Annotated in this window: 57 protein-coding genes, 1 tRNA gene and 1 pseudogene (2 of these 59 only partly in view); 25 read left to right on the top strand and 34 right to left on the bottom strand. The window is 60.5% G+C overall.

Going from position 1 to position 55655, the window contains the following annotated elements:
* The 7 genes from Q5H93_RS13160 to Q5H93_RS13190 form a co-directional block, all read left to right on the top strand.
* A protein-coding gene (locus Q5H93_RS13160) for a hypothetical protein (protein ID WP_305007008.1) crosses the window boundary here: on the top strand, positions 1 to 348 show its 3' portion. It extends 135 nt beyond the left edge of the window; 348 of the gene's 483 nt are visible here — the last part of the coding sequence; its start codon lies beyond the left edge, outside the window; the stop codon is at positions 346 to 348.
* A 4-nt stretch (positions 349 to 352) separates the two neighbouring features.
* Positions 353 to 1213: a DUF4198 domain-containing protein gene (locus tag Q5H93_RS13165; RefSeq protein ID WP_305007009.1), complete on the top strand. Its 861-nt coding sequence runs from the start codon at positions 353 to 355 to the stop codon at positions 1211 to 1213.
* A gap of 79 nt (positions 1214 to 1292) precedes the next feature.
* A complete protein-coding gene (locus Q5H93_RS13170; RefSeq protein WP_369811018.1) occupies positions 1293 to 1667 on the top strand; it encodes an STAS domain-containing protein in 375 nt (124 codons plus the stop codon).
* A gap of 130 nt (positions 1668 to 1797) precedes the next feature.
* Complete coding sequence (locus Q5H93_RS13175; RefSeq protein ID WP_305007011.1) at positions 1798 to 2709, top strand: ribonuclease Z; 912 nt, start codon at positions 1798 to 1800, stop codon at positions 2707 to 2709.
* A gap of 5 nt (positions 2710 to 2714) precedes the next feature.
* Positions 2715 to 3461 (top strand): queuosine precursor transporter, encoded by a 747-nt coding sequence (locus tag Q5H93_RS13180; protein ID WP_305007012.1) that lies wholly within the window; start codon positions 2715 to 2717, stop codon positions 3459 to 3461.
* A 140-nt stretch (positions 3462 to 3601) separates the two neighbouring features.
* Positions 3602 to 4579 carry a tryptophan--tRNA ligase gene (gene trpS, locus Q5H93_RS13185; RefSeq protein WP_305007013.1) on the top strand — a complete coding sequence of 326 codons (978 nt, stop codon included), beginning with the start codon at positions 3602 to 3604 and terminating at the stop codon, positions 4577 to 4579.
* Between the two features lie 112 nt (positions 4580 to 4691).
* Positions 4692 to 6125: a Gfo/Idh/MocA family protein gene (locus Q5H93_RS13190; RefSeq protein WP_305007014.1), complete on the top strand. Its 1434-nt coding sequence runs from the start codon at positions 4692 to 4694 to the stop codon at positions 6123 to 6125.
* Positions 6126 to 6185: 60 nt separating this feature from the next.
* Here the strand turns inward: Q5H93_RS13190 and Q5H93_RS13195 are convergent, their stop codons facing one another.
* The 3 genes from Q5H93_RS13195 to Q5H93_RS13205 form a co-directional block, all read right to left on the bottom strand.
* Positions 6186 to 7109, bottom strand: coding sequence for a hypothetical protein (locus tag Q5H93_RS13195; protein ID WP_305007015.1), 924 nt, complete (start codon positions 7107 to 7109; stop codon positions 6186 to 6188).
* Positions 7110 to 7162: 53 nt separating this feature from the next.
* Positions 7163 to 8293, bottom strand: coding sequence for a CaiB/BaiF CoA transferase family protein (locus Q5H93_RS13200; RefSeq protein WP_305007016.1), 1131 nt, complete (start codon positions 8291 to 8293; stop codon positions 7163 to 7165).
* Positions 8294 to 8498: 205 nt separating this feature from the next.
* The gene (locus Q5H93_RS13205) at positions 8499 to 9242 is read right to left on the bottom strand and encodes a class I SAM-dependent methyltransferase (protein WP_305007017.1); all 744 of its coding nucleotides are present in this window, start codon (positions 9240 to 9242) and stop codon (positions 8499 to 8501) included.
* A gap of 372 nt (positions 9243 to 9614) precedes the next feature.
* Here Q5H93_RS13205 and Q5H93_RS13210 point away from each other — a divergent pair, with 372 nt between their 5' ends.
* Positions 9615 to 11348, top strand: a complete 1734-nt coding sequence (locus Q5H93_RS13210; RefSeq protein WP_369811019.1) for a DEAD/DEAH box helicase — start codon at positions 9615 to 9617, stop codon at positions 11346 to 11348.
* Between the two features lie 42 nt (positions 11349 to 11390).
* Here Q5H93_RS13210 and Q5H93_RS13215 read toward each other — a convergent pair whose 3' ends face one another.
* The 8 genes from Q5H93_RS13215 to Q5H93_RS13250 all read right to left on the bottom strand — a co-directional run bounded on the left by Q5H93_RS13215 (position 11391) and on the right by Q5H93_RS13250 (position 20340).
* On the bottom strand, positions 11391 to 12914 hold the full coding sequence (locus Q5H93_RS13215) for a hypothetical protein (protein ID WP_305007018.1): 1524 nt from the start codon (positions 12912 to 12914) through the stop codon (positions 11391 to 11393).
* Between the two features lie 98 nt (positions 12915 to 13012).
* Entirely contained in the window at positions 13013 to 14812 is a 1800-nt protein-coding gene (locus tag Q5H93_RS13220; protein ID WP_305007019.1) for a DUF2075 domain-containing protein, read from the bottom strand.
* 54 nt (positions 14813 to 14866) lie between these two features.
* Complete coding sequence (locus Q5H93_RS13225) at positions 14867 to 14989, bottom strand: hypothetical protein (RefSeq protein ID WP_305007020.1); 123 nt, start codon at positions 14987 to 14989, stop codon at positions 14867 to 14869.
* 51 nt (positions 14990 to 15040) lie between these two features.
* Positions 15041 to 15934: a 1,4-dihydroxy-2-naphthoate polyprenyltransferase gene (locus Q5H93_RS13230; RefSeq protein WP_305007021.1), complete on the bottom strand. Its 894-nt coding sequence runs from the start codon at positions 15932 to 15934 to the stop codon at positions 15041 to 15043.
* 133 nt (positions 15935 to 16067) lie between these two features.
* A complete protein-coding gene (locus Q5H93_RS13235) occupies positions 16068 to 16571 on the bottom strand; it encodes a glutathione peroxidase (RefSeq protein ID WP_305007022.1) in 504 nt (167 codons plus the stop codon).
* A 150-nt stretch (positions 16572 to 16721) separates the two neighbouring features.
* Positions 16722 to 17303 carry an LOG family protein gene (locus tag Q5H93_RS13240; RefSeq protein ID WP_305007023.1) on the bottom strand — a complete coding sequence of 194 codons (582 nt, stop codon included), beginning with the start codon at positions 17301 to 17303 and terminating at the stop codon, positions 16722 to 16724.
* Positions 17304 to 17431: 128 nt separating this feature from the next.
* Positions 17432 to 19228, bottom strand: coding sequence for an arginine--tRNA ligase (argS, locus tag Q5H93_RS13245; RefSeq protein WP_305007024.1), 1797 nt, complete (start codon positions 19226 to 19228; stop codon positions 17432 to 17434).
* Between the two features lie 119 nt (positions 19229 to 19347).
* Complete coding sequence (locus Q5H93_RS13250; RefSeq protein ID WP_305007025.1) at positions 19348 to 20340, bottom strand: arginase; 993 nt, start codon at positions 20338 to 20340, stop codon at positions 19348 to 19350.
* 215 nt (positions 20341 to 20555) lie between these two features.
* On the opposite strand from Q5H93_RS13250, the gene Q5H93_RS13255 reads away from it, so the two are divergent.
* Both Q5H93_RS13255 and Q5H93_RS13260 read left to right on the top strand, forming a co-directional pair.
* Complete coding sequence (locus Q5H93_RS13255) at positions 20556 to 21959, top strand: type III PLP-dependent enzyme domain-containing protein (RefSeq protein ID WP_305007026.1); 1404 nt, start codon at positions 20556 to 20558, stop codon at positions 21957 to 21959.
* A gap of 57 nt (positions 21960 to 22016) precedes the next feature.
* Entirely contained in the window at positions 22017 to 22172 is a 156-nt protein-coding gene (locus Q5H93_RS13260) for a hypothetical protein (RefSeq protein WP_305007027.1), read from the top strand.
* A gap of 88 nt (positions 22173 to 22260) precedes the next feature.
* Here Q5H93_RS13260 and Q5H93_RS13265 read toward each other — a convergent pair whose 3' ends face one another.
* A complete protein-coding gene (locus Q5H93_RS13265) occupies positions 22261 to 22779 on the bottom strand; it encodes a D-glycero-alpha-D-manno-heptose-1,7-bisphosphate 7-phosphatase (RefSeq protein WP_305007028.1) in 519 nt (172 codons plus the stop codon).
* Positions 22780 to 22832: 53 nt separating this feature from the next.
* Here Q5H93_RS13265 and hemG point away from each other — a divergent pair, with 53 nt between their 5' ends.
* Together hemG and Q5H93_RS13275 are read left to right on the top strand one after the other, a co-directional pair.
* Positions 22833 to 24200: a protoporphyrinogen oxidase gene (hemG, locus tag Q5H93_RS13270; protein WP_305007029.1), complete on the top strand. Its 1368-nt coding sequence runs from the start codon at positions 22833 to 22835 to the stop codon at positions 24198 to 24200.
* Positions 24197 to 24937, top strand: a complete 741-nt coding sequence (locus tag Q5H93_RS13275) for a polyprenol monophosphomannose synthase (RefSeq protein ID WP_305007030.1) — start codon at positions 24197 to 24199, stop codon at positions 24935 to 24937. Before hemG ends, Q5H93_RS13275 begins: the two co-directional genes overlap by 4 nt.
* 220 nt (positions 24938 to 25157) lie before the next feature.
* Here the strand turns inward: Q5H93_RS13275 and Q5H93_RS13280 are convergent, their stop codons facing one another.
* Positions 25158 to 27272, bottom strand: coding sequence for a transglycosylase domain-containing protein (locus tag Q5H93_RS13280; protein WP_305007031.1), 2115 nt, complete (start codon positions 27270 to 27272; stop codon positions 25158 to 25160).
* A 259-nt stretch (positions 27273 to 27531) separates the two neighbouring features.
* Here Q5H93_RS13280 and purB point away from each other — a divergent pair, with 259 nt between their 5' ends.
* The 7 genes from purB (at position 27532) to Q5H93_RS13315 (ending at position 32953) form a co-directional block, all read left to right on the top strand.
* On the top strand, positions 27532 to 28872 hold the full coding sequence (purB, locus tag Q5H93_RS13285; RefSeq protein WP_305007032.1) for an adenylosuccinate lyase: 1341 nt from the start codon (positions 27532 to 27534) through the stop codon (positions 28870 to 28872).
* Between the two features lie 116 nt (positions 28873 to 28988).
* A complete protein-coding gene (locus Q5H93_RS13290) occupies positions 28989 to 29228 on the top strand; it encodes a hypothetical protein (RefSeq protein ID WP_305007033.1) in 240 nt (79 codons plus the stop codon).
* 290 nt (positions 29229 to 29518) lie between these two features.
* A complete protein-coding gene (locus tag Q5H93_RS13295; RefSeq protein WP_305007034.1) occupies positions 29519 to 29887 on the top strand; it encodes a DoxX family protein in 369 nt (122 codons plus the stop codon).
* A 186-nt stretch (positions 29888 to 30073) separates the two neighbouring features.
* Positions 30074 to 31849: an ABC transporter ATP-binding protein gene (locus Q5H93_RS13300; RefSeq protein WP_305007035.1), complete on the top strand. Its 1776-nt coding sequence runs from the start codon at positions 30074 to 30076 to the stop codon at positions 31847 to 31849.
* 44 nt (positions 31850 to 31893) lie between these two features.
* Positions 31894 to 32346, top strand: coding sequence for a DUF6934 family protein (locus Q5H93_RS13305; protein ID WP_305007036.1), 453 nt, complete (start codon positions 31894 to 31896; stop codon positions 32344 to 32346).
* Between the two features lie 2 nt (positions 32347 to 32348).
* Entirely contained in the window at positions 32349 to 32507 is a 159-nt protein-coding gene (locus Q5H93_RS13310) for a hypothetical protein (RefSeq protein ID WP_305007038.1), read from the top strand.
* Between the two features lie 38 nt (positions 32508 to 32545).
* Positions 32546 to 32953, top strand: coding sequence for a hypothetical protein (locus Q5H93_RS13315; RefSeq protein WP_305007039.1), 408 nt, complete (start codon positions 32546 to 32548; stop codon positions 32951 to 32953).
* Position 32954: 1 nt separating this feature from the next.
* Here Q5H93_RS13315 and Q5H93_RS13320 read toward each other — a convergent pair whose 3' ends face one another.
* Positions 32955 to 33767 carry a polyphosphate kinase 2 family protein gene (locus Q5H93_RS13320; RefSeq protein ID WP_305007040.1) on the bottom strand — a complete coding sequence of 271 codons (813 nt, stop codon included), beginning with the start codon at positions 33765 to 33767 and terminating at the stop codon, positions 32955 to 32957.
* Between the two features lie 215 nt (positions 33768 to 33982).
* Between Q5H93_RS13320 and Q5H93_RS13325 the strand changes: the two genes are divergently transcribed.
* Positions 33983 to 34687 carry a Dps family protein gene (locus Q5H93_RS13325; RefSeq protein ID WP_305007041.1) on the top strand — a complete coding sequence of 235 codons (705 nt, stop codon included), beginning with the start codon at positions 33983 to 33985 and terminating at the stop codon, positions 34685 to 34687.
* A 157-nt stretch (positions 34688 to 34844) separates the two neighbouring features.
* Here the strand turns inward: Q5H93_RS13325 and Q5H93_RS13330 are convergent, their stop codons facing one another.
* Positions 34845 to 35294 carry a low affinity iron permease family protein gene (locus Q5H93_RS13330; RefSeq protein ID WP_305007042.1) on the bottom strand — a complete coding sequence of 150 codons (450 nt, stop codon included), beginning with the start codon at positions 35292 to 35294 and terminating at the stop codon, positions 34845 to 34847.
* A gap of 383 nt (positions 35295 to 35677) precedes the next feature.
* Between Q5H93_RS13330 and Q5H93_RS13335 the strand changes: the two genes are divergently transcribed.
* A tRNA-Leu gene (locus Q5H93_RS13335) sits at positions 35678 to 35759 on the top strand.
* A gap of 82 nt (positions 35760 to 35841) precedes the next feature.
* On the opposite strand, the gene Q5H93_RS13340 is transcribed toward Q5H93_RS13335, so the two are convergent.
* From Q5H93_RS13340 to Q5H93_RS13360, 5 genes are all read right to left on the bottom strand, one after another.
* Complete coding sequence (locus Q5H93_RS13340) at positions 35842 to 37410, bottom strand: NFACT RNA binding domain-containing protein (RefSeq protein ID WP_305007043.1); 1569 nt, start codon at positions 37408 to 37410, stop codon at positions 35842 to 35844.
* Positions 37411 to 37417: 7 nt separating this feature from the next.
* A complete protein-coding gene (locus Q5H93_RS13345; RefSeq protein ID WP_305007044.1) occupies positions 37418 to 37897 on the bottom strand; it encodes a hypothetical protein in 480 nt (159 codons plus the stop codon).
* Positions 37897 to 38667 (bottom strand): MBL fold metallo-hydrolase, encoded by a 771-nt coding sequence (locus Q5H93_RS13350; protein WP_305007045.1) that lies wholly within the window; start codon positions 38665 to 38667, stop codon positions 37897 to 37899. The genes Q5H93_RS13345 and Q5H93_RS13350 overlap by 1 nt, the downstream gene beginning before the upstream one ends.
* Before the next feature lie 126 nt (positions 38668 to 38793).
* Positions 38794 to 39180 (bottom strand): response regulator, encoded by a 387-nt coding sequence (locus Q5H93_RS13355; RefSeq protein WP_305007046.1) that lies wholly within the window; start codon positions 39178 to 39180, stop codon positions 38794 to 38796.
* A 35-nt stretch (positions 39181 to 39215) separates the two neighbouring features.
* Positions 39216 to 42920 carry a PAS domain S-box protein gene (locus Q5H93_RS13360; protein ID WP_305007047.1) on the bottom strand — a complete coding sequence of 1235 codons (3705 nt, stop codon included), beginning with the start codon at positions 42918 to 42920 and terminating at the stop codon, positions 39216 to 39218.
* 95 nt (positions 42921 to 43015) lie between these two features.
* On the opposite strand from Q5H93_RS13360, the gene Q5H93_RS13365 reads away from it, so the two are divergent.
* Positions 43016 to 44155 (top strand): glycosyltransferase, encoded by a 1140-nt coding sequence (locus tag Q5H93_RS13365; RefSeq protein ID WP_305007048.1) that lies wholly within the window; start codon positions 43016 to 43018, stop codon positions 44153 to 44155.
* 54 nt (positions 44156 to 44209) lie between these two features.
* Entirely contained in the window at positions 44210 to 45142 is a 933-nt protein-coding gene (gene miaA / locus Q5H93_RS13370; protein ID WP_305007049.1) for a tRNA (adenosine(37)-N6)-dimethylallyltransferase MiaA, read from the top strand.
* A 130-nt stretch (positions 45143 to 45272) separates the two neighbouring features.
* Here the strand turns inward: miaA and pfkA are convergent, their stop codons facing one another.
* Positions 45273 to 46244: a 6-phosphofructokinase gene (gene pfkA / locus Q5H93_RS13375; protein WP_305007050.1), complete on the bottom strand. Its 972-nt coding sequence runs from the start codon at positions 46242 to 46244 to the stop codon at positions 45273 to 45275.
* Positions 46245 to 46481: 237 nt separating this feature from the next.
* Between pfkA and Q5H93_RS13380 the strand changes: the two genes are divergently transcribed.
* Positions 46482 to 46928 (top strand): TerB family tellurite resistance protein, encoded by a 447-nt coding sequence (locus tag Q5H93_RS13380; RefSeq protein WP_305007051.1) that lies wholly within the window; start codon positions 46482 to 46484, stop codon positions 46926 to 46928.
* Between the two features lie 70 nt (positions 46929 to 46998).
* Here Q5H93_RS13380 and Q5H93_RS13385 read toward each other — a convergent pair whose 3' ends face one another.
* The 4 genes from Q5H93_RS13385 to Q5H93_RS13400 all read right to left on the bottom strand — a co-directional run bounded on the left by Q5H93_RS13385 (position 46999) and on the right by Q5H93_RS13400 (position 49920).
* Positions 46999 to 48195: an aspartate aminotransferase family protein gene (locus Q5H93_RS13385; RefSeq protein ID WP_305007052.1), complete on the bottom strand. Its 1197-nt coding sequence runs from the start codon at positions 48193 to 48195 to the stop codon at positions 46999 to 47001.
* Between the two features lie 156 nt (positions 48196 to 48351).
* The gene (locus tag Q5H93_RS13390; RefSeq protein ID WP_305007053.1) at positions 48352 to 48837 is read right to left on the bottom strand and encodes a hypothetical protein; all 486 of its coding nucleotides are present in this window, start codon (positions 48835 to 48837) and stop codon (positions 48352 to 48354) included.
* 22 nt (positions 48838 to 48859) lie between these two features.
* Positions 48860 to 49312: a hypothetical protein gene (locus tag Q5H93_RS13395; RefSeq protein ID WP_305007054.1), complete on the bottom strand. Its 453-nt coding sequence runs from the start codon at positions 49310 to 49312 to the stop codon at positions 48860 to 48862.
* A gap of 59 nt (positions 49313 to 49371) precedes the next feature.
* Positions 49372 to 49920, bottom strand: coding sequence for an RNA polymerase sigma factor (locus tag Q5H93_RS13400; protein ID WP_305007055.1), 549 nt, complete (start codon positions 49918 to 49920; stop codon positions 49372 to 49374).
* 168 nt (positions 49921 to 50088) lie between these two features.
* Between Q5H93_RS13400 and Q5H93_RS13405 the strand changes: the two genes are divergently transcribed.
* Positions 50089 to 50460: a hypothetical protein gene (locus Q5H93_RS13405; RefSeq protein WP_305007056.1), complete on the top strand. Its 372-nt coding sequence runs from the start codon at positions 50089 to 50091 to the stop codon at positions 50458 to 50460.
* A 75-nt stretch (positions 50461 to 50535) separates the two neighbouring features.
* Here the strand turns inward: Q5H93_RS13405 and Q5H93_RS13410 are convergent.
* From Q5H93_RS13410 to bcp, 9 genes and pseudogenes are all read right to left on the bottom strand, one after another.
* A pseudogene (locus Q5H93_RS13410) lies at positions 50536 to 50652 on the bottom strand (transketolase family protein); the annotation flags it as partial.
* On the bottom strand, positions 50643 to 50969 hold the full coding sequence (locus tag Q5H93_RS13415) for a type II toxin-antitoxin system RelE/ParE family toxin (protein WP_305007057.1): 327 nt from the start codon (positions 50967 to 50969) through the stop codon (positions 50643 to 50645). The gene Q5H93_RS13415 and the pseudogene Q5H93_RS13410, both read right to left, overlap by 10 nt.
* Position 50970: 1 nt before the next feature.
* Entirely contained in the window at positions 50971 to 51177 is a 207-nt protein-coding gene (locus Q5H93_RS13420) for a hypothetical protein (RefSeq protein ID WP_305007058.1), read from the bottom strand.
* Between the two features lie 59 nt (positions 51178 to 51236).
* Positions 51237 to 52193, bottom strand: coding sequence for a transketolase family protein (locus Q5H93_RS13425; protein ID WP_305007059.1), 957 nt, complete (start codon positions 52191 to 52193; stop codon positions 51237 to 51239).
* Positions 52194 to 52299: 106 nt separating this feature from the next.
* Positions 52300 to 52473: a DUF559 domain-containing protein gene (locus Q5H93_RS13430; RefSeq protein ID WP_305007060.1), complete on the bottom strand. Its 174-nt coding sequence runs from the start codon at positions 52471 to 52473 to the stop codon at positions 52300 to 52302.
* Between the two features lie 2 nt (positions 52474 to 52475).
* The gene (locus Q5H93_RS13435; protein WP_305007061.1) at positions 52476 to 52694 is read right to left on the bottom strand and encodes an endonuclease domain-containing protein; all 219 of its coding nucleotides are present in this window, start codon (positions 52692 to 52694) and stop codon (positions 52476 to 52478) included.
* A 120-nt stretch (positions 52695 to 52814) separates the two neighbouring features.
* Complete coding sequence (locus tag Q5H93_RS13440) at positions 52815 to 54164, bottom strand: vWA domain-containing protein (RefSeq protein ID WP_305007062.1); 1350 nt, start codon at positions 54162 to 54164, stop codon at positions 52815 to 52817.
* 219 nt (positions 54165 to 54383) lie between these two features.
* Positions 54384 to 55247, bottom strand: coding sequence for a transketolase (locus Q5H93_RS13445; RefSeq protein WP_305007063.1), 864 nt, complete (start codon positions 55245 to 55247; stop codon positions 54384 to 54386).
* A gap of 360 nt (positions 55248 to 55607) precedes the next feature.
* Positions 55608 to 55655 carry the 3' end of a thioredoxin-dependent thiol peroxidase gene (gene bcp, locus Q5H93_RS13450; protein ID WP_305007064.1) on the bottom strand. The gene runs 399 nt beyond the window's last position, so only the last 48 of its 447 coding nucleotides appear in the window; the start codon falls outside the window, past its right edge; it ends in the stop codon at positions 55608 to 55610.

The raw sequence follows: 55655 nt of genomic DNA on the forward strand, positions 1-55655 counted from the left end.
CTGGGTGCAGCTGCCATCCTCATTTTCGGGCTGCTCATAATCTATCATAGCATTGACAAGCACAAAACCCTGTGGGCCTTAGCGGACGATGCCAGTCTCGTTACCGGCATCTATGAGAAGTCTCGCACCACCGCAAATGAAATTGATGCCACAACTTTTTACCGTTTGGTATATAACTACCAATTTGAAGGTCGAGCCTATTTCCATTGCATTGAGACAAACAACCTTGCTAAGTATGGTGACGAAGAATTGATTTTCATTCAACGCTCCCGACCAGCCAACGCTGTATTCGCAACCGACCTCCCCGGAGTAGTACGGGAAAAGCTGTTGTTATCGGCTTCTAACTAATTTGATGCGCAGCAAGGCATACGCTCTGGCAATAGCGGCCTCTCTCTTTCTTACCACCGCCCTCGCCCACGAGTTCTGGCTCGAATTCCCGCGCCTGCGCCTCCAGCCCGGCGAGGCCATGAATTTCCGCCTGCTCGTCGGCAGCGATTTCGCCGGCAAGCCCTGGCGCAACCAGCCCGGCAAAGTGCTGCGCCTGCTCCGCTATGGCCCTGCCGACTCTACCAGCCTCACCCCCGCCCCTACCGATACGCTGAACGCCGCCGTGCGCTTCGCCCAGCCCGGCACGCACCTGCTAGCCCTGAGCACCGCCGATTCTTTTATTGAATTGCCCGGCCCACAATTTACCGCTTACCTGCGCGAAGAGGGCCTCGACTACATCCTGAAAAAACGCCAGGAGCTGGGCCACGCCGACCAGCCCGGCCGCGAAACCTACCGCCGCCGCGCCAAAGCCCTCGTGCAAGTGGGCGGCCCCAACGACCTTCCGGTCGCTCAGGACACCGCCTACCGCCGCGTATTGAATCTGCCGCTCGAATTAGTGCCCGAGCAAAACCCCTACCGCCTGGTCGCCGACAAATCACTGACAGTTCGTGTTTTGCGACAGGGAAAGCCCGTTTCCGGTGCCCAGGTGAACATCTGGCAGCGGCAGCCGGGTGGGCTGCCGACCACTCATTTCAGCACCCGGTCTAACCAAAACGGCCGCATCCTGTTACGCTTAACCGGGCCGGGGCCCTACCTGCTGGCCGCCGTGGACATGCAGCCGGCCCCCGCCGCCCTGCGCGCCCGCGCCGAGTGGCAATCGACCTGGGCATCGCTTACCTTTGGCGGTCCGACGTCAGTTTTTCGGCCTGCTGGCGGCAAGCGCTAAGCCCAACTGTTCCGACTTTTCCGTTTTTTCTTTACCTTCGCCGCTCTATTACCCCGAATTCCCTGCCCCCCCGCGCTGTATGAAGTACACGATTGATAAAAAAGAAAGCTACACCATCATTACGATTGACGAGAAAAAGCTTGACACCACTGTCGCGCCCGACCTCAAATCGGAATTCGTGAAGCTCAACGCCGAAGGCATCAACAATCTGATTCTGGACCTGTCGAACGTAAAGTACACCGACTCGTCGGGGCTCAGCTCCATTCTTATTGCCAACCGCTTGTGCAATTCCACCGGCGGCCTGCTGGTGCTGTCCGGCCTGCAAGACCACGTGATGAAGCTCATCACCATCTCGAAGCTGGAGTCGGTGCTGCACATCCTGCCCACGGTAGAAGAAGCCATCGACCGCGTGTTTCTGCACGCCATCGAGCGCGACCTGACCGACAAGGAGTAGGCTTTTTAGCTGCTAGCTGTTGGCTGTTAGCTATTAGCCCCTGGGCTAGTAGCTGGCAGCCAACAGCTTTTTATTTACCCTCCAAACCAGCTAACGGCTATCCGCTAGTGGCTAACAGCTAATTACTCCCTTGGATTTCGAGCTGAAGATTCTGGGTTCGGCCTCGGCCATACCGGTGCTGGGGCGTCACCCCACGGCGCAGGTGCTCACGGCCGGCGCGGCGCACTACCTCATCGATTGCGGCGAGGGCACGCAGTGGCAGATGCTGGCCCTGGGCGTGCGCCCGCATCATGTGCGCGTCATCTTCATCTCGCACCTGCACGGCGACCATTATTTTGGGCTGTTTGGGCTGCTGGGCACCATGCACCTGCAGGGGCGCACGCAGCCCCTCACCATCGTGGGCCCGCCCGGCCTCGATGAGGTGCTCGTGACGCAAACCCGCGTGTCGCACATGCACCTGTCGTTTGCCATGACCTTCGTGCCCATCGATACTGAGGTGCATGCGGTGGTATATGAGGATGAGTGCATGACGGTGGCCACGCTGCCCATGCGCCACCGTATTCCCTGCGCCGGCTACCTCTTCACCGAGCAGCCGCGCCGCGCCAACCTGCTCAAGGAGAAGCTGCCCGAAGGCCTCACCCCCGCCCAGCTCGGCCGCCTGGCCCAGGGCGAAGATTTGCCCGAAACCGCCACCCACCCCGCCGTGCGCCACGCCGACGTGGCGGGCCCCGCTCCCGCGCCGCGCCGCTACGCCTTCTGCTCCGATACGCTCTACATCCCCGAGCTAGCCGAGCTGGTGCGCGGCGTCGACGTGCTCTACCACGAAGCCACTTTCCTGGAGGAGCTGCGCGAGCGCGCTGCCCAGACCTTCCACAGCACCGCCCGGCAGGCAGCTTCGCTGGGCCGCGATGCGGCCGTGGGGCGCCTGCTCATCGGCCATTTCTCGAGCCGCTACAAGAGCATGGTGCCGCTGCTGGAAGAGGCACAGGCCGTTTTTCCGACGGCCGAGCTGGCCCTGGAGGGCATGGTGGTACAGCTGTAATTCCGATGGATTCTTTTACCCACAAAAAACAGCAGCTTTACCTCGTTCTGAGCGGTATTTTCATCGTCAATGCGCTGTTGGCGGAAATTATCGGTGTCAAGATATTTTCGCTGCTGCCGCTCATCGGCCGCGACGACAATCTGACGGCAGGCGTACTTATCTGGCCCGTGGTGTTTGTGACGACGGACATCATCAACGAATATTTCGGCAAGGCCGGGGTGCTGCGGGTGAGCTACCTCACAGTGGCGCTTATCTTGTTTGCGTTCGGCGTCATCTACCTCACCACCAAGCTGCCGCCCGCGCAATTCTGGCTGGAGGTGAATGCCAAAGATAACCAGGGCCGGCCTTTCAACATCGATTTTGCCTACCAGAGTATTTTCCGGCAAGGCGGGGGCATTGTGGTCGGTTCCATCGTAGCCTTCATCATTGGGCAGGTGCTTGATGCTACGGTGTTTCAGGGCCTTCGCAAGCTCACGGGCGGGCGCTACGTGTGGCTGCGCGCCACGGGCTCGACGCTGATTTCGCAGCTCGTCGATTCGTACGTGGTGCTGTACGTGGCGTTTTTCGTGTTCGGCAACTGGTCGGCGAAGCAGGTGGTGAACGTGGCCAATACGAATTATTGGTACAAATTTGCGGCGGCGATTCTGCTCACGCCAGTGCTGTACGTAGCGCATTTTCTGATTGACCGTTACCTGGGACCGGATGATACGCAGGGGTTGCAAAGCGAGGCCGCAGCTAATCAGAGCGTGTAAACAGCACTATCATGCTGACGAACCGAAAGTCGGCATCAGCCAAGGAAGCATCCTATCACGGCTACCTTCGTTTGATTTACTTCTTTTTAGCGGCGCAGACGTGATAAGATTCTTCGCTGCGCTCAGAATGACCTGATACCATGTCCCGTATTCTCACCGGCATTCAAAGCACGGGCCGCCCGCATTTGGGCAACCTGCTGGGTGCCATCCTGCCTGCCATCGAGCTGTCGAAAAGCCCGGCCAACGAGTCGCTGCTTTTCATTGCCGATTTGCACTCCCTCACCACCGTGCGCGACGCTGAGACGTTGCGCGCCAACACCTACGCCGTGGCCGCCGCCTGGCTGGCCTGCGGCTTCGACACCGAGAAAAACCTGTTTTACCGGCAGTCGGACGTGCCGCAGGTGACGGAGCTGGCCTGGTACCTGAGTTGCTTCACGCCCTTCCCGATGCTGGCCAACGCGCACAGCTTCAAGGATAAGTCGGACCGGTTGTCGGACGTCAATGCCGGCCTTTTCACCTACCCGGTGCTGATGGCGGCCGACATCCTGCTCTACGATGCCAACTTCGTGCCCGTGGGCAAGGACCAGGTGCAGCACCTCGAAATCACCCGCGACATTGCCAGCACCTTCAACAACCGCTACGGCGAAACCTTCGTGCTGCCCCAGGCCCGCACCGACGAGCAGCTGATGACCGTGCCCGGCATCGACGGTCAGAAGATGAGCAAAAGCTACGGCAATATCATCGACATCTTTCAGCCGGAGAAGGACTTGCTGAAAGTAATCCGCAGCATTATTTCGGACAGCACCCCGCTGGAAGAGCCCAAAAAGCCGGATACCGACGTCACCTTCAAGCTCTACTCGCTACTGGCCTCGCCCGCCGAAACGGCCACCATGCGCCAGAACTATCTGGCCGGCGGCTACGGCTACGGCCACGCCAAAAAGGAGCTGCACGAGCTGATTCTGCGCCGCTTCGCCACGGAGCGGGAAAAGTTTGCCTTCTACATGAACAACCTGCCGGAGATTGATGCGCAGCTGGCCATCGGGGCCAAGCGGGCGCAGGAATACGGCGCGGGTGTGCTGGCGAAAGTGCGCGAGAAAGTGGGCTACGGGCGGCGCTAAACCAGCGCGAGCCCAGAAAGCCGGCGCGGGCTTAGCCATTGCACTTGAATGCTCCGTAAAGTTGAGGGCCGCCGTTCATCCGAACGGCGGCCCTCAACTTTATTGTCGTTCTATGTCCATTACCAACGAACTACTGAACACCGTTCTGCGCCATGCCGGCCAGGAGGTTTCGCGCAAGGAATTTCTGAGCATGGCCGGGCGCGGGCTGGCCGTGGGCGTAGCCGCCGGGGCCCTGGCCAGCTGCCAAGACAAACCTGGTCCCGCCGCGGCCGCCGCTACTACGCCGCTCACGGGCACCCCGGCGGCGGAGGTGGATGCTGCCACCACCTACACCGCGCCGGAGGGCCAGTCGGTGCCTTCTTCCGAAGCCGTGTCGCCGCCGGCGCGGGTGCCGACGGGGCTGAGCGAGCCCATCGAGCTGGAGGCCTGGAAGTCGGACGTGGACCCGAAATCGGCGCCCACCCCCACGCCGCTGCCGCCCGATAAGCGGGTGGGCTACGCACTGGTGGGCCTGGGCCACCTTACGCTGGAAGAGCTGCTGCCGGCCTTTGGGCAGTGCAAAAAATCGAAGCCCACGGCGCTGGTGAGCGGCTCGCCCGAGAAGCTGAAGAAGGTGGCGCAGCAGTACGGTATCAAGCCCGAGAGCTGCTACTCGTATGCCGATTATGAGAAGCTGAAGGACAACCCGGAGGTGCAGGCCATTTACATCGTGCTGCCCAATTCGATGCACGCCGAGTACGTTATTCGCGGGGCTAAGACGGGCAAGCACATTCTCTGCGAGAAGCCGATGGCCAATTCGGTGCGCGAGTGCGAGCTGATGATTGACGCTTGTAAGCAGGCGAAAGTGAAGCTGATGGTGGCCTACCGCATTCAGTACGAGCCCTACAACCGGGCCGTGCGCGACATGATACGCCAAAACAAGTTCGGCAAGCCCAAGTACATCCAGGCCCAAAACAGCCAGAGCTCGGCCAACCCCGACCACTGGCGGCACAAGAAGGCGCTGGCCGGCGGCGGCGCGTTGCCCGACATCGGTTTGTATTGCCTCAATACGGCCCGCTTCGTGCTCGGCACTGAGCCTACGGAGGTGTTTGGCTACATGCACAGCACGCCGGGCAACCCGCTGTTCAAGGAAGTGGAGGAGATGATGTCGTTTCAGCTGCGCTTCGCCGATGGGCTGGTCGTGGACAGCATCACGCACTACAATACCCACGATTCGCGCTTCTACCGCGTGAATACCGAGCGTGGCTGGATTCACCTCAACAATGCTTACGCCTACAAGGGGCAGGCGCTGCAGACCTCGCACGCCGAAGGTTCGGCGAAGATGGAAAACCACATTACGCTGGGCGCTATCAACCAGTTTGCGGCCGAGATGGACCACTTTTCAGAGTGCATTCTGGAGGATAAGCAGCCGCACACGCCGGGTGAGGAAGGCATGCAGGACCAGCGCATTATGGAGGCTATTTACCAGTCGGCCCGCGAGGGGCGGCCGGTGAAGCTGCCGGCAGTGAAGGGCAAGGATGCGTTTCGGGGGCCGGAGCCGAAGTAGCAAAAAAGCACGTCATCCTTTCGCTGCGCTCAGGATGACGTGCTTTTTTTGGTCGTTCTGCTACCCCCAGAAATCATACTGCGGCTTCTGCTCCTTGTAGAAGCTGAAACCCACTTTACTACCGCGGCTCACCTGCTGGTTTTCGAGCTTTTGCTTGACGGAAATCTTCTGGATTTCGGGCAGGCCGGGGGCGATGAGGTCGTTGTTGACGGCGGCAATCATGGCGCTTTCGACGAAGAGCTTCATGGCATCTTCAGTGACGGGGTTGTCGCTCATGTCGTTATCGGGCAACTCCAGTTGCTGCACGCCTTCGAGGAAGTAGTGGTTTTCGATGTTGACCAGCAGGCGGCCGACGAGGTAGCCGGGGTCGTTGAGGCGGTTGTACTTGATGCTGTCGGCCATGAAGTTGTAGGCCATGATGTGGCCGAAGAAACGGCGACGGAAATCGGCTTCGACGTAGGCGGTGGGCATGGGGCCGTAGTCGTCGGGGAAGGTGACGATGTTGGAATGCATGATGAAGACCAGCAGGTCGCCGGAGAAGCGGATGTGGAACTCCATTTCATTCACCGGGCGGTATTCGATAGCCACGCTCGAATCGAGCGGGGTGATTTTGCGCACCAATTCCACCACCAGCTCCTGGCTGACTTTGCGCAGGCAATCGAAGGTATTCTGGGTGTTGCGGTAGATGGCCTGCTTGGCGGTGGATTTCTGCTTGAGGCCGTCGAAAATCTGGTCGAGGCGGTCGGCGGGAGCCTCGATGGGGGAGCCGGCGGGGGCGGTGGGCGCGTTGTTGGTGGCGGTGGCGCCGGAGTGCGTGGTGGCGGCGGGCGGCGCGGGCGGGGCCTCGACAGCGGGCGGGGTGGCGGGGGCCTTGCGTGGCTTTTTAGTGGCCACGGGCTTGGTGGCGGGCACTTTGGCTTCGGGGTCGGCGGCGTCGGCGGTGGGTTTGGGGCGGGCGGCTTTGGCCATGAGCGTTGTTTTCAAAAGCGAGGAAGAAAGCAGCACGGCGGGCGCGAGCGGCCGGCGCGTAGGCTTAGTTACGCAACATCGGTGGCTGGGAGTTGCCCCAGCGCGGGTGGTGGGGTCAATTCAGATACTCTTTCCCAGGCGGCGGCGTGGAAAGCCACCGTGCGCAGCCCAGCAGGCGGGAAACCGGGGGCAGACGGCAGCAGTTGGGCCTGGGCGTTGGGCTGGCGCAGGGCCTCCCCCACCGTGCGCACGGCGCCGGCGGGCACGGCGCGGCGCACCAGCTCGGCCAGCAGCTTAGCGCCGGATACTTGCGCGATGCGCTCCGTGAGCATGGCCTCCAGCTCAGCGCGGTGGGCCACGCGGGCTGGGTTGGTGCGAAAACGGTCTTCGAGGGCCCAGGCGGAGCGGGCCAGGGCGAAGCAGAGCTCGCGGAACTGGCCGTCGGAGCCGACGGCCAGCACCAGGCGCTGGCCATCGGCGGCGGTGTACACGGTGCCGTAGGGCACGATGCTGGGGTGGCCCGAGCCCAGCGGCTGCGGGTCGTGGCCCGTGACGAGGTAGCTGCTGGCCTGGTTGGCCAGTGAGGCCAGGGCGCTTTCGAGCAGGCTGACTTGCACGAGGGTACCGTGGCCGGTTTTTTCGCGGTGGTAGAGGGCAGTCAGGATACCTTCCTTGAGCTGGTGGGCGGCGAGTAAGTCCATCAGCGCCACGGGCATTTTCTGGGGTGGCTGGCCGGGGGCGGCGGCGTTGAGGTGCATGAAGCCGGCTTCGGCCTGCAGCACGGCGTCGTAGCCGGCGCGGGCGGTTTCGGGGCCGTAGCCGGTGATTTGGCCGTAGATGAGGCGCGGGTTTTCTTTACTTAGCGTGGCGTAATCGGCTTCGAGCTTTTCGGCATCGCCGGGTTTGTAGCTGGCCAATACGATGTCGGCCGAGGCGGCGAGGCGGTGGAGCCGGGCGCGGCCGGCGGGCGTGGTGAGGTCCAGCACCACGGATTTTTTACCCCAGTTGGAAGCGGCAAAGTAGGCCGACACATCGGTGTCGGCGGCTTCGGCGGGCGTTTTCCAGGTGCGGGTGACGTCGCCGGCGGGGGGCTCGATTTTCAGGACTTCGGCGCCGAGCTCGGCGAAGAATTGGCCGACCTGCGGGCCGGCGAGCACGGCGGCGAGCTCGAGAATGCGAAGGTGGGCGAAGGGGAGCATATGATGTAGCGCGAACTAGCCGCAAAGCGGCGACAAGTTGTTAGTTTATTGAGTATTAAGAGTGGCCAGAGCCGCAAAGCGGCGGCACTCGGCGCAGAGATAAGTGCCGCCGCTTCGCGGCTCTGTCTACCAGAAACTGGTTTAGGCTACCAACGTGTCGCCGCTTCGCGGCTCGTCGGTAATCCAGGTTACGAAGTTCGCGCTACTATCGTGCTACACCGGCCCGCGCAAATACCGGGAAACTCACTAGCCGCGCACCCGGCCCCCAGAGCCGCGTCAATTCCTCGGCCACCAACGCTACCATATCGGCCCCGGCGTGCTGGCGGGCGTAGTTGGCGGTGGCCGACCAGGTGCCGAGGTAGTTCAGCATGTCTTCTGCCGTCCAGTGCTTTTCGACGGCGAAGCGGGCGTGCTGCACCCCGGCGAAGGGGAAGGCAATGTGGGCGTACTCGTCGGCGATGTGGCGGCGGTTGGCGTCCCAGTACGGGGCCGAGGTCACGTCGTGAAACTCGTCGAGCACGCGGTTCAGCTCAGGCGTTTCGAGGCGACAGAGCTGGTAGCCCCACTCGGCCAGCACGCCGCCGGGGCGCAGCACCCGGCGGGCCTCGCGGTGCCAGGCCGGCTCATCGAACCAATGCACGGCCTGGCCCACGGTTATCAAATCGAAAGAGGCATCGGCGAAGGGCGAGTGCTCGGCCGGGGAGGTCTGGTAGTGGACGTTGGGTAACGCGGAGGCTTGTTTGAGCTGGTTGGCGCTGAGGTCGGTGGCTTCGATGTGGGCGAAATGCAGGGCCAGGGCGGCGGCTACCTGGCCGTTGCCGGTGGCGCAGTCCCAGGCCCGCTCGCGGCCGGGCACCTGGGGCAACAGCCAGTCGTAGAGGGCGGCGGGGTAGGTGATGCGGTACTGCGCGTAGGCGGCAGATTGGGTGGAGAAGCGGTCGAGGGGCATGATGTAGAATAGGTAGTTTGAGAGTAGTCCGAAGAAGTATGCGACCCGTCCAAAGAAGCATGCGACTTGTCTGAGGACGTTTGCAAGTTGCCTAAAGAAGCATGCGACCCGTCCAAAGAAGTATGCGAGGTGCGCAAAGAAGCATGCGAGGTGCGCAAAGAAGCATGCGAGCTGTCCAAAGACGCTTGCGACCTATCTGAGGACGTTTGCGAGTTGTGCAAAGACGCTTGCGCATTTCTCAGACAAGCTCAAGAGGTGGTTTTGCCGCTTTTACGGCACTGCGGCGCTCGTGAGTATCTTTACCGCAAATCAAGCGGTTTGCTGACCAAAAGCACGAGGTCAGCCCTTTTATCTTCTTAACTACGCTGAACCTTGACGTTTCACGAATTTGCGCTCCATGACGACCTGCTGGCCGGCATCGACGCCATGAATTACCAGCAGGCCACTCCGGTCCAGGAGCAGGCCATCCCCAAAATCCTCGAAGGCAAAGACCTCATTGCCTGCGCCCAGACCGGCACCGGCAAAACCGCCGCCTATCTGCTGCCGCTGCTCGACAAGATTTCGCACGATAAGCACGGCCACACCACCACCCTCATCCTGGTGCCCACCCGCGAGCTGGCCACCCAGATTGACGAGCAGGTGATGGGCTTCGGCTACTACGTCGAAGCCAGCTCGATAGCCATTTATGGCGGCGGCAAAAGCGAGAACTGGGAGCAGCAGAAGCGCGCCCTCACCAGCGGGGCCGACATCATCATTGCCACGCCCGGCCGCCTCATTGCCCACCTCCAAATGGGCTACGTGAAGTTCGACCAAATCAAGTACCTGGTGCTCGACGAGGCGGATAAGATGATGGACATGGGCTTCTCGGACGATATTTTCAACATCGTGCGCCAGCTGCCCAAGCAGCGGCAGACGCTGCTGTTCTCGGCCACCATGCCGCAGAAAATCCGCGATTTCTCGCAGCAGATTCTGCAGAATCCGGACGAAATCCGGCTGGCCGTATCGAAGCCCGCCGCCGGCATCGACCAGCAGTTTTACATGGCCTACGACCGCCAGAAAATCTACATCCTCGAACACCTCATCAAGACCCAGGACGTGCAGAGCATGGTGCTTTTCACCAGCCAGAAGGCGGCCGTGGGCGGCATCGTGAAGGCGGTGAACAAGCTGGGCATCGAGGCCCGGGGCATCAGCTCCGACCGCACCCAGGAGGAGCGCGAGGAAATCATGCGGGCCTTCAAAAACAAGCAGTTCCCCATTCTGGTGGCTACCGACGTGCTCAGCCGGGGCATTGATATTGACTCGCTGAGCCACGTGGTGAATTACGATATTCCCCGCGCCGCCGAGGACTACGTTCACCGCATCGGCCGCACCGCGCGCGCCGCCACCAAGGGCACCGCCATCACCTTCATCTCGGACCAGGACCAGGACCGGGTGCAGAAAATCGAGCGCCTCATCGAGCGCGAAATCGAGAAGCAGAAAATCACCGAGGCCCTCGGCCTGGGCGAAGCGCCCGAGTACGACCCCAAACGCTTCGCCGGCCTGGGTGGTAAAATCGGCGGCCGCCCCGCCCGGGGTGGTCACGGCGGCGGCGGCGGTGGTGGCCGCGACCGGGGCCCCCGCTCCGAAGGCAGCGACCGCGGCCCGCGCCGCGAAGGTGGCCGGGATGGTGGCCGCGATGGCGGCAAGCCCCGCCGCGACGCCCCCGACCCCAAAGACCCCAAGTACCTCGAGCGCTTGGCCAACGCCAAAAACGCCCTCGCCGCTCTCGACGCGGGCCAGGCCCCGGCCACGCCCTTCCAACGCCCGCCCCGCGAGCCCCGCCCCGAAGGCGAAGAGCGCCGCGAGCGTCGCCCCCGCCCGGAAGGCGACAGCCGCTCGCCGCGCGAGCCCCGTGCTCCGCGGCCTGAGGGCGAAGCTCGCCCGCCCCGCGAGCCCCGGCCGGAAGGTGAAGCCCGGCCGCCGCGTGAGCCACGCCCCGAGGGGGAAGCTCGTGAGCCCCGTGCTGAGGGCGAGCGCCGCCGCAGCCGCGGCGGGCGCAACCGCAAGCGCGGGCCCAAGCCGGAAGGCGGTGGGGAGGCGCCGGCCGCCGCACCTGCTGCTGAGTAAGTAATTAAAAAAGCCCCGCTACTGGCGGGGCTTTTTTAGTGGCTACTCTTCGTCTTTCACTACTGCATGAGCTACCAGGCAGGGCGGCAGCTTTTGCACGGCCGTGTTGAGGCGGGCCACATTGAGCTTTTGCTGTGCCTCATTGGTCAGGTTGCGATTATAGCCCAGGAACAGGTAGTAGGCCATGAGGCGGTTGTAAGTGTCGAGCCGGGGGTCGGTTATCAGGCCGAGCAGGCGCTGCTCGAACTGGCGGGGCTGCCGGGTTTCGGCCAGCGCCCGGCTCAGCCGGCCGATGCTGCCGTAGTAGTGGTTGCGGCCGGCGTGGTCGATGCGCAGGCTGATGCCCAGCATCAGGTCGGGCACGTTGATGTCGAGCTCTTCGAGCTCGCGGAGGTAGGTTTGGCGCTCGGCCTGGGCGTAGCTGCCGTCGGACTGCCGCTCAAACCGGTCGTTCATAATGTCGAGGTGAGCGCGCAGGAAGGTTTCCCAGTTCACCGTTTCGGCCGAGAGCGTGGCAATGCTCAGGGCGTGGCGGCGCGGGCCGCTGTCCTGGCTGCAGAAGCCTACCACCCGGCGGCTGCGCTTGAGCTCCAGCGCCTTTCTGCGGGAGTAGTAGCGGGCCACGTATTCTTCAAACTCTTCATTGGTAGCCCCGATGCTGGCCGTATCGGTGGCCGCCTGCACGAGTAGCATCCGGAATCGGGGGGTGGTGCGGGCCAGGCGGTCCGTCCGGCCCAGGCGCAGCGAATCCCACTCGCGCAGGGCGCGCCACTGGGCTTCGCGCTCGGCATTGGTTTGCTCTTCGTGGTAGTCGTCGTTCGGCCGCTGCGTTTGCTCGTGCGCGTAAGTCAGGAAGGTGTGGAGGGCCGGCGGAGTTTTTTCGTCATAGGGCCGGCGGCGCTGGGCGGCTGCCAGGTAAATCTGGGAGGTGGTGTCAATCAGGCAGTCGGCGTACTGCACCAGCCGGGCATAAGGCGTGGCCAGGGTGGTTTGGGTGAGTGGTGCGGGCAGGTAGAAGGCCTGCAGCTGTGCCCCGGAATAGTCGGTTTTGGGCTGGTAGTTGATAATCCAGCGCCCGGCGGCTGGCGACTGCCGGGGCCAGGGTCCCGGCACACGAAACTCGTATTCGACCTGATTATGTAGCGGAATGGTGCCGTACACGGTGTAGGCTTCGGGCTCGTCGCCGTCCCAGCCCTGGCTTTGGTAGCTGGTAAGGTGCAGGTCGTTGACAACGGTGGCGCGGGGGAAGCGCGCCCCAAAGGCCTCGGGCGTGATGCCTTGCTCCAAGGCTTGCCGAGCCTGCTTCAGGTCGCTACTATCCAAGTACACGTAGCTGGCCTGCCCCTGGCGCAAGCTGCGGTAGCTGGGGTGCAGCTCGCACACCTTGTGCCGCAGGTTGAGCGAATCGACGATGTGGCGCAGCTGCCCCATCGTCTGCGGCGAGTAGATGAGGCCATTGGTGCTGGGGCCAAACTCCATGGGCAGCGCAGCTTCGGGCTTCGTGGGCGTGGTGCAGGCCGCCAGCCAGAGCAGGGCCGGAGCGTAAAATAAGCGGCGATATGCCATAGCGCGGGCGCCACGATGCCGGGGACGCAACCGGGGAAAAGGTGAGCAGACTTCGCTTCTCAACGGCTCCGGCTTTGGGATTATTGCCTGGCTCTTTCCTACAGCTCCGGCACGCCTGTTTGTTGAAAAAACCGGTAGGTTTCGTCGTACCACTCCGGCAGGCGCGTGGGGTCGTTGGTATCGCCAGGCGGGATGAACAGCACCATGCCCTGCCGGGCCCGCGTGAGCAGCACGCGGTAGGCATTGAGGAGGTAGCGACGGCTATCGGCCGAGTTGCACTGCTGCCAGCGCGTACCCTTGAATTTGCGGAGCTGCCAGGTGCCGTTGCGCAGGGCAAAATCGGCATCCCAGGCCACGCCTACCCAGTCCAGCTCCAGGCCTTGAATATCGAACTCAGTGGCCACATCCTCTAGATAATAAGACGAGCGCACATCATCGGCCGGGTTGAGAAACCACACCGGCGCGTCGATTTTATCCTTGATATTCAAACCCAGCGGCTTGAGCCGGTGCGCGCCCGACGAGGCCACCAGCCCGTAGCGCTCGGAACCGCGGGCCTGCTGCCGCAGCCAGGCGCGGGCCGCGTCCAGCTGGCGCGTGATGCGTAATGGATAAGCACTTTGCAGATGCTCCTGAAATAAGCGCCGCGCTTCCGGAAGGTCGGCATCCAGCACGGCCTGCACGAAGGCCGCCAACCGCTCGGCCCGGAAAGAGCGCACCGATACAGCAAGGTGCAGCTCGGCCAATGGAGCGGCCTGCAGAGCGTCCAGCCGGGCCACGGCGGCGGCATCGGCCAGGTAGTTGCGGTCGTCGCGGATACGGCTGGAGTAGAATAAATCCCAATCGGGAAAGCGCGTTTCGAAGGCGCGCAGCCATTCTTCGAGGCCAGCCTCGCCGGTATTGATTTCCTGACCGCCACCCACTAGGCACACGATGGTGCACCAGTCGGGATGCCGGTCCATCACCTCCACCAGAAACTCGGGCTCCGACATATTAAAGTCCGTTTGCCCACGCTTCTGCTGCATAAACTTGCTGGCCTGCTCGGCCGACCACGCCCGCTGGGCTTCGTCGAAAACGGTGACTTTTTCTACCGGCGCGGCGGACAAGCGTAAGGCCTCGTCGCGGAAATGGTGGATGTTCTGGATAAACGACTGCACCTGCGACACCGCTTTTTTCTTCTCGATGCGCTGACCTTGCTGTTTGGCTTCCTGCACTTTGTCGCGGGCCAGGGCCTCGCGCAACACCGCCACCAAGGGCCCATTCCCCGAGAGAAACACGGCGTGCTCCTGCGCATCTACCCTGGTGCGTTCGGTGGCAATATTGAGGCCCGCCAGCGTTTTACCCGCGCCGGGCACTCCCGTCACAAAGCAAATGCTTTTGCGCCCCTGCGCTTTGGAATGGTCGATGATTTTGGCAATACAGGCCCCCGTAACCGAGAGATTTTCGGCCCCGGCATCGGAGCGGGAGATTTCGGTTACCTGATGGCCTTTGTACAGCGCCTGCGCGGCCTCGATAATAGTAGGTGTGGGTTGGTAGCCGGCCTGTAGCCAGGCAGCCACCGCCAGTGGCGGACCTACTGCGGCCGCTATGCCCAACTGCAGAATCCCGGCCAGCTGCGCAGCATTGCCTAGCAGGGTTTCGTGGAGGCCGTCCGGGTAAGAATTCAGCTTATTGGCATATGCCGCAGCCTGGGTAGCAATAAGCACCGGCAAGATGCGGGCATGGTGACTACCGGCGTGTAAGTTCTTCAAGTCCAAGGCGTAATCCAGCACTTGGTCTTGCCCGGCCTGGTCGTAGCTGGTGCTTCCCACCTTGAATTCAAGCACGAAAACAGCATCTGCCAGTAGTACCACAGCATCGGCCCGCTTGCCCATGCGCGGGATGGCCACTTCCAGCAGCAAGTGCCCCTGCGGAAACTCGGATAACTCATGTTTTAGCAGCCGGATTTGCTGGAGCTAGGCATTGCGTTGCAGGTCTTCCAGCGCATGGTCGTGGCTTAAAACCAACTGGCCGATGATGAACAGCTCATCATCGGCCAGAAAATTTGGTATCGGAGCTTGATAGTAGGCGCGCTGCATGCTGAACGGAGAGAAAGCACGAATGTAGCCCCGCGCGTCTTTGCAGCTGCCCTACACCACCTGCCCCACCCCAAACAATACCGTAAACACCAGTGTGCTCAGCGCCATCTGCTTCAGCAGCGGGTCAATCTGCAGCGACTCCTGCCGCTGCCACACCTGCACGGCATTGAAGAGGAAGAGCGGCGCCGCCAGCGCATACAGCCACTGCCAGGGCGAGTGGTACGTAAGCGCCACGAATACCGTGGCGCAGCCCAACCCCAGCAGCAGCAGCAGCCAGTGGTAGCGCCGGGCGTGCGCCGGCCCCAGCCGCACCGGGATGGTGATTTTGCCCGCCAGCACATCCGATTTGATGTCGCGGATATTATTCACATTCAGCACGGCCGTGGCGAAGCAGCCCAGCGCGGCGGCGGGCAGCAGCACCGTCAGCGGCAGCGTTTGGGTTTGTAAAAAGTAGGTGCCGCACACGCCCACGATGCCAAAAAACAGAAACACCGAGATGTCGCCCAGCCCGGCGTAGCCGTAAGGGTTTTTGCCCGCCGTATAGTTCACCGCGGCCCAGATGGCGGCCAGCCCCAGCGCCAGAAAGCCCGCGAATATGCCTATGCCCGCCGCGCCCAGCGCCACCCACAGCAGCGCCAGCCCGCTCAGCAGCGACAACCCGCCGAAAAGATACATGGCCCGCTTCATCTGTGCCGGGGTGATGGCGCCGCTCTGCACGGCCCGCATGGGGCCCTCGCGGTACACGCTGTCGGCGCCGTTTTGCGAGTCGCCATAGTCGTTGGCGAGGTTGCTCAGAATCTGGAGCAGGATGGTGGTGAGGGCCGCCAGTGCCACTACCGGACCATTGAAATGGCCAGCGGCAGCGGCCAGGAAGCCACCAGTAAGAATGCTGGCCAGCGCCAGCGGCAGCGTGCGCGGGCGGAAGGCGGAAATCCAGGGAGACATAGGCTTGGAAACAAAATAGAACGTGTCATGCTGAACGCAGTGAAGCATCTTGCGTGCAGCAGTAATCTTGGTTACTACTCCACACAAGATGCTTCACTGCGTTCAGCATGACACGTTCTTTTACAAACGTTACTTACTTCGTAATATCCCCTACCAGCTCCGCGCTCAGCGGCGTCACCTTGGAGGGGTAAAACTTCACGACGTGGCCGTTCTCGTCCACCAGGTATTTGCAGAAATTCCAGCTGGGAGCCTCACTCACCGCGCCGTTTTTCGACTTATCGGAGAGGAATTTATACAGCGGAGCCATGTCGTCGCCCTTCACCGAGATTTTGCTGAACAGCGGGAAGGTCACGCCATAGTTTTTCTCGCAGAAGGTGGCAATTTCCTTCTCGCTGCCGGGCTCCTGCCCGCCGAAGTTATTGGCCGGGAAGCCCAGCACGGTCACCTTGTCGCCGTACTTTTTCGAAAGCTCCTCTAGCTCCTTATACTGCGGCGTGTAGCCACACTCCGAAGCGGTATTGACAATGAGCAGCTTCTTGCCTTTGTACTGACTCAATTTCACGTCTTTGCCATCAATAGATTTGACAGTAAAATCGTACACGGTGCCAGCGGCGGCAGTTTCAGCGGAAGGGTTCATGGTGGGCGGGTTGGAAGCGGTGGATTGAGAGCAAGCGGCTGCCACTACGGCAGCGGCAACGAGCAGAAGTAGCGCGGGCTTTTTCATTGGAAATGTTGGGCGTGAATAACTGCGACTTAAACTGCCGATACGGCAGCAAAGTTTTACCACTCAGGTAGTGGGCGGCGTGAGCCATTTTTCCAGCTGCGGCGGCTGGTAGGTGGCCAGCTGCGCCAGCAGCTCGGCGGGGTTATCGGCTTGCAGCAGCTGGTTGCGGTTTTCGGAGCGGAGCAGTTGGTCGTCGCGCATCCGGTCAAGGGCCAGCAGCAGGTGGTCGTAGTAGCCCGCCACGTTGAGCAGGCCTACCGGCTTGCGGTGTAAGCCCAACTGCCCCCAGGTCAGCACTTCAAACAACTCTTCGAGGGTACCGTAGCCGCCGGGCATGGCCACGAAGGCATCGGCGCGCTCGGCCATCAGCAGCTTGCGCTCGTGCATCGTGCTCACGATGTGCAGCTCGGTGCAACCGATGTGCGACACTTCCTTGGCGTGCAGAAAATCGGGAATCACCCCAATCACCTGCCCACCCGCCGCCAGTACGGCATCAGCGATGGTACCCATCAGCCCCACCCGGCCGCCACCGTACACCAGCGTGAGGCCCTGCGCAGCCAGCGCCGCACCAAGGGCCTGAGCTTGTTGGGCGTAGAGCGGGTTGGCGCCGATGCTGGAGCCACAGTAAACGGCAACGGATTTCATTATTCTGAACTGCTAAAAAAGAACGTGTCATGCTGAGCAAAGCGAAGCATCCTATCACGCTGAAACGATTAAGTTACTGCCTCGTTGTAGCGCGAGAGGATGCTTCACTGCGTTCAGCATGACAATTTTTACATCCGCTCGGGCACCTGGATACCTAGCAAACCCAGCGCAGTTTTAAGTTGCTCCCCTACTCGCGCCGAAAGTGCCAGACGCAGATTGCGCTTAGCCTCGTCAGGCTCGCTCAGGAAAGGCACCTGCACGAACATACGGTTATACGCTTTAGCTAGCTCGTAACAGTATTGGGCGATAATGGCTGGCGACATCGTCTGCGCTGCGCTACCTACCACGCTTCCATAACGCGCCAACTCCTGTATCAAGTCTCGTTCGGAAGCATGCAGTTCGTCGATAGCCGTGACATCTAGCTTCGGAGAAATCCCCATTTCATTGGCTTTGCGGCCAATGGAAGCCGTGCGGGTGTAGGAATATTGAATAAACGGCCCCGTGTCACCTTCCAGGCTCACCGACTCGGCCGGGTTGAACAGCATGCGCTTCTTGGGGTCCACTTTCAGCAGGTAATACTTCAGCGCGCCCAAACCCAGCATGTGGTAGAGCTGCTCCAGCTCGCTGTCGCTCAGGCCTTCAGTTTTACCCTTTTCGAGGGTGGCGGCTTTAGCGGCTTCCACTACTTCGCGCACCAGCTCGTCGGCATCCACCACGGTGCCTTCGCGCGATTTCATTTTGCCCGAGGGCAAATCGACCATGCCATAGCTCAAGTGATGAATGGCTTCGGCGTAGGGCTTGCCCAGCTTTTGCAGCGTGGCTTGCAGCACCTGCATGTGGTAGTTCTGCTCGTCGCCGATGACGTAGATGCTGCTGTCGTAGCCGAACTGCTCGTATTTCAGCTCGGCCGTGCCCAGGTCCTGGGTGATGTAGACGCTGGTGCCGTCGGCGCGGAGCAGGAGCTTTTCATCCAGCCCTTCAGCCTGCAGGTCAACCCACACCGAACCGTTTTCCTTGGTGAAGAAAACGCCTTTTTCCAGGCCTTCCTCTACCCGCGCCTTGCCCAGCAGGTAGGTGTCCGACTCGTAGTAGAACTTGTCGAAATCGACGCCGATGGTTTTGTAGGTTTCGTCGAAACCCTCATACACCCAGCCGTTCATGGTGCGCCAGAGGCCCACTACTTCCTCGTCGCCGGCTTCCCACTGCTGCAGCATTTCCTGGGCGGCGGTCATCAGCGGGGCCTGCTTTTTGGCCACGTCGGTGGCCACGCCTTCGGCTTCAAGCTGCTTGATTTCCTCGCGGTAGTGCTTGTCGAACAGCACGTAGTATTTGCCGATGAGATGGTCGCCCTTGATGCCCGCGCTGGTCGGCGTTTCGCCATGGCCGAAGCGCTGGTAGGCCAGCATCGACTTGCAGATGTGGATGCCGCGGTCGTTCACTAGGTTGGCCTTGGTAACGTGCGCGCCGGTGGCTTTGATGATTTCGGCCACCGCGTAACCCAGGAAGTTATTGCGCAAGTGCCCCAGATGCAGGGGCTTATTGGTATTAGGCGACGAATACTCAACTATAACACGCTGCGGGCTGCCGGGCACGGCCACCGGTGCGCCGGCCGGCTGCGCCAGCACCGTTTGCAGCAAATTCAGCCATTCGGCGTCGGTTATTTCGAGGTTCAGAAAACCCTTCACCACGTTGTAGCCGCTGACGCGTGGCTCGCTTGCTTTCAGCCACTCGCCCAGGGCCTGGCCGATTTGCTCGGGGCCTTTGCCCAGCGTTTTGGTGAGTGGGAAAGTGACGAAGGTGAAGCTGCCGGCAAAGTCCTTGCGCGTGGGCTGCAACACAAGGCTGGCGGCGGGGATTTCAACGCCGAAAACGGCCTGGGCGGCGGTTTGCAGGGCGGTTTTGAGGGCTTGTTCTAACTGTTGCACGGGTGCAAAGGTACAACCTCCCCCCCTGACCCCCTCTCCAAAAAAGAGGGGGCGCCGGTCATGCTTTACTTAGGAATCGTCCGGCTCCCCTCTCTTTTGGAGAGGGGTCGGGGGTGGGGTTACAACCCCTGCGCCTCGCCCCTACCCACTACCTCATTCAGCCGCAGGCGCTTTTCAATTGCCGCCGTGGCCTTCACCAGAATACCAAAGGCATTGTCGGCCATCGTATTCTCGCGGTCCAGTGTGGGGTTGATTTCGCCCATTTCAAAGCACACCACGCGCTCATTGTCGAGCAAATCCTGACACAAATTCTCGCCTTCTGACAGATAAAGCCCATCCTCCACCGGCGTGCCGGTGCCGCGGCTGAAACTGGCGTCGAGGCTGTCCACGTCGAAGGAGATGTACACTAAGTCACAGAAGCGCAGGTGCTCGTAGATTTCGCGGGCAATGATGCGGCTGCCTTTGGCCTGCACCTCGGCCACGGGAATGTGCTTGATGCCCAGGCGCTCGATGATGGCGTCCTCTTCGGCTTCGGTGTCGCGCACGGCCACGTACACGAGGTGCTCGGGGCGCAGCTTGGGGCCGGGCTCGCCCAGGTTTTGCAGGCGGCGCCAGAAAAACTCGGTTTCGGCGTCGATTTGCTGGCGCTGGCAGGGCAGGTTGTCGTCGCCGAGGGCGGCGGCCAGGGGCATGCCGTGCACGTTGCCGCTGGGCGTGGTGAAGGGCGAGTGGATGTCGGCGTGCGCGTCAATCCAAATGACGCCCAGGGTTTTCTGCGGATATACGGCCTTGATGCCGGCAATGGTGGCGTTGGCCGAGCTGTGGTCGCCGGACAGCACCAGCGGGAATTCGCCCCGGCGCAACGTCATTTCCACGGCCCGGGCAATGCCCTTCTGCACCGTGTAGATAGAGTCGATGTGCTTGGCGAAGGGGAAGTGGTTGGGCTCGAACAGCACGTGGTTGAGGTCGGGCACGGTGTCGAGGCCGTAGTGGCGGAAGTAGTCGCTGCCCTGGTTGAGGCAGGCCACGCGCAGGGCGTCGACGCCCATGCTGGCGCCGCGGGTGCCGGCTCCTAATTCGGAGCGCACTTCCAGGAGGGTAATGGGTTTCATTTTGGGTGGGATTTGGAAAATGAGCGTAGTGGGCGGGCCATCGTTCCACCGTAGCCGTAAGAGGCCACCGTCGAGCGCTGCCTTGCGGCGGGAAATGTCCGCCGTAGCCAAGTCGCCATTCATCATCACGAGGCGGGAAGCAGTTCTCCCCAGCGGCGGTACTTTTGACCCACCCGGCGCAAAGGTCGGGCTTTCCCGCCGCTTTTGAAAATTTCATGGATACCTATCACGACCTGATTTCCCAAACCTTCGACTTCCCCACGGCCGATTTCACCGTGCAGGAAAACGAGTTACAGTTCCACGGCATCGACCTGATGGCACTCATCGAGAAGCATGGCACCCCGCTGCGCCTCACGTACTTGCCCAAAATCAGCTCCCAGATTCAGCGGGCTAAAAAGTGGTTTGCCGATGCCATTGCCAGCACCGGCTACACCGGCAGCTACTCCTACGCCTACTGTACCAAGTCGTCGCACTTCCGCTTCGTGCTCGAAGAGGCGCTGAAAAACAACGTCCACCTCGAAACCTCGTCGTGGTTCGACATCAACATCATCCGCACGCTGTTCTCCGAGGGCAAGTTTGATAAGCAGAAGTATATCATCTGCAACGGCTTCAAAACTGAGGAGTACAAGCGCGACATTTCCGACCTCATCAACGACGGGTTCGTGAACTGCATGCCGATTCTCGACTCGCCCAACGAAATCGACTACTACCACGACCACGTGCGCGAAAAGTGCAACGTGGGCATGCGCCTGGCTTCCGACGAAGAGCCTCGCTTCCAGTTCTATACCTCGCGCCTGGGCATCCGCTACACCGACGCCATTCCGCTCTACGAGCAGCGCATCAAGGACGACCCGCGCTTCGAGCTCACGATGCTGCACTATTTTATCAATACCGGCATCAAGGACACCTCGTACTACTGGTCGGAGCTAAGTCGCTTCATCCACAAATACTGCGAGTTGCGCAAGGTGTGCCCCACGCTCACCACCATCGACATCGGCGGCGGCTTCCCCATCCAGACCAGCATCCAGCCCGAGTACGACTACCCTTACATGGTGTCGGAAATCCTGCGCACCATCCAGCGCATCTGCGCCGAGGAAGGCGTGCCCGAGCCCAACGTTTTCACCGAGTTCGGCATCTTCACGGTGGGCGAAAGCGGCGTCACGCTCTACTCCATTCTGGACGAGAAGCTGCAGAACGACAAGGAGCTGTGGTACATGATTGACGGCTCCTTCATCACCAACCTGCCCGACACCTGGGCCCTCAACCAGCGCTTTATCATGCTGGCCGTGAACGGCTGGGACAAGAAATACAAGAAAATCCAGCTCGGCGGCCTCACCTGCGACTCGCAGGATTACTACAACGCCGAGAAGCACATCTATCAGGTATTCCTGCCCGAGCGCCGCCCCGAGCGCGACCCTAAGCCACTGTACGTGGGCTTTTTCCATACCGGCGCCTACCAGGAAAGCCTCAGCGGCTACGGCGGCGTGAAGCACTGCCTCATCCCCGCGCCCAAGCACGTCATTCTCGACCGCGCCGAGGATGGCACGCTAAAAGACTGGGTGTTTGCCCCCAAGCAAACAGCCGAAAGCATGATGCGCATTCTGGGATATCAGCAATAAGCCGCCGCTTGCTTATCTTTGAAGCCTAACCGCGTCATCACTCCTCAATTTATACTCATGAAAAAGATTGTTCTGCTCGCCGCCAGCGTAGCCGCTCTCGCCCTCGGTTCGTGCAACCGCCAGAAGTGCCCCGCCTACACCAGCACCAAGGCTGCCAACCGTGTTTCCTCGCCCATCACGGCCAGCAACGCTCAGGTAGCAGAGCGTCAGTAGATTCTCAAGTTAAAAGTTGAGAGTTAAAAGTTAAAACCCCTGATTTCCGCAAAAGAGGCCAGGGGTTTTAACTTTTAACTCTCAACTTTTAACTTCTGTTCAAGATAATATCCGCCGCGCTCTGCAAATCAGCCGCGCGGGTGCCAAACTCCGCCGTTTCCTCGTGCCCCACAAGGATGCCCCGCACCCCCACCCGCTCGCCGGCTTGCATGTCGCGCAGCCGGTCGCCCACTATCCAGCACTGCGCCACGTCCAGCCTGAAGCGGGCAATGGCCTTTTCCAGCATTCCGGAATCAGGTTTTCGGAAAATGGATTCACTGACGCTGGGGTGGTTAGCGGCGTAATAAATGGCATCGAGTAGGTGGCCGCTGGCTTCCTGTAACACGTTGTGGCAGGCCGCCACGTGAGTGTGGTCGTAGAGGTTTTTGGCAATACCGGCTTGGTTCGTCACCACAATCAGGTAGTAGCCTGCGGCCTTCAGGCGGGCCAGCGCCACGGGCACGCCGGGGCTCACCACGAAGTCATCGAGCCGACACACGTAGTCGCCGATTTCGTTGTTGAGCACGCCGTCGCGGTCCAGGAAAACAGCTTTGTTGAGTTGTTGCATGTTTGCAAAGTAAGTAGGGCAAACCGAAGGACAGCGAAGCTACCTTTGCGGTCATGAAAATTGCCATCATCGGCGGCGGTATCGCCGGCCTCACCCTAGCCTGGTACCTGCAAAAAAGTGGCGTGCCTTACACGCTATTCGAGGAAAGTACCGAGCACGCGGGCGGCAATTTTTGCAGCATCCACACGCCCGAAGGCTACCTGCTGGAGGCTGGCCCGAATACTCTGCAGCTTAGCCCCGAGCTGGAGGAATTGTTGGCCGACCTCGGCCTGACCGGTGAAATTCAGGATGCTGCCCCCGTAAGCCAGCACCGCTACGTGCTACGTCGCGGGCGCTACCGCGAGCTGCCCGGCTCGCCGCCCAAGCTGCTGCTGAGCGGCTTCTTTAGCCTGAAAGCCAAGTGGCAGGCCCTACGCGAGCTGTGGAAGCCCGCCGCCCCCACCGACCCGGCCGAAACCGTAGCCAGCTTCTTCCGCCGCCGCTTCGGCCCCGAAATAGTAGACTACGCCGTCAACCCCTTCATTTCCGGCATCTACGCCGGCGACCCCGAGCGGCTGCTGATTCACAAAACCTTCCCGCAGTTGCCGGCGCTGGAGCAGACCCACGGCTCGGTGCTGCGCGGCTTCATCAAAACCAGCAAGGGCGGCGTGGGCCGGCGGCGCGTTATCGGGCTGAAGGAGGGTAACCAAACCATTGCCAACACCCTGGCCGCGAAGCTTGACGGCTACCGCCCTGGCATCGGCATTGCCCGCATCCGGCGCACGGCAGTGGGCACCTACCAGCTCTGGGCCGAGGTGGGCGGCTGGGCTGCCGCCGATGACGCTCCGCTGGGCACCTTCACGCATCTGGCGCTGGCGCTGCCGGCCTACGCGGCGGCTCCGCTGCTGGCCGAGCTATTCCCGGAGGCCTCAGCAGCGCTGGCGGCCGTGCGCTACCCGCCCATGAGCGCCGTTTTTTCGGCCTACGACCGTACAGCCGTCGCTCACCCGCTCAACGGCTTCGGCGCCCTCAATCCGAAAGCGGAAAGCACCTACGCCGCCGGCTCCATCTGGACCAGCAGCATCTACCCCCACCGCGTACCCGCCGGGCAGGTGCTGTTTACTACTTTCGTGGGTGGTGAGCAATTCAGTCAGGCCGCGCAGGATTCGGAGGATGAGCAGAAAGCGGGCGTTCATGCCGAGCTAAGCCGGCTATATGGCATCACGGGCGAGCCGCGCTGGCAGCAGCGGTATTTCTGGCCGCGCAGCATCCCGCAGTTCGATGAAAAAATCGGCCCGGCGCACGCGGCGGCCGACGCATTGCAATCCGAAAATATTGTATCGGTGGCCAACTGGCGGGCCGGCGTGGGCGTGCCCGACTGCATCCGCCACGCCCGCCAAACGGCCGAAAAGCTGGCCGCGGCCCTATCTTTGGCCTCATGAGCGAAGGCGTAGTTCTGATTCCAACCTATAACGAGCGGGAAAATGCGGAGCTGATAATCCGCAAGGTTTTCTCTCTGCCCCGCGCCTTCGACGTGCTCATCATCGACGATGGCTCACCCGACGGCACGGCGGCCGTGGTGCGTGGCCTCATGGTCGAGTTTCCGGGCCGCCTGTACCTGGAGGAACGCGCTGGCAAGCAGGGCCTGGGCACGGCTTACATCCACGGTTTTCGCTGGGCGCTAGCGCGCGGCTACGACTATGTGTTTGAGATGGATGCCGACTTTTCGCACAATCCCGACGACTTGCTGCGCCTGCACGACGCCTGCGCCCAGGACGGCTACGACCTGGCCATCGGCTCGCGCTACATCCAAGGAGTCAACGTGGTAAACTGGCCCATGGACCGGGTGCTGATGTCGTACTTCGCTTCCTGGTACGTGCGCCTCATCACCGGCATGCCCATCATGGATGCCACGGCGGGCTTCAAGTGCTACACGGCCCGCGTGCTGAAAGCCATCGACCTGAGTAAGGTTCGCTTCGTGGGCTACGCCTTCCAGATTGAGATGAAGTGGATGGCGTACAAAATGGGCTTCAAAATCAAAGAAGTGCCCGTCATTTTCACTGACCGGACGCGGGGCGCTTCCAAAATGTCGAAAGGCATTATAAAAGAAGCCTTTTTCGGCGTGCTGCAGATGAAGCTGAACAGCTGGCTGCGGCCGATTAAGCCGGTAGCGACGTAAGCCGCTGGCCGCAGTTTTAAGCCAACGCAGTTGGCGTGACTGCCGACCGACCAGTGGGGTGAGTCTCCCGATTCACGGCCGCGCAGCGGCCATGCGGCACCGCGCCGTCTGCTCGTCAAAGCCCAACCGCGAGCTTGCCGCTACGCGGCAGGGAGTTTGGAAACTCCCGTCACTCGTCGGCCTGCCGTTACGCCCTGTGCGCTAAACGGCGGCCAGCAGCCTACTTCGGCGGCGCGGGCACGCCCGAGTTCACCCCGGCATCCGGCGCCGCCGGGCCGGTATTCAGCAAATCGAGCAGGTTGATGGGCTCAAACTGACTGCTGTCGGCTGGCAGCACGGTGCGGGTGGTATCGGGGCGCGGCACGAAGCCCATGAAGCCGTGCGCCGGGCCGTTGATATTGAGCGCGTAGGGCATAGCGGCACGGTCGCCGGAGCTGATGAGACCACGGGTGGCCATGATGTCGGCGATGAGGCGGAAGAAGTAGCGGGTGCTGCCGCGCAGCTCACCGTAGCTATTGAAGGAATAGCGGGCAAACTTGGGCTTGGGGATAATGCTGGCCAGGTAGAGGCTTTCGGCCAGGGTCAGCTCGTCGGGGCGCTTGCCGTAGTAGAACAGGGCCGCTTCCTTCACGCCGTACAGGCCGCGCTTGCCGCTGGGCCAGCGGTAACGGCTTGGGCCCCACTCGATGATGTTGAGATACACCTCAAACATGCGCTGCTTGCTCACGAGGCGGGTATTTTCAATCAGCCACACCATCAGGGCTTCCTCGGCCTTACGCCCCACGGTTTTCTGGCGGCTCAGAAACACGTTTTTCACCAGCTGCATGCTGATGGTGCTGCCGCCCCGGGCAAAGCGGTGTTCCTTGATATTCTGAATGGCCGATTTCACAAAAGCCTTTTCCATGAAGCCCTTATGCTCGAAAAATCGCGGGTCTTCGGCCGTGCGAATGGCGGCCGTCAGGAAAGGTGACACCTGGGTGAAGGGCGTGAAATCGGGGTTCGAGGGGCCGACGTTGAAGGTGCGCAGCGAGTCGCCTTTGTCGTTGTAGGCGGTGTAGGGGAAGTCAGTGTTGAGCTGATTGAGGTCTTCGTTGCCGAAGCTTGTGACGATGAAGTTTTTGCCTTTCAGGCTGGAGTCGAAGTGCAGGCTGTCTACCTGGGCTAGGTCCACGTCGCCGTGCATGCGGTAGATGAGCGCGCCGGTACCCTTGATTCCCTTCGTAGCGTCGAAGATGCCGGTGGGCAGCGAGGAAAAAAAGTCGTTGGCTTCCGTTTCGGCCGATTCTACTTTGATGCTCACCGCCTTGCTGGGCTTGAGGCGCACGCTGATTTCAGGGTAAAGCCGGAGCTTATTCAGCACCACTTCGCTGCCTTTTTCGAGGCTGGCGGTGCCCCGGCCGAGGGTAGCCACAAAGTTGAGCGCCCCGCGCCGCACCTCAATGTCATTGGAGGCCAGTTTGGGGTGGTAGAGGCTGAAATTGCGGGCCGCCAGAGTGCCGCGCACCGTCAGCCGGCCGCCGGCATCGTCCGAGGTGAAGTCCTTGTCGGTGAGACGTACCAGCACAGTATCGAAGCTGATGATGGCGCCGAAGCGCTGCGGCACGTAAGGCACCTGCACCGAGCCGCCGATGCCAAATACCCGGGCTTCGAGCGCATAGTCGTCAGGTTCGATGTGGCCGCTGATTCCCAGCTCATTCACAACCGAATCAACATTGGCAGTGAGGCGGCCGGTGATGTCGCCGTCCTCGATAGCCAGTTCCGGCAGGTGCAGCAGGATGTTGTGGCGTGGCGTCTCGTAGCTCACAAAGAAGTCGCGGAAGTGTGCCTCCCCGGGCACGTTGTCGAAACCAGCTTCGAGCAGCTGATTCAACAGCAGGCCATAGTTAGTGCCCTTAGTGGTATCGACGGGCACAACGGGCTTTTTGGGCCCGCTTTTCAGCAGGAAGCCAAAATTGTCGCCCCGCCGGTCTTTATGGGCCGTAAGGCGGGCCGTAATGATTTCGAGCCCACTGAATACCGGTCGGCCAGCAAATAAGGAACGCACACTCAGACTGGCCTGCAGACGCTTGGCCGTGAGCAAGGTGTCGTCGGGCGTGGCCGTGGGCACCAGGCTCATCCCCTTGATTTCAACGGTATTGAAATCAACAAACCGGGCCGGCCCCAGCACCAGCCGAACGGGATATTTGCGCTCGACGCGGGTTTTGACTTCCTGCAGCGCGTAGGCCAGCAGCTGCTGCCGCTTCCACTGAAACACAGCGATGGCGACCAGCAACAGCGCGGCAACACCGGCCAGAATACCCAGGAGAATGCGTTTGGTGGAACGAGAAATGCGCACGGAAGGAAATAAAGCAAGCCAATTGGCTAACCCCAAAGGTAGGAAAAGGAAAAACGGCTACCGCGCGAATGGGGTTCAGGGGAGGTATTTTTTTGAATTGTGCGGTAAGATTTAGCTTGCCGGTGTTCGGTGTTCGGTGTTCAAGATAAGTTATACCCAATACCCAATACCCAATACCCAATACCCAATACCCAATACCCAATACCCAATACTCCAAAAACGGCAAGCTAAACCCTACCTCACTTTCTACCTTTGCACCATGCTTACCGCCCTCACTGCCCTCTCGCCCCTCGACGGGCGCTATCACCGTGCCACTGCGCCGCTGTCCGCCTACTTCTCCGAGCTGGCTTTGATGCGCTACCGGGTGCTGGTTGAAGTTGAATACTTTATTGCCCTGGCCGAGTTACCGCTACCGCAGCTGCAGGACGTGCCCGCCGAGCAATTCGCCGCCTTGCGCAGTCTTTACGAGCAGTTTGGGGAGAACGAAGCTGCCGCCATCAAAGCCCACGAGGCCGTGACCAACCACGACGTAAAGGCCGTCGAATATTTCCTGCGCGACCAGTTTCAGCAACTGGGCCTGGAGCAGTTTGTGGAGTTCATTCACTTCGGGCTGACGTCGCAGGACGTCAACAACACCGCCATTCCGCTCAGCCTGCGCAACGGCCTGACGCAGGTGCTACTGCCCGCTTACGCGCAGGTACGCAACGCCCTGGCCACCCGCGCCGGCCAGTGGGAAGCCATCCCCATGCTGGCCCGCACCCACGGGCAGCCCGCCTCCCCCACCCGCCTGGGCAAGGAGCTAGCCGTATTCGTAGCCCGGCTCGATGCCCAGGTGGCGCTGCTGGCGCAGGTGCCCTTCGGCGCCAAATTTGGCGGCGCGACGGGTAATTTCAACGCTCACCACGCCGCCTACCCGCACATCGACTGGCACGCCTTCGCCGAGCAGTTTGTGAACGGGCGCCTGGGCCTGAGCCGCTCCTTCCCCACCACCCAGATTGAGCACTACGACCACCTGGCCGCCCACTGCGACGGCCTGAAGCGCCTCAATACCATCCTGCTCGACCTGGCCCGCGACGTGTGGCAGTACATTTCGCTGGGCTATTTCAAGCAAACCATCAAGCCCGGCGAAGTCGGCTCGTCGGCCATGCCGCACAAAGTCAATCCCATCGACTTCGAGAATGCCGAAGGCAACCTCGGCGTAGCCAACGCCCTGCTGGAGCACTTCGCCGCCAAGCTGCCCATCTCCCGCCTCCAGCGCGACCTCACCGACTCCACCGTGCTGCGCAACCTGGGCGTGCCGCTGGGCCATATCCTCATCGCCCTCAACGCCCTGGGCCGCGGCCTTGGCAAGCTGGCCCTTGACGAAAGCGCCCTGGCCCACGACCTCGACCAGAACTGGGCCGTGCTGGCCGAAGCCATCCAAACCATCCTGCGCCGCGAAAGCTACCCCGACCCCTACAACGCCCTCAAAGCCCTCACCCGCACCGGCGAGGCCATCTCAGCCCGCACCATCGCGGCCTTCGTGGAGGAGTTGGAAGTGAGCGAAACCGTGAAAACCGAGTTGCGCGCCCTCACGCCCAGCAACTACACCGGCCGCTAGCCGCCCCGGTAAAACCCGTATTTTCCGTGGGCAGATTCGGTATTTAACGCAGCGTAAAGCCCTCATAGTAACCCGAAATTTGTCAGGATATTATCCTGCTGCTTATTCGGGTGCCTATGACTGAAGAATTACTCCTTACCGCCGGTTTCGAGCCTTGCCCCACGCCACCGCCGGGCTGGTGCCAGCGCTTCGGCACCATCTACACTAGCCTGCTGCCCCGGGGCCGTGCCTACGTGCGCTGCCTGACCGGGCAGGCGGGCCTGGTCGAGGGCTTCGTGGGCGACTGCGCGCAGCCGCTGGCCTACTGCCGGGGCCTCATCCGCACGCCCGAGCAGCTGCTTCTGCTATTGGCTTAAGCTACTGATTAAAAACAAAAAAGCCGGCTCCGATTCCCGCTCGCCGTTGGGAATCGAAGCCGGCTTTTTGGCAGGGCCGGCTCTCCACCAAGATACACGGCCCCCGTCGCGCGATGGCCCTGTTTGGGCCGCCCTACAACCACCACAAAGGAGGGAAATTTTCCGACGCGCCGAAATCCGGGCTGGCCGGTATTTTGGGCTCCGCGCTGGCACGGAGGGGCCGTAGCAAACATCCGCCTTGCAGTTGAGGTTGCTGCTATATTCTTCAACCCACCAACTTCTTCTTTCTTATGAGTGCTTCTACTCGCAACATCATTGCCTGGGTGCTCCAGGGCCTCGCCGGTTTGGCTTTCATCTTCATCGGCGGCATGAAGGTCAAAGACTTGTCAGCCACCCTGGAGAATTTCACCAAAATGGGCTTTCCCGCCTGGTTTGGCTACCTCATCGCCTTTGGCGAGCTGCTGGGCGGCATCGGCCTGCTGATTCCGCGCACCGTGCGGCTGGCGGCGGCCGGGCTCATCATCATCATGGCGGGCGCGGTGTATATGCACCTTTTCAAAATCCCGAACGGCGCGGCTACGGTAGCTCCGGCCGCCGCGCTGCTGGTTATTCTGGTGGTGATTCTCCTGCTGCGCCGCCTGGCGCCGAATGCCGTGTAAAAAACCAGCCGCCGCCTGCCCCTAACCATTGCTTGGTGTTGGGTGTTAGGTATTGGGTATTCGGGCTACGTAAGGCCCCAAACACCCAATACCTAACACCCAACACTTTTTTCGGCGGGTTGGCAAAGTGTCGGCGCCGCCCTTCCCCTCTTTTCCAGCTACGCACCCACCCAGCGTTTTTATTAAGTGAAACTCCTCTACTCCTACCTGCGCAGCTACTGGCCGCTGCTCATCCTAGCCCTGGTACTGGCCGCCGTCAACCAGATTTTTTCGCTGCTCGACCCCTACTTCTTCCGCAAGCTGGTCGACCAGTTTGCCACTAAATACCCCGACGTGGCGGCCCTGCGCACGGTGCAGTTCGGGCCCTTTTTCTGGCAGGCGCTGCCGCTGCTCTCGCTCATGCTGGGCGTGGCCATGGTGAGCCGCATTGCCAAGAATTTCCAGGATTACTACGTCAACGTCATCACCCAGCGCTTGGGCGCCCGCATGTATTCCGACGGCCTGCGCCACTCGCTGGAATTGCCGTATCAAGTCTTTGAAGACCAGCGCTCGGGCGAAACCCTGGGCAAGCTTCAGAAGGTGCGCGTCGACGTGGAGAAGCTCATCCAGAGCTTCGTCAACGTGCTGTTTACGGCCGTCGTGGGCATCATTTTCGTGATGTGGTACGCCATCACCGTGTACTGGCCCATTGCGCTGGGCTACTTCCTCACCATCCCGCTGCTGGGCATCCTGAGCTTCGCCCTGAGCAAGCGCATCAAGGTCATCCAGCGCACCATCGTGGGCGAAACCACCGCCCTGGCCGGCTCCACCACCGAAAGCCTGCGCAACATCGAGCTAATCAAAAGCCTGGGCCTTGCCCAGCAGGAAACCCAGCGCCTCAACGGCATCACCGACCGCATCCTGAAGCTGGAGCTGCGCAAGGTGCGCTACCTGCGCTCGCTCAGCTTCGTGCAGGGCACCTTCGTCAATCTGCTGCGCAACATCATCGTGCTGCTGCTCTTGTACCTGCGGGTGCAGAACCACATCAGCCTGGGCGAGTTTTTCTCGTTCTTCATCTACTCGTTTTCCATCTTCGGCCCCTTGCAGGAGCTGGGCAGCATTATCGGCACCTTCCGCGAAACCGAAGCTTCGCTGGCCAACTTCCAGCAGATTCTCGACACGCCCAAGGACGTGAAGCCCGCCCACCCCCAGCCCGTCGAAAAAATCGAAACCCTGGCCTTCGACGACGTGCGCTTCAAGCACCTCTCGGCCGACACCCCGGCCCTCGACGGCATCTCCTTCGGCACCCGCCTGGGCGAAACCATTGCCTTCGTGGGCCCCAGCGGCTCGGGCAAAACCACCCTCGTCAAGCTGCTCGTGGGCCTCTACCCGCCCCTGGCCGGCCGCATCCTCTACAACGACATTCCCAGCACCAACGTCGACCTCGACGCCCTGCGCGAGCAAATCGGCTTCGTCACCCAGGACACCCAGCTCTTCGCCGGCACCATCCGCGAAAACCTGCTCTTCGTGGCCCCCCACGCCACCGACGAGGAGTGCCTGCGCGCCCTGCGCGAAGCGGCCGCCGACTCGCTCCTCGCCCGCGCCCCCCAGGGCCTCGACACCGTGCTCGGCGAGGGCGGCGTGAAGGTATCGGGCGGCGAAAAGCAGCGCCTCAGCATCGCCCGCGCCCTGCTGCGCCGCCCCACCCTGCTCGTCTTCGACGAGGCCACTTCCGCCCTCGACTCCCTCACCGAGGAGGAAATCGGCCGCACCGTGCGCCAACTCTCGGGCTCGCGCCAGCACATCACCATCCTCATTGCCCACCGCCTCAGCACCATCCTCCACGCCGACCGCATCTTCGTCCTCGAGCGCGGCCGCGTAGCCGAGCAAGGCCGCCACGACGAACTGCTGGACCAGAAAGGGCTGTACTACGCCATGTGGCGCCAGCAGATTGGGGAGCGGAAGGAAGTGGTGGCCATATAAGTCAGGCACGAAACTTACCTTAGCGTCTCAATTCCGTTTCGCTAATGCACCTCGACAAATACGCTCTCAGCGCTGAAGGCGACCTGACAACTTTCGAGTTCATCATCGAAGGTCGTCGGGGTGCCATCCGCAAGCTGATTATCTTCCAGGAAACCACCGAACCCAATCTGTATAACCTGGCTTTTGGCGACCGCAACGAAACAACCGGCGAACTGAACGACTTGGCCGTTTCCGATAATGGCGACAGCGAGAAAGTACTGGCTACCGTCGTAGGCGCTCTATACAGCTTCTTCGACAAGTATCCGGCGGCCTTCGTGTATGCCACCGGCAGTACCAGCGCCCGCACTCGCCTCTACCGCATGGGCATCCACCGATTTCTGCCAGAGGTGATGACCGACTTTCATCTGTACGGCCAGATTGGCGACTTCTTCCACGAATTTGAACCGAACATAGCCTACGATGGCTTTTTAGTCCAACGAAACCTACTTAACTTGTAGCTATGAAAACTGTGCAAGACCTTAATAACCGTAAATCTCCTATTGTCCGCATCGACCCAACGTTGGAGAAGCTTCGTGGGCAGAACCTTTTTCCCGCTAAGCTGGCAAAGGCGAATGAGATGCTCAAAACAGCAAAACTGCCTGCGAACAAAAACCTGTAGAATCTATCTCTCCAGCAACCTATTAGCGCACTAAAATCGTGCTTTCGCAAAGACCTTATCCAGAACCAGCACCAAGAAGTTTCGCACATTGGTGCCATGATTTGGGCTTAACAGTTGAGGGAAAATTCCCTAGCTCGGATACAATACTGAATTTTGATGCGTTTTGCAGTCTGCCCAACGTCAGATTAATCAAGACGGAAGACTCAGAATTGTATGGCTTTTGGCGGCAATACGGTGATGTTTGGAGTGAAAGCAGAACTATACAAGAGTGGTTAGACGACTATAATTGGGAGGTAATCAACCCAACCGAAGAGGATGCAAAAGACCTGAGCCTGTTTCTTGGCTACGATGAGGTTTGGGAATGGGGCAGCGGTAAGATAGCAGTCAGAGAAAAGGCAGAAACGGGTATTTTCAACTCAATTAAGAAACTGCTACTGTCTCAATAATCTACTCCACCACCTGCGCCGCCACGTCATAGCTTGGCGCGGGTGGCTGCGGGTTCATGTCCTCCAGCGCGGCCACCACAATTTCGATGATGGCCAAGTCGCGGGCCCATTTCTTGTCGGCAGGGACGACGAACCACGGGCTTTCGGGCGGCGAGCAGTGGCGCAGGGCGTCTTCGTAGGCGGTTTGGTAGTCGTCCCAGTACTTGCGCTCCTTCAGGTCGTTGGGGTCGAATTTCCAGCGCTTGGCGGGGTCGTCGAGGCGGGCTTGCAGGCGGGCGGCCTGCTCTTCCTTCGAGATGTGGAGGAAAAACTTGAGGATGCGCGTGTGGTCGTTGGTGAGCAGGCGCTCGAAGTTGTTGATGTCGGTGTAGCGGCGCTGCCAGGTAGCTTCGTCGATGAGGCCGTGAACACGGGTGATGAGCACGTCCTCGTAGTGCGAGCGATTGAAGACACCGATGTGGCCCTTACCCGGCGTTTGCTGGTGAATGCGCCAGAGAAAATCGTGGTTTAACTCCTTCGTGGACGGCGCTTTGAAGGGCGATACCTGCACGCCGGCGGGGTTCACGCCGGTCAGCAGCTTTTCGATGGCTCCGTCCTTGCCGCCCGTGTCCATGGCCTGAAACACCAGCAGCACGCTGCGGCGGTGCTCGGCGTAGAGGTTTTCCTGCAGCTCGCTCAGCCGCTCGCGGAGCTTTTTGAGGCGCTTTTCGGCGGCGGCTTTGGTGGTGAAGGGTGCGGTAGTGCTGGGGTCGATGTCGGCCAGAGAAAAGTTGGGGTCCGTGACTTGCACGGCGGGCGTGGCGGGGAGCTTCATGCGAGGCTAAACGGGAAAACGGGTGGCGGTGGTTGCTATAGCCCGACTGTAGCGCGGACTTTGTAGTCCGCGAGTTAGCGCCGTTTGATTGTTCTGACTCGCGGACTGCAAAGTCCGCGCTACTACACGCTACAACCCCCAGCGCCGCCTTGCGTAGGTAAGCGCAGCTTCTTCCCGAGGCGTTTCCCTAGTAACATTCACCCCACCCTATTATCATGGCAACTTCCGCCAAAACCACTGCTTCCAAAGCCGCACCCGCTAAAAAACCTGCCGCCCAGGCCGCCGTCCGCTCCAATGGCAACGGCAACAGCAAAGCCACCACGGGCAAAGGCGCCGGTAGCAACCCGGCCGTCGACATTCAGCCCATCCTGAACCAGCAGCAAAACGCCCCCGCTCCCACCCAGAAGTTTGGAACCGTGGCTCAGCGCCTGCCCATCGGCCTCGACGAGCCCACCCGCCGCAAAAGCGTGGAAATGCTCAACCAGCTGCTGGCCGACACCATCACGCTGCGCGACATGTACAAAAAGCACCACTGGCAGGTAGTGGGCCCCACGTTCTACCAGCTTCACCTGCTGTACGATAAGCACTACGAAGAGCAGGCTGAGCTAGTCGACCTCATCGCCGAGCGCATCCAGATTCTGGGGGGCGTGGCCGTGGCCATGGCCCACGATGTAGCTGAGTTCAGCAGCATCCCCCGCGTGCCCCGCGACCGAGAGGAGGCCCCCATCCAGGTAAGCCGCTTGCTGGAAGCCCACCAGATTATGCTGAAAAACAGCCACGACTTTGCCAAAAAGGCCGATGAAGCCGGCGACGATGGCACCAATGACCTCGTGGTGAGCAATGTCATGCGCACCAATGAGATGCAAGTGTGGTTTGTAGCCGAGCACGTTGTAGATTCGCCGCTGACGCAAGCGGAATAGTGCTTCTAAAGGCTTTTTTGAAGCCTTCATGTTGAACGCCGTGAAGCTTCTTGCTCGCGTAGCTAACCCTATTCCTCAGGGTTCACTACTACCAGCGAGATACTTCACGGCATTCGACATAAGCACCTTATACTTCTTTTGCTCTTATTGCGTCGTCTCACTCCCGGTGAACTGCTAGCTTCTCATGGTGGTTGTCCTCGGCTTCTTCCACTGAATGCGTTTCGCCCAAGTCGTTGTCCTGCTTAGCCTTTTCAGCCAGCAGGCAATAGAACTCGTGAATAAGCCGGATTTCCTCCTCCGAAAAGTCCTGGGCGTTGATGAGCCGGTTGCTAGCACCTTTAGTGGCCGCAATCAGCTCATTCAGCTTGAGGTGCAACACCAGCGAATCCTTGTTTTGAGCCCGCTGGATGAGAAAAACCATCAGGAAGGTGACGATAGTAGTGCCAGTGTTGATGACCAGCTGCCAGGTTTCGGAGTATTTAAACAACGGCCCGGTAATGGCCCAGGCCAGCACGGTTGTAGCGGCGAGGATGAAGGCGGCAGTTGAGCCCGAAAACTTCGTGATTGACTCGGCCAGACGGCCGAAAAAAGAATCTTTACGGGCCATAGTAACTGATAATTAGAGTATAAAAGGTCATACCAAAGGTAGTCCCCATTGCATGAGCCATGGATGAAAACAAAAAAAAGGCCCCATCCAGCGGATGGGGCTTTTCTGCCTTGTACTGATTTCAAAGTACCCGGGTAATAACTGTCGCCTGTGAGAGCGGCTAATCATGGCTACAAAGTGACGATACCAAAGGATGCCGCGCAATCACATAATCATGTGATGCCAGCCCGGCGGCAGCCGGCGCGAAAATTGCTGGGCGGCTTAATCTGCGAAAAAAATACCCCAACCATTGCAGCAGTCGCGGGTTCGTTGTACCTTTGCACCCGCTTCGCCGCCTCAGCGAGGCCGACTTCGGTCGAGATACCTGGTTTAAGTTGCCTTTTGCGCACGTGGTGAAACTGGTAGACACGCCATCTTGAGGGGGTGGTGCCTTCGGGTGTGGGAGTTCGAATCTCCCCGCGCGCACGCAAAACGAAAAAGCCTGCTTTTCAGCAGGCTTTTTCGTTTTAGCACGTGTACCCCAAATTTCCAATTTGGGGTACACGTGCTATTCTTTTTCAAACGGATTCCCTGGCTTCACCAGCACCACCTTTTCGCGCTCCACTACCACCTGCCCGGGTAACGCGCCTTTGGGCTTGCGCACGAACTTTTTGGGCGTCACCGTCACCGGGCACAGCGAATCGTGCTGGCGGCGCGAGTACCAGCCGGCTAGCTGAGCGGCGTGCTCTATCACGGGCTCCGGGATAGTTTGGCCCGCCTTGTGGCGAATGACGACGTGCGAGCCGCTTACGTCCTTGGCGTGCAGCCAGAGGTCGTCTTTGTGAGCGTATTTCTGGGTAAGCAGGTCGTTGTTGGCCGAGTTGCGGCCGACGAGGATGGTGAAGCCACGGTCTTCGAAAACCTTGAACGGTAGCTCGCGGGCGGCTTGCGCAGCTGCCTGAGCGGGGTCGAGGCCGTGGAGCTTACGCCAGGTGCGCAGGCCACGCAGCTCGGCCAGGGCGGGCTGGGTGTCGAGCTCTTCGAGGCGCTCCAGGGCGAAGAAGGCTTCGGCCTCGCGGCGGGCGATGCGCTCGGTAAGCTGGCGCTCTTCGATTTGCTGGTTTTTGGCTTTGCGGTAGAGGTTTTCGGCGGTTTTCTGGGGTTTTTCGTTCGCTTTTAGCTTGATGGTACGCGGCTCGCCGGTGTAGAAATCCACGACTTCGTGCTGGGTGGCGCCGGGCCTGATTTCGTGCAGGTGCGCCATGATGAGGTCGGCGATGTTGCGGTAGCCGGCTTCGTGGGCCAAGGCGTGCAGGCGCTGACGGGCATGAGTGGCAGCGCTGCTGGCTTCGTCGGCGCGGCGCTCCAAGGTTTGGCGCACTTGGCGCAGCTCGGTTTCGAGGGCGCGGCGGCCCAGGGCCATGGGCACGAAGCGGCGCAGGGCGGCAAGGGGGGCGGTGCCGGGGAAGGTTTCGAGGATGTCGCCCAGCGGCAGCAAACTCAGGCGGGTGCGGCCTTCGTATTGAATGATGTAGTAATGCGCGGGCGTTTCCAGCTGGGCCAGCAGCTGGTTTACTAGGCGCGGGCGGGCATCGGCGGGCGCGGCTTCATAGCCTTGGGCGCGGAGGTAGCGGGCGGGCAGGTCGGCCAGCGCGGGGTGGCGCTTGAGCGGGTCGACGGCGGGGTTTTCATCGGCCGCTTTGGGGGGCGCGGGGCGCAAGTCGGCGTCGGCCAGCAGCTTTTGCTGGAAAAGCTGGGCCGGCGCTTCGGGCGTGAGGCGGAAAATAGCGTTGGGGCGCGGACCGTAGAGCTTGAAAACCAGCCGGGCACCGCTTCTGAAATTAATCTGCAGCACCCGGTCGAAAGGCCAAGCGGCCACGCTTTCCAATTGCTCACCGAGCAAGTCTGGGAATAAATCGACGGAATTGGCGCGAGCCCGCTGGAAGGTTTCGGGCAGGGCCAGGGCGGGAAAGTTGGCGCCCAACTGTACCTTGAGCCAAAACTCGGCACCGCCGTCGGTGAGGCCGATAACCAGCTCGTCTTTTTCCTGCGAGAAGCACGTGGCGACGCGGTAGCCGCGCAGCCGCTCGGAGAGGGCCGGGGCCAGCTGGCGCAGGAAATAATAGTTGGTGTGCATTAGTTAATTAGTTCGCAGGCACAAGGTGCAGCATTGTCGTAAGGAAAGCCCGATACTTACGCACCTCCCGCCGAAACAATAGTTGTGGCAACACTAGGAAAAGAATGAAGCCACTCATGAAAAGCCAAACCACTGGATTGGTGCTGGCGCCGATTGAACGAACAGTTACAATCATCAGCCACAAGGTAAATAGTAGTCGCCCCAGCTCCAATACCAGCTGCACAGAATGAGCGCGATACCGCAGCCACAACACGCTACCCGCAGTAGCCGGGTCGGAACTTACCCGGCCAATCAGCAAGGGGCTCGTGTTGAACCAGCTATTACGCCGCAGCTTAAACGAAGCCTCACCGATGGTGCCCAGAAAAAAAGTTACTGGGCGCGCTTCCAACGCTTGCCGTTTGGCCGCATGCTGCTGGAGCCGGAGCAGTAGTTCGGCCGGCGGCAATGGTGAAACGTATTGTTCAGTCAGCCAAGGCAGCAGCCACATTAGTTCAAATTGATTTTCAGCCCATCATACGCCACCCGCACCCAGCTTGGCAACTCTGCCTCCACCTCCTGATGCCGGCCCAATTGGTGGCTGATGTGCGTGAGGTAAGCGCGCTCGGGCTGCAAATCGGCCAGGATTTCCAGCGCCTGGCTAAGCGTGAAGTGCGAAATATGCTCCTCGCGGCGCAGGGCATTGAGTACAATCACTTTCGCCCCACGCATCTGCTCTAAGGTTTCGGAGCTGAGGTGGTTGGCATCGGTAACATAGCAGAAATCGCCGATGCGGAAGCCCAGCACGGGCAGCCGGTGGTGCAGGGCGCGCAGGGGCTGCACGGGCAGGCCCAGCAAGTCGAAGGGCGCATCGTCGCGCTCGATGGGGTGCAACACCACGCGGGGGATGCCGGGGTACTTGTGCTCAGCGAAAATGTAGGCGAATTCGGTGCGCAGTTGGTCGAGCACGCGGGGCTCGGCAAATACGGGCATGTCGTGCCCCTGCCGGTAGTTGAAAGCCCGAATGTCGTCGAGGCCGGCGGTGTGGTCCTTGTGCTCGTGGGTAAACAGCAGGGCATCAAGCTGCACGATGCCCTCGCGCAGCATCTGCTGGCGGAAGTCGGGGCCAGTGTCGATGACCAGGCTACGCTCGTCCACATTGATGTGAATGGCCGTGCGCAGGCGCTTGTCGCGGTGGTCGAGGGAGCGGCACACGTTGCAGGTGCAGCCAATCATGGGGACGCCCGAGGAAGTGCCGGTACCGAGGAATGTGATGGTCACTGCGTTTTAATTATGAGTTATGAATTACGAATTATGAATTAGTCACAAAAGCACAAGCAAGACAAATAAGCTGATGCGATGTAGAATCAACTCATAATTCGTAATTCATAACTCATAATTACGGCGCTAGCCGATATACTGCTTCACTACGCGTACCAGGGCGTCGAAATCGAGCGGTTTGGGCAGGTAGTCGGTGATGCCGGCGTTGCGGAATTCTTCCATCGTGTAGTTGTTGGCATTGCCGGTGATGGCGATGATGGGCAGCTGCTTGATGCGGGCATCGGGGTGTTTGCGGATTTCGCGGGCGCAGGTCATACCGTCCTTCACCGGAATATTGATGTCCAGCAGTACGCAGTCAATCGGATTTGCTTCGAGCTGCTTGAGCACCTCGCCACCGTTTTTGGCCAGCACGATTTTGTACTTCTGGAGTTCCAGAATTTTGCGGGTCAGATTGAGAATCACCGAGCTGTCTTCGGCGATGAGAATGGTTTTAGTAGCGTTTTCGGCGGACATGCGGGGGATGGTTGAGGGTGTGGGCGAGGATGAAATCAGGCAGGCAGGAGTTTGGCCGCAGCCGCCACGGCGAGTGGGTATTCGGCTACGAATGCTACAAAGTAATGTTCCAGCAAACGAAATCCGTCGGGCGTGTCCTGCGGTTTATCGTCTTTGAGGCGGTGTTCGAGGTGGCGGGCCTGCGTGGCGAGGGCCGTGCCGCCGAGCGTAGCAGCCGTGCCTTTGAGCTGGTGCAGCATGGGTAGCAGGGCCATATAGTCGCCCGCCGCCACCTGCGGGGCCGCGTCGCGCAGCAACTGTCCGGCCTCCTGCTCGAATTCCTGGTACAGCTCCATAGTGAACTCCAGGCCACCCAGTTCCAGCAGCTGGCGCAGCACGGCGGCGTCGAGGGTAGGCAGCGGCGGCGTGGCTAGAGACGATTTGACCGCAGCTTTGGCGGGCGCGCTTTCGGTAGTTGGCGCGGGCGGAGCCGCGTTGGCAACCGGGAGAGCTGACGGCGCCGTTTCAGGCGTCACGGCAGTGGCGATTTCGGCCACCGCTTTTTCGCGGGGGCGCAGCCAGCGGTGCAGCACATCGTAGAGGTGGCGGCTTTTGACGGGCTTGCCCACGTAGTCATCGAGGCCCTGGCGCATGAAGCGGCCGGCGTCTTCCTGCATCGAGTAGGCCGTCATGGCCACCACGGGCGGGCAGTGCTCGCCCAGCCGCTCCCGAATGGCACGGGTAGCCGTCACACCGTCCATGTCTGGCATCTGGATATCCATGAAAATCATGTCGTAGCGGGCGTTAATGGCGGTAGCGCGGGCAATGGCTTCGGGGCCGTCGGCAGCCACATCTACCACGCAGCCCAGCTTGCCCAGCAGGCGCAAACCTACCTTCTGGTTGATGGCGTTGTCATCGACCAGCAGCACTTTCGGCGCCACCGTGAAGGGGCGCGGTACGCCCTCGCGCACCGGGGCGGCAGTGGGCATGTCTTCGGCCCGCACCTCGCGGCAGCGAATGGTAAACCAGAACACGCTGCCCTCGCCGATGTCGGAAATCACGCCAATCTCGCCACCCAGCAGCTCGGCCAGCTGCTTGCTGATGGCCAGGCCCAGCCCAGTGCCGCCATAGGCCTTGCTGGGCGTGGTATCGAGCTGCGTGAAGCTGGTGAAGAGCAGCGCGGCATCCTTGGCCGAAATGCCGATGCCGGAGTCCTGCACGGCAAAGCGCAACGTATGGTTCTCGCCGTCAGTGCTCACCGACGACACCACGATACTCACCGTGCCCTCGTTGGTGAACTTGATGGCATTGGCCACGAGGTTCGACAAAATTTGCAGCAGGCGGATTTCGTCCGTTTGCACGAAGCGCGGGGTGTGCGGCGTGATGTGGTAAGTAAACCGGATTTTCTTCTGCTCGGCCCGGTAGATAAACAGCGAGCGGATGCGCTCCATCACGGCGCGCAACTCCAGCGCCACGTTGTGCATCTGCAGCTTACCAGCCTGAATTTTAGACAAATCCAGAATATCGTTCAGGATGGTCAGCAGGGCGTCGGACGACTTGCGCAGCGTGTCCACGTATTCCACCTGCTCGTCGGTATCCACGGTCTGGTCGAGCAGGTCAATCATGCCGATGATGCCGTTCATGGGCGTGCGCAGCTCGTGGCTCATGTTGGCCAGAAACTGCGTTTTGGCCTCCAGGGCAGCTTCAGCTTCCTCCTTGGCCAGGCGCAAATCGTCCTCAATCTGCCGCATTTCGGTCACATCGCGGGCAATGCCCTCGGTGCCTTTGGTAGCGCCCGCCCACACCCGGGCGCTGATGAGCACATTCACCGGATGGCCGTCCTTGTGGCGCATGCGGGTTTCGTAGTTGCGCAGCCCGCCCAGGCGGCGGATTTCCTCGGATAGGCCGGCGCTATCAGCAGGGTCGTAGTAAAAATCAAGTACCGGGCGTCCCACTACTTCGGCCGGGTCGTAGCCCAGCACTTCGCGCACCGACGGACTAACGATAACCATTAATCCTTGGTCATCAGTGCGGTAGTAAATATCCTGGAACGACTCGAAGATGGAGCGGAATTTTTCTTCCTGCGCCTCCAGCGCCAGCTGGGCGTTTTTCTGCTCGGTGATGTCGTGCGCAATGGCCGAAATCTCCTCAAACGAGCCGTCGCCCTGGTAAATGGGGTTCAAATGCACGTCGGTCCACAAATCCTGCCCGCGGGCGTCGCGCATGCGCACCTCAAAGCGTTGCGGGTCGCCCTTGGCGGCGGCTTCGTAGTGGCGCAGAAACAGGTCGCGGGCTTCCTGCTCCATACGGGCGAGGTCGGCCTCGCGCAGGTTGAGGTTGCGGGTCGGAAACACGCCATTGCGGCGCCGGAAAAAGGCCGCGTAGTTGCGGTTGAACGAGGCCAGGCGGCCGCGCATGTCCACGGTCCACATCAGGTGCGAGCCGCTCTCGAAAATAGCGTTAAGGCGGGCGTTCTGCTTACTAATTTGCTCTTCATTGCGCTTGCGCTCAATGGCCAGCGCAATCTGATTCGAGATGAAGTGCAGCACGTCGAGGTCGCCCGGCTCGTAGGCATCGGCGCGCTGGTAGTCCTGCACGGCAATAGCCCCGATGATGCGGTCGCCGATGCTCAGCGGTGAGGCCAGCATCACCTCCGGCACCAGGCCGTAGGCCGTTATTTCGCCCTTGCGCACCAGCTGCTGCAGGTCGGCGCGCGAGAGTGAGCGCGGCTGCCCGCCCTCAATAATGTACTCCGACACCCCCGACGAATACGGCCGCACCGACTGCGAGTGCTGGTGCGGGTACTGGTCGACGTGATACACGAACTGCAGCTGCGTGCGTCCTTCGTCACACAGCGCAATAAACAGGTTGCTCGTCTCAATAATCTTGCTCAGCTCGCGGTGGATAGCCCCGTAAAGGCTGGGCAAATCCTTGGCACTAATTGCTAAGTTGGCAATACTGTAATACACTTTCTGCAGCCGCTCGGCCCGGATGCGGTCGGTGATATCGTGCAGGATGGCGCGGCTGCTGATGGGCTGGCCGTGCTCGCGCACCACGCTCATGCTGCCGATGAGGTGAACAGGCTTGCCCGCACTGGTCAGAAATACCGTTTCAACCTTGTTCACCGGCTCACCATCATAGAGGTTGCGCAGCTGATAGAGCAGCTTTGCCTTATAATAGGGATGCACGATATCGGCCAGCGTGCGGGTGGCCAGTTCCTCATCAGTATAGCCCAGCTTTTCCTTCCAGGCCTTGTTTACGAACAAGAATTTGTTGTCGGCGCTCAGGTGCTGCACCAAATCCTGGGCGTTGTCGAGAAAATCCTGGAGGTGGGTATCGTCGTCCTTCAGGGCCTGTGGGGCTGTGCCGTGAGCGGTCACGGCCTCGCCACTCAGCCAGAATCCGCTGACGTCTCCACTGGCGTCGCGCATGAAGTTGCCCTGCCAGCGCACCAGGCAGGGGTGGCCGGCCCGCGTCATCACCACGCGCTCGTAAGTCTCGCGCAACTGCTGGTGCACCAGGCTCTCGTGCATGAGTTGCCGGCGCAGCTCGCGCTCGGCAGCCGGCAGAAACATATCGTGGTAGCTCTGTCCCAGCACCTCCTCGGCGGCGTAGCCCGTCAGGCGCAAGAAAACCTCGTTGGCTTCCACCACGCGGCCTTTGGTATCGAGCAGTACAAACAGCAGCCCCTGCTGCTGCAGTACCTCGGCCGCCGTAGGGGCCAGGGGCCGGACGCCGAAATCAGTCGAATGTTCACTCATAAGCCAACCTAACTTCCTGCGAAAACCAGCGGCGGCCGGGCCGCGCTGACGTAAATTTGACCAAACATAACGCCCCGCCCGCGTCCAAATCCCTCGTGCGACCTTCGCCCGCGCCGCATCTGCTTTTCGCCGTCACCACCGATTTGTGCTACGACCAGCGCATGCAGCGCATCTGCGGTAGCCTGGCGGCGGCTGGCTACCACGTTACGCTGGTGGGCTGGCAGCGCCCGGTCTCACCGCCGCTCACGCCGCAGCCCTATCAGCAGCACCGCTTGCGCGGCTGGTTTCAGCACGGCAAAGCCTTTTACGTAGAATTCAACCTGCGGCTGCTTTTTTATTTACTGCGCCAGCGCGCCGCCGCCTGGTGCGCCATCGACCTCGACACGGCCCTGCCGGTGTGGCTGCGTGCCCGCCTCGGCGGCCAGCCACTGGTGTACGATGCCCACGAGTTGTTTACCGAGGTGCCCGAGGTGGTGGCCCGCCCCGCCGTGCAGCGCGTGTGGCGCTGGGTCGAGCGCTTCATCGTGCCCCGCGCCCGGCTGGCTTACACAGTGGGGCCGGCGCTGGCGCGGGTGTTTGAGCAGCGCTACGGCCGCCCCTTCGCCGTGGTGCGCAACGTGAGCCGCCTGCGCGACGAGCAGCTCCCTCCCGCCCCCACCGCCGCGCCGCCCGGCGGCTACATCCTCTACCAGGGCGCCCTCAACATGGGCCGCGGCCTCGAAGCCCTGCTCGACGCCATGCCCCTGGTGGCGGGCCGCCTAGTCGTCTGCGGCGAGGGCGACCTCTCGGCCGACCTGCGTGCCCGCGCCGAGCGGCTGGGGCTGCTGGCTTCGGGCCAAGTGGAGTTTCGGGGCTACGTGCTGCCCAAGGCCTTGCGCGAAGTCACGCGGCAGGCCAGCCTGGGCATCATGTTGCTCGAAAATATCGGCCTGAGCTACTACTACTCACTGGCCAATAAGTTCTTCGATTACGTGCACGCCGGCATTCCGCAGGTGCTTATTGACTTTCCCGAGTACCGCGCCCTCAACGAGCAGTTCGACGTAGCCGAGCTGGTGCCCGACCTGCGGCCTGCCACCCTGGCCGCCGCCCTCAACCGCCTGCTCCGCGACGAGCCCGCCCGCTACCACTATTTGGCCGAAAACTGCCGCCGCGCCCGCCCGCAACTAAGCTGGCAGCACGAGGAAAAGGTGCTCGTGGGCTTGTATGACAAGCTACTCAATCAACACCGGCCATAACCTTTTTATACTTTCGCTCGGTCCTTAGAGCGTTTTTGTACTACAAGCTCTGGCATGCCTGCCCCTCCCCTGCTTCCTCAATATATTCTTAACCAGCTGGTCACCAGCCCTGCTGACCCGCGTCCGGTGCTGCTCACCATTGCTGGTCCCACGGCCGTGGGCAAAACGGCCCTCTGCGTGCAGCTGGCCCAGCAGCTCGGCACCGAAATCGTATCGGCCGACTCGCGTCAGTTTTTCCGCGAGCTGAGCATTGGCACGGCCAAGCCCACGCCGGAGGAAATGCAGGGCATTCCCCATCATTTTATCGACAGTCACAGCATTCAGGAAGATTACAGCGCCGGCCGCTACGCCGCCGATGCGCTGGCTTTGCTGGATGAGCTGTTTAAAAAGCACCCCGTCGTCATCCTTACCGGCGGCTCGGGCCTTTACCTGCAGGCTGTCACCGATGGGCTGGATGAGTTACCCAGCGTGCCACCCACAGTTCGCGCCCAAATCCTCGAGGAGCTAGCCACCAACGGCCTGCCCGCCCTGGTAGCCGAGCTGGCCGCAACTGACCCCGTCACTCACGCCCGCATCGACCGGCAGAACCACCAGCGTGTGGTGCGGGCGCTGGAAATCACCCGTGGCACCGGCCGGCCCTTCTCCAGCTACCACAAGCAGGGGTTTGCCGAGGCCGACAAACGTCCCTTTCGCGTGGTGAAGGTGGCCCTGACCCGCGAGCGCGAAGAGCTGTACCAGCGCATTAACCTACGCGTGGAGCAGATGCTAGCCGCCGGCCTGCTCGACGAGGTCAGAAGCGTGCTGCCCTACCGCCACCACCACGCCCTGCAGACGGTGGGCTACCAGGAAATTTTCGGCTACCTCGACGGTGAATACGACTGGGCCGAGGCGGTGCGCCTGCTCCAGCGCAATACCCGCCACTACGCCAAGCGCCAGCTTACCTGGCTGCGGCGCGATGCGGAGTACGAGTGGGTAAATCTGGGTTAAAAAAGAACGTCATGCTAAACGCAGTCAAGCATGACGCCAGCAGTAGCAAACTCAATTTAAAAGAGTTACTATCACAGGCGTCATGCTTCACTGCGTTTAGCATGACGCTCTTTTAGCTTTCTCCAAAGCCTTACACGCTCAGGATTTCCACCATCCGCATGAAGCTTTGGTTGATGGGCTTTTTCTTGTAAATCGTGTCGCTGAACGGCGTGTACACCAGCTTGCGGTCCACGATGCCGGCCATCACGTTGCGCATGCCGTTCATGAGGCCTTCCACGGCGGCAATGCCGATTTGGGAGCCCAGCAGGCGGTCGGCGGCGGTGGGCGAGCCACCGCGCTGGATGTGGCCGATGATAGTCACGCGGGTGTCGAGCTGCGGGATGGCGGCTTTTACCGAGGCGGCCACGTGGTGGGCGTTGCCCTCCTTTTCACCCTCGGCCACGATAACGATGAACGAGGTTTTGGAGCGCTTCCAGCCATTCTGCAGCGTTTCGATAACGGCTTCCTCGCTCATCTGCGTTTCGGGCACCATCACGATTTCGGCCCCACCGCCGATGGCGCAGGGAATGGCAATGTAGCCCGAGTCGCGGCCCATTACTTCGATAAAGAAGCAGCGGTCGTGCGAGTCGGCGGTATCGCGGATTTTGTCCACGGCCTCCAGGGCCGTGTTCACGGCTGTGTCGTAACCGATGGTATAGTCGGTGCCGAACAGGTCGTTATCAATGGTGCCCGGCGCGCCCACAGTCGGAATGCCGAACTCTTCCTCGAAAATCATGGCACCGGTGAAGGTACCGTTGCCGCCGATGGCCACCAGGCCCTCAATGCCGTGGTTCACGAGCTGGTCGAAGGCTTCTTTGCGGCCTTCCTTGGTCATAAATTTCTGGCTACGGGCCGATTTCAGAATCGTGCCGCCCTTCTGCACCGTGTTCGACACCGAGGCCGAATCCAGCTTCACGAACTCCCCCTTAATCATGCCGCTATAGCCGCGCATGATGCCATACACCTCGATGCCGTGATAAGTGGCCGTGCGCACTACCGCCCGGATGGCGGCATTCATGCCCGGCGCGTCGCCACCACTCGTAAAAACTGCAATTCTCTTCATCGTCAAAATCTAAAGCCTGTTTCGGCTGCCTGAATGCGGTTCAAACCTCGCAAAGTTGGCACTTTTCCGCTTAATAAACCTAATTCAGCCAACTCAACAATCTTCGGTTGAGCTTTATCTTTTTTTTACCCGTTTTCGTAGATAGTATATGCAGGAAAGCCGAATTTTCCTGTACCTTACCGCCGAATCGGCGCAAGGCCGTCACTCTTAATACTCACCCCTTAATCCCACCGTGCCATGTTTGGTTTTTTCGAGAATGAGCAGACCAAGAAAATCAAGAGCCACTTGGCCAACCTGGCCGCTCTTGCCAAAGCTGACGGCCACATCGACGCCCGGGAGATGAACTTCATCCTCGCCGTAGGCAAGAAAAACGGCATCAGCGCCTCCGACGTGCAGGCTCTGGTGAGCGGCAGCAAAACTGCCCCTACCCACCTGCCTACCAACGACTCCGACCGCTTCGACCAGATTTTCGACCTCATCAACATGATGCTGGCCGACGGCATTGTGGACGAAACGGAAATGGATTTCTGCATCATGATGGCTGAGAAGCTGGGCTTCCGCAAAGCCATTGTGGGCGTGCTGGTGCGTAAAATCTCGCAGGGCGTGAAAGACGGCCTGTCGCAGGACCGCATCAAGGAAGAAAGCCTGTCTTTCTTGAATTACAACGAGATACCGCATCACTAACGGACAGCATTTTAAAAAAGAACGTGTCATGCTTCACTGTGTTCAGCATGACACGTTCTTTTTTAAAATGCTAGCTGACGCAGGCCGTCACCGCCCGCAGCAGTGCCGCACAGGCTTCATCAATTTCCTTTTTTGAAATAGTCAGCGGTGGAGCCAGCCGCAACGAATTATCGCAGAATAAAAACCAGTCAGTGAGAATACCCTCGTGAGCCAGCGCGTAGTCGATAATCGGCTTCAGCACCTCGAACGACTCAAACTCTACGGCCATCAGCAGCCCGCAGCCGCGCACTTCCCGAATGGCCGGATGCACCAGCTGCCGCCGAAACCGCGCCGCCTTTTCGGCCACGCCCTCAGCCAGTTTTTCCTCCTGAATAACGCGCAGCGTGGCCAGCGAAGCCGCGCAGCTCACCGGGTGCCCGCCGAAGGTGGTGCAATGGCCCAAAATGGGATTGGTCTTGAAACCGGCCATAATTTCCTGCGGCGCGATGAATGCGCCGATAGGCATGCCGCCACCCATACCCTTGGCACACACCAGAATATCGGGCTCGATGCCGAATTGCTCAAAAGCCCAGAAGCTGCCGGTGCGCCCGAAGCCGCACTGGATTTCATCGAGAATGAGCAGCGCACCGACCTCGGTGCAGCGCTGGCGCAGGGCGGGCAGGTAGCCGGGGGCAGGCACGCGCACGCCCGCCTCACCCTGCACAGTTTCGACTACCACAGCGGCCGTGTGCTCGGCAATTAATTCCAAATCAGCCAGCTCGTTGTAGCGCAGGTGGCGCACGTCGGGCAGCAGCGGACGGTAGCTATTTTTGAAATGCTCGGAGCCCGTGACGGACATGGCACCGTGCGTAGAGCCGTGGTAGGCATTCACAAAGGAAATCAGCTCGGTGCGGCCGGTGTGGCGCTTGGCCAGCTTCAGCGCGCCTTCGATGGCCTCAGCGCCGGAGTTGGTAAAATACACGGAGTCGAGGCGCGGCGGCAGGGTCTGGTGCAGGGCTTCGGCCAGCTGGGCGGGGGCGGCTTGCACCAGCTCGCCGTACACCATCAGGTGCAGGTACTTGTCGAGCTGGGCCTGGATGGCGGCCAGCACTTTGGGATGGCGGTGGCCCACGTTGCTGACGCCGATGCCAGCGATGAGGTCGAGGTAGCGGCGGCCGTCGGGGGCGTACATGTACACGCCTTCAGCGCGCTCGATTTCCAGCAATAGTGGAAAATCAGAGGTTTGGGCCTGATGGCGGAGGAAGAGCTGGCGGGATGTCTGAACCACGGATTTGTCGGATTAAGTAGCGCGGACTTTGTAGTCCGCGAGTCAGAACGTTCATACTCGCGGACTACAAAGTCCGCGCTACATTATCAACAAAAATAAAGCAGCCGCTGCGGGGGCAGCGACTGCTTTATTTCATAGCTCAGGAGAAAGCGGGAGTTAGTCGTCCAGCCCGATAGAGGTGCCGCTGCGCCGGTCGGCTACGCGCTTGATAACTTCCTTGGTGAAATCCCGCTCGGCGTTCAGCAGTTGGGCCACTTGGCGCAGGCTGATGACTTTCTGAAATTTCTCGAAGTACTCTTTTTCGAGGTTCAACTCCTGCTGGCGGCCAGTGAATGACTGGGTGATGTTGTCGCGGATTTGCGCGTCGGTCATGTCGGGCGTGATGTCGCGGCGCAGCAGGCGGGTGTTGCGGTTCAGCTCACGGCGACGGGCCGAGAACTCATTGTAGATGGGCCAGAATTTCTGGGCTTGCTCCTGGGTCAGCGAAATGCGGTTGGTGATGAAGGCAATTTTCGCGTTTTCGATTTGGGTGAGGCGGCCGCCGGGGCGGCCGGGCTGGCGGCCCTGGGCCTGGGCTAGCGGCGCGGCGAGCAATAGCACCGCTACGGCAGTCAGGCGGCAAATAGAAGGGAGACGGGGCATTGGGTGGGGATAGTGGAAGCTATTAGAAATAAACGGATTCGTCGGCCGGCTGGGCGTCCAAGGCATCGGTCAGCTCCTCATCTGAGGCGTGCAGAAAGGTGCCGGGCAGCTCGGGATGGGCGGCGGCCAGCACGGCCAAATCGGTGCTTTCGACGCGGGCGCCGCTGTTCAGCAGGTAGTTTACGAGCTGGGTTTGGGGCACGGAGTCGAGCGAGGCAGTAGTGGCTGAATGCGCTGGGTTGCTCCACCAAAATGAAGCGGCGAAACCGCCCATCACTAGCATAGTAGCCAGGCCGGTGCGCAGGCTGGCGGGCAACTGCAGCAGCCAAGACCAGCTTGTAATAGCAGGCTGCTCGGCGCGGGGCAGGCGGGCCATCACGCGGGTGGGCAGCTGGTCGAAATACCCGGCGGGCGGCTCACTCAGCAGCGGGCGGGGCCGCCGGGGGTGCTCATCGAGCTTGAAGGGCTTGTTCATGATGCTTGGATGAATAATCGGGAGCCGCGTTTAATGGGGCGGCAGAAAAACTTCGGGGCTTATTCCAGGCTGTGTTGGGTGACGTACTCTTCCACCTTCTTCACGGCGTGGTGGTAGCTGGCTTTGAGGGCGCCCACGCTGGTGCCGGTGACTTCGGCCATCTGCTCGTAGGGCATCTCGTCGTAGTAGCGCAGGTTGAAGACGAGGCGCTGCTTGTCGGGCAGGCGCAGGATGGCGCGTTGCAGCTTCAGTTCCACTTCGTCGCCCGCCACGGCGGGGTCGGCTTCGATTTTGGCGGCCAGCTCGGCACCTACGTCGTTGAGCGGCAGCAGGAACTTGCGGCGCTTGCTGCTCAGGAAGCTCAGGCACTCGTTGGTGGCAATGCGATAAATCCAGGTGAAGAGCTGGGCATCCTGGCGGAAGTTTTCGAGGTGCTTCCACACCTTCACGAACACGTCCTGGGTGAGGTCGTCGGCGTCGTCGTGGTCCACCACCATCTTGCGCACGTGCCAGTACACCTTGCTCTGGTACTTGCGCACGAGCTGGTTAAACGCCAGGTTGCGGCTGGCGGGGTGCTGAAACTTGGCGAGGATTTCGTGGTCTTCCAAACGGGGGAAAGGATAAACTGTGAGTTTGATAGTACCGCGAGACAGAAGTTTAATTATCCAGCCAATATTACTAGCGTTGTCTTTCGCTTATTATAGCAGTTCCTCTTTGTAAGCTATACGTCTTTGCTTCTAAGCACCAGTTCGTTTTAGAGGCATTAGATTAGCAACATGGAAATCAATTATGAGCAAGTGCTGCCCCTGGTATTGAGAGCAATGTTCCCAAAACCAGCTGAGCGAGCAGAGGTCGAAGAAAAATTGAAAAAGTATGGCCGAGAGTCATGGCAGCCAGTTCCTGATAGAATCCGACTTGCCATCCTGAAACTAGTATATGACAACCCTAATCATCCTGGGCTTCTTGAAAGCTTAGTAGAAACAGCTTGCGGTGACTATCGTGATGTCATCTATTTTGCCGAAACTCCGTTGTCTTTTGAGGACTGGGATTTGCCTAATGCAGACCCACAGAAATATGATGAACTTTTACAGCAAGACAAACACAACTATTTCCACTGGATAAACAAGATGACTTGCGCAAGCCTTTAATTGCGTTGAGCCCTTATAAAAGTGAAAGCCCCCGCAACTTCAGAAGCTGCGGGGGCTTTTGCATTGTAACTGGTCTTACTTCTTCCGCTTCAGCACGTCATTCACGGCGCGCACCACGTCCATCTCGGTGAGGCCGTATTTCTGCATGAGCTGGTCGGGGGTGCCGCTTTCGCCGAAGGTGTTTACTCCAACATCCCCAGCAACCGCAGCACCTCTTGGTCGCTGATGCTGCTTTGCTCGCTCTTGTCGTACATCGCCAGTAGATACACCGTTTCGCCTACTACTTGCACGTAGGTGATGACGCGGGCGCCACCGCTCTTGCCGCCGCCCTTGCTGGCAATGCTAAGGCGAATTTTGTAGCAATTATGGCCGATACCTGTACCAAGCGTAGGCGTTTGCTCAAGTTCATCCAGCAAGGCAGCATACTCGCTACGTAGCGAAACGTATTTTTTCGCCAGTCGCTTCAACTGCCGGTCAAACGGCGAGATGGTGCGAACCTGAAAAGCCACGCTACAACTCGTTAAGCAGTTCCCGGGCCGGGCGACTCACTTCCTCGCCCTTTTTGAGTCGGCGCAAGTCTTCACCCGCTTCACGCAGCTCTTGCATCAATAAGGAATCTTGGGGCTGAGCTGACTTCACCTTCACCCGCTTGATGCCCTTGATAAGCTCCAGCACGCGGGCGGCGTCCTTGTCCGGTACTTCCAGTACGATTTCCATAGGTCAGGCAGTTGAAGATGTAAGAAAGATACGCAGCCGCAAGGGCAAAAGTGCCCGGCTTACTTCTTCCGCTTCAGCACGTCATTCGCGGCGCGCACCACGTCCATTTCGGTGAGGCCGTATTTCTGCATGAGCTGGTCGGGGGTGCCGCTTTCGCCGAAGGAGTCGTTGACGGCTACCATTTCGAGGGGCAGGGGCTCCTGGCGGGCCAGCAGCTGGGCGATGCTGTCGCCGAGGCCGCCGTGGCGCTGGTGCTCCTCGGCCGTTACCACGCAGCGGGTTTTGCGGGCCGAGGCGAGTACGGCGGCTTCGTCGAGGGGTTTGATGGTGTGGATGTTGATGATTTCGGCGCTGATGCCCTGCTCGGCCAGCAGGTGGCCGGCCAGGATGGCCTTCCACACGAGGTGGCCGGTGGCGAAGATGCTCACGTCGGTGCCTTCGTTGAGCAGCACGGCTTTACCGATTTCAAAGGTTTGGTCGGCGGGGGTGAAATTGGGCACCACGGGGCGGCCGAAGCGCAGGTACACCGGACCGTGGTGGTCGGCGATGGCGATGGTGGCGGCCTTGGTCTGGTTGTAGTCGCAGGGGTTGATGACGGTCATGCCGGGCAGCATTTTCATTAGGCCCAGGTCTTCGAGAATCTGGTGGGTGGCGCCGTCTTCACCCAGAGTGAGGCCGGCGTGGGAGGCGCAGATTTTGACGTTCTTATCGGAGTAGGCAATGCTCTGGCGAATCTGGTCGTAGACGCGGCCGGTGCTGAAGTTGGCGAAGGTGCCGGTGAAGGGAATCTTGCCGCCGATGGTGAGGCCCGCGGCCACGCCCATCATGTTGGCCTCGGCGATGCCGACCTGGAAGAACCGCTCGGGGAAGTCCTTTTTGAAGGCGTCCATCTTGAGCGAGCCGATGAGGTCGGCGCAGAGGGCGACTACGTTAGGGTTGGTTTTGCCCAGCTCGTGCAGGCCGGCGCCGAAGCCCGAGCGGGTGTCTTTTGATTCGGTGTAGGGGAAGTCTTTCATGAGGTGTGAGGAGTGTTAGAACGTCAAACTCCCCTCCTTGGAAAGGAGGGGATGTTTCAGCGCAGCTGAAACGGGGGTGGTTCGCCCGGTCGCGCCGCTAGGGGCATTACCGCACTTTAAAATGCCGGCTTATTTCCAGTAAAATGCCATCCAAAGCCGACCAAACCATTTTATTTTCAAATCTTAAAACTACAATTCCAAACTGGGCCAGATAACTGGTGCGGGCATCATCGTGCAGGTTGCCGCTCACGTCGAAGTGGCCCGCGCCATCCAGTTCCACGGCTAGTTTTTCTTCGGGGCAGTAAAAATCACGGCTAGTTTTTCTTCGGGGCAGTAAAAATCCAGGATGTATTCGCCGATGCTATGCTGGCGGCGGAATTTCCGATTTTCTAATTGGGCGTTTTTTAGGTTATTCCAGAGAACGGCTTCAGCGGAGGTTAAGCGGTTGCGGAGTTGGCGGCGGTCATCTTGTTTGTGCGGGAGATTGTTGATGTGCTCCATTTCTTTGAGATTACTGCGTCGTTCGGGTTTCGTTCTGGCGTTTCAACCACCCCCGTTCGGCGCTCTTCGCGCCTCACATCCCCTCCTCTTCTGAGGAGGGGAGTTTTTCGTTCTGCCTTACTAGAAGATGCTAACTGACGTCGTCTGCCCGCTTCTGATGGTAAAATTCTTCACCGCCGTGAACTTGCTACCATTGGCATTTTTGCTGCGGAATACAATTCGGTAGGCCCCCGGCTGCATGGGCAGGTTAATTTTAGTGCTGGCTTCGGGCAGGTTGTAAATCCAGGTTTGGGATTCGTCGTCGTTGAGCTGGTAGATGCTGCCGAAGCCTTTGAGGTCGGAGGTGATGTTGAGGGTGCCGGGCGATTCGTAGGTGATGGCCAGCTCCTGGCCCTGCTTGAGGGTGAGGCGCTGCACGGTGCGCGGCAGGGTGAGGGTTTCGACTTCGTAGTTGCCGGCCAGCAGCTTCTGGCGGGTGCCGTAGGTGAGGGAGGTGACGGTGGCGCGGCCGGGCGTGCGCACCACGGCCTGCATGTTGTTGCCGTAGGGGTTGGGCGTGAGGGGCGGATTCTTGAGCCAGATGGTGCCCTGCGGGGTTTTGTAGGTGAGCACGTTGGCGGTGCCGGGCTTGATGGCGATGTCCTTCTGGCGCACCGGGGGCACGGTGTTTATCTCCAGGTCGTAGCTTTGGAGGGCGTCGATGTCGAGCACGTCGGCTTTGCCCTGGGCGTCGCGGTAATGCACGTAGTTGTACTCGGGCTGCTCGGTCACGTTGTTGACGAAGGTCATGTTGACGTTCGACTCTACCGGGCGGCCGTTTTCGTCGGTCAGGTTCACGGCCACGGTGGTTTTGGAGAGCGTTTTCGCAATCACGTCGTTCATCACCGTGCGGAAGGTTTTTACCTCGGCGGCGTTGTAGTACTGGCCCAGGCATTCGAGCTGCTTGCCGAAGTCGCGCTGCGCGCCGATGCCGATGACAAAGGGCTTGAGGAAAACGTGCTTGCGCTGCAGGGCGATGGAGGCGGCGCAGGGGTCCATGTTGCAGGATTCGAGGCCGTCGGTGATTAGCAGCAGCACGTTGCGCGAGGTCTTGTCGGTCGGGAAGTCGTTGGCCGACTCCATCAGCGAGTAGGTGATGGGCGTGTTGCCCTGGGCCTTGAGCTCGGTGAGCTTTTTCTTGATGGCGGCGGCGTTTTTGGGGGCAAAAGATACTTCGAGCTTCGAGTCCTGGCAGTTCTTTTCCGAGTTCGGGAACTGGTGGCCGTACACGCGCAGGCCCAGCTCCAGGTTGGGGTAGGAGTTGAGCGAATCCACCATTTTGCCCAGCATGCGCTTGGCTACCTCCCAGCGGGGCTGGCCTTCCCAGGGGGCCATCATCGAGCCCGAGGCATCGAGCAGAAACAGGATGCGGGTGACTTTGGGCTTTTCGGGCGGGGCGTTTTGGGCGTGGGCGGTTTGGAAGCCCAGCAACAGCAATAGGGCCCAGACGAGCAACCTCACCCCCCGGCCCCCTCTCCTGCGGAGAGGGGGAGCCTGACGATTATTCAATCTCGGGGCTAGTAAAAACCGGGGCGTGAGGAAGCGAGGAAGCATCAGCAAAAGAATTAACCCGCCTCAAATCGGGCAAGGTAATGTAACAAAGCGCGGACCTACATCAGCGAAATCAATTCAATCAGTTAAAATCAGTGATTAATAGTCGCTGGCATTCTCCACCAACAACTGCTGCAGGGCTTTTTGCAGCTGCTCGTCGTTGGGCGCCACGCCGTGCCACTTGTGCGAGCCCATCATGAAATCAACGCCGTAGCCCATTTGGGTATCCATGAGCATGATGACGGGGCGGCCCTGGCCGCTGGCCGCCACGGCTTCTTCGAGGGCCGGGAGCAGGGTGCTGAACTGGTTGCCGTCGGCCTCCAACACGTGCCAGCCGAAGGCTTCGAACTTGGCGCGCAGGTCGCCGAGCCCGCCGATTTCGGCGGTGGGGCCGTCGATTTGCTGGCCGTTGCGGTCCACGACGGCAATGAGGTTGTCGATTTTGTGGTGGGGGGCGTACATGGCCGCTTCCCAGATTTGGCCTTCTTCGAGCTCGCCGTCGCCCATGAGCACGAACACGCGGCGGTCGTCGCCGTTGAGCTTTTTGGCCTGGGCCGCGCCGCAGGCCACGCTCAGGCCCTGGCCCAGCGAGCCGCTGGCGATGCGCACGCCCGGCAGGCCCTCGTGGGTGGTGGGGTGGCCCTGCAGGCGCGAATCGAGCTTGCGGAAGGTGCTCAGCTCGCTCACCGGGAAGTAGCCCGCGCGGGCCAGCACCGAGTAGAACACCGGCGAAATGTGGCCGTTGGAGAGGAAAAACAAGTCCTCCCCTACCCCGTCCAGGCTGAAGCTGGTGGGGTTGTGCTGCATCACTTTAAAGTACAGCGCCACCAGCAAATCGGTGCAGCCGAGCGAGCCGCCGGGGTGGCCCGAGTTCACGGCGTGCACCATGCGCACGATGTCGCGCCGCACCTGGGCGGCTATTTGTTGGAGTTCGGCGGTGCTGCGGTCGGCGGTCTGAGGCATATAGGGTGCGAGAGGGGGTTAGATGGGCAAAGGTAAGAATCCCTATTGCCCGGCCCTAACCTTTGCCTGGCGGAGCTCCGCAATGGCCTCCCCCGTGGCGAAACAGGTATTGCGGAGCTCCGCAACAACCCGCGCACGACGGATTCAGGCATTGCGGAGCTCCGCAATGACCCGCGCACGACGAAACAGGCGTTACGGAACTCCGCAATGACCCGCGCAAGATGAATTTAATGATTGCGGACCTCCGCAATAACCTGCGCGCCGCGAAACGGCTGCTGCGGAGCTCCGCAACGCCCTTTTCGTTGCGCGACGGGCGCTACAACAAGTTACAAAGCCCCGTTTCAGCGCGAAAAGGCTACGCTATACCAGCTGCGCCGCGTGCTCCTTGGTGTCTACTTTCTTGATGAT

Origin of the sequence: Hymenobacter aranciens, assembly GCF_030580865.1 — a bacterium.
Taxonomy (GTDB): Bacteria; Bacteroidota; Bacteroidia; order Cytophagales; family Hymenobacteraceae; genus Hymenobacter; species Hymenobacter aranciens.

Bases quoted from the DNA above. Each gene is read 5' to 3' on its own strand.
- Q5H93_RS13165 (WP_305007009.1), top strand. From the start codon at position 353: ATGCGCAGCAAGGCATACGCTCTGGCAATAGCGGCCTCTCTCTTTCTT.
- Q5H93_RS13170 (WP_369811018.1), top strand. From the start codon at position 1,293: ATGAAGTACACGATTGATAAAAAAGAAAGCTACACCATCATTACGATT.
- Q5H93_RS13180 (WP_305007012.1), top strand. From the start codon at position 2,715: ATGGATTCTTTTACCCACAAAAAACAGCAGCTTTACCTCGTTCTGAGC.
- trpS (WP_305007013.1), top strand. From the start codon at position 3,602: ATGTCCCGTATTCTCACCGGCATTCAAAGCACGGGCCGCCCGCATTTG.
- Q5H93_RS13190 (WP_305007014.1), top strand. From the start codon at position 4,692: ATGTCCATTACCAACGAACTACTGAACACCGTTCTGCGCCATGCCGGC.
- Q5H93_RS13200 (WP_305007016.1), bottom strand. From the start codon at position 8,293: ATGCTCCCCTTCGCCCACCTTCGCATTCTCGAGCTCGCCGCCGTGCTC.
- Q5H93_RS13205 (WP_305007017.1), bottom strand. From the start codon at position 9,242: ATGCCCCTCGACCGCTTCTCCACCCAATCTGCCGCCTACGCGCAGTAC.
- Q5H93_RS13215 (WP_305007018.1), bottom strand. From the start codon at position 12,914: ATGGCATATCGCCGCTTATTTTACGCTCCGGCCCTGCTCTGGCTGGCG.
- Q5H93_RS13225 (WP_305007020.1), bottom strand. From the start codon at position 14,989: ATGCAGCGCGCCTACTATCAAGCTCCGATACCAAATTTTCTGGCCGAT.
- Q5H93_RS13230 (WP_305007021.1), bottom strand. From the start codon at position 15,934: ATGTCTCCCTGGATTTCCGCCTTCCGCCCGCGCACGCTGCCGCTGGCG.
- Q5H93_RS13235 (WP_305007022.1), bottom strand. From the start codon at position 16,571: ATGAACCCTTCCGCTGAAACTGCCGCCGCTGGCACCGTGTACGATTTT.
- Q5H93_RS13240 (WP_305007023.1), bottom strand. From the start codon at position 17,303: ATGAAATCCGTTGCCGTTTACTGTGGCTCCAGCATCGGCGCCAACCCG.
- Q5H93_RS13250 (WP_305007025.1), bottom strand. From the start codon at position 20,340: ATGAAACCCATTACCCTCCTGGAAGTGCGCTCCGAATTAGGAGCCGGC.
- Q5H93_RS13255 (WP_305007026.1), top strand. From the start codon at position 20,556: ATGGATACCTATCACGACCTGATTTCCCAAACCTTCGACTTCCCCACG.
- Q5H93_RS13260 (WP_305007027.1), top strand. From the start codon at position 22,017: ATGAAAAAGATTGTTCTGCTCGCCGCCAGCGTAGCCGCTCTCGCCCTC.
- Q5H93_RS13265 (WP_305007028.1), bottom strand. From the start codon at position 22,779: ATGCAACAACTCAACAAAGCTGTTTTCCTGGACCGCGACGGCGTGCTC.
- hemG (WP_305007029.1), top strand. From the start codon at position 22,833: ATGAAAATTGCCATCATCGGCGGCGGTATCGCCGGCCTCACCCTAGCC.
- Q5H93_RS13275 (WP_305007030.1), top strand. From the start codon at position 24,197: ATGAGCGAAGGCGTAGTTCTGATTCCAACCTATAACGAGCGGGAAAAT.
- purB (WP_305007032.1), top strand. From the start codon at position 27,532: ATGCTTACCGCCCTCACTGCCCTCTCGCCCCTCGACGGGCGCTATCAC.
- Q5H93_RS13290 (WP_305007033.1), top strand. From the start codon at position 28,989: ATGACTGAAGAATTACTCCTTACCGCCGGTTTCGAGCCTTGCCCCACG.
- Q5H93_RS13295 (WP_305007034.1), top strand. From the start codon at position 29,519: ATGAGTGCTTCTACTCGCAACATCATTGCCTGGGTGCTCCAGGGCCTC.
- Q5H93_RS13305 (WP_305007036.1), top strand. From the start codon at position 31,894: ATGCACCTCGACAAATACGCTCTCAGCGCTGAAGGCGACCTGACAACT.
- Q5H93_RS13310 (WP_305007038.1), top strand. From the start codon at position 32,349: ATGAAAACTGTGCAAGACCTTAATAACCGTAAATCTCCTATTGTCCGC.
- Q5H93_RS13320 (WP_305007040.1), bottom strand. From the start codon at position 33,767: ATGAAGCTCCCCGCCACGCCCGCCGTGCAAGTCACGGACCCCAACTTT.
- Q5H93_RS13325 (WP_305007041.1), top strand. From the start codon at position 33,983: ATGGCAACTTCCGCCAAAACCACTGCTTCCAAAGCCGCACCCGCTAAA.
- Q5H93_RS13330 (WP_305007042.1), bottom strand. From the start codon at position 35,294: ATGGCCCGTAAAGATTCTTTTTTCGGCCGTCTGGCCGAGTCAATCACG.
- Q5H93_RS13340 (WP_305007043.1), bottom strand. From the start codon at position 37,410: ATGCACACCAACTATTATTTCCTGCGCCAGCTGGCCCCGGCCCTCTCC.
- Q5H93_RS13345 (WP_305007044.1), bottom strand. From the start codon at position 37,897: ATGTGGCTGCTGCCTTGGCTGACTGAACAATACGTTTCACCATTGCCG.
- Q5H93_RS13355 (WP_305007046.1), bottom strand. From the start codon at position 39,180: ATGTCCGCCGAAAACGCTACTAAAACCATTCTCATCGCCGAAGACAGC.
- Q5H93_RS13360 (WP_305007047.1), bottom strand. From the start codon at position 42,920: ATGAGTGAACATTCGACTGATTTCGGCGTCCGGCCCCTGGCCCCTACG.
- miaA (WP_305007049.1), top strand. From the start codon at position 44,210: ATGCCTGCCCCTCCCCTGCTTCCTCAATATATTCTTAACCAGCTGGTC.
- pfkA (WP_305007050.1), bottom strand. From the start codon at position 46,244: ATGAAGAGAATTGCAGTTTTTACGAGTGGTGGCGACGCGCCGGGCATG.
- Q5H93_RS13380 (WP_305007051.1), top strand. From the start codon at position 46,482: ATGTTTGGTTTTTTCGAGAATGAGCAGACCAAGAAAATCAAGAGCCAC.
- Q5H93_RS13390 (WP_305007053.1), bottom strand. From the start codon at position 48,837: ATGCCCCGTCTCCCTTCTATTTGCCGCCTGACTGCCGTAGCGGTGCTA.
- Q5H93_RS13395 (WP_305007054.1), bottom strand. From the start codon at position 49,312: ATGAACAAGCCCTTCAAGCTCGATGAGCACCCCCGGCGGCCCCGCCCG.
- Q5H93_RS13405 (WP_305007056.1), top strand. From the start codon at position 50,089: ATGGAAATCAATTATGAGCAAGTGCTGCCCCTGGTATTGAGAGCAATG.
- Q5H93_RS13420 (WP_305007058.1), bottom strand. From the start codon at position 51,177: ATGGAAATCGTACTGGAAGTACCGGACAAGGACGCCGCCCGCGTGCTG.
- Q5H93_RS13425 (WP_305007059.1), bottom strand. From the start codon at position 52,193: ATGAAAGACTTCCCCTACACCGAATCAAAAGACACCCGCTCGGGCTTC.
- Q5H93_RS13435 (WP_305007061.1), bottom strand. From the start codon at position 52,694: ATGGAGCACATCAACAATCTCCCGCACAAACAAGATGACCGCCGCCAA.
- Q5H93_RS13445 (WP_305007063.1), bottom strand. From the start codon at position 55,247: ATGCCTCAGACCGCCGACCGCAGCACCGCCGAACTCCAACAAATAGCC.